This window comes from Corynebacterium sp. LK2590, assembly GCF_040946105.1.
Taxonomy (GTDB): domain Bacteria; phylum Actinomycetota; class Actinomycetes; order Mycobacteriales; family Mycobacteriaceae; genus Corynebacterium.
Genome location: NZ_JAYWMH010000003.1, coordinates 227,961 through 285,631 on the forward strand (window position 1 = coordinate 227,961; position 57,671 = coordinate 285,631).

The 57,671-nt window shown below is 67.5% G+C and carries 46 protein-coding genes and 1 pseudogene (1 of these 47 only partly in view); 20 read left to right on the top strand and 27 right to left on the bottom strand.

Going from position 1 to position 57,671, the window contains the following annotated elements; translation table 11 throughout:
• Positions 1-116 precede the first annotated feature (116 nt).
• Genes trmB through VVR85_RS05770 form a run of 5 tightly spaced genes read left to right on the top strand, consistent with a single transcriptional unit; the run spans position 117 to position 5,316 of the window.
• Entirely contained in the window at positions 117-884 is a 768-nt protein-coding gene (gene trmB, locus VVR85_RS05750; RefSeq protein WP_368519985.1) for a tRNA (guanosine(46)-N7)-methyltransferase TrmB, read from the top strand.
• Positions 884-1,483: an NYN domain-containing protein gene (locus tag VVR85_RS05755; protein ID WP_368519986.1), complete on the top strand. Its 600-nt coding sequence runs from the start codon at positions 884-886 to the stop codon at positions 1,481-1,483. The genes trmB and VVR85_RS05755 overlap by 1 nt, the downstream gene beginning before the upstream one ends.
• 7 nt (positions 1,484-1,490) lie before the next feature.
• A complete protein-coding gene (locus VVR85_RS05760) occupies positions 1,491-3,878 on the top strand; it encodes an MMPL family transporter (RefSeq protein WP_368519987.1) in 2,388 nt (795 codons plus the stop codon).
• 3 nt (positions 3,879-3,881) lie between these two features.
• Entirely contained in the window at positions 3,882-4,919 is a 1,038-nt protein-coding gene (locus VVR85_RS05765; protein ID WP_368519988.1) for a YbhN family protein, read from the top strand.
• Positions 4,897-5,316 carry a DUF3054 domain-containing protein gene (locus tag VVR85_RS05770; RefSeq protein WP_368519989.1) on the top strand — a complete coding sequence of 140 codons (420 nt, stop codon included), beginning with the start codon at positions 4,897-4,899 and terminating at the stop codon, positions 5,314-5,316. Before VVR85_RS05765 ends, VVR85_RS05770 begins: the two co-directional genes overlap by 23 nt.
• Before the next feature lie 254 nt (positions 5,317-5,570).
• On the opposite strand, the gene VVR85_RS05775 is transcribed toward VVR85_RS05770, so the two are convergent.
• The 14 genes from VVR85_RS05775 to VVR85_RS05840 all read right to left on the bottom strand — a co-directional run bounded on the left by VVR85_RS05775 (position 5,571) and on the right by VVR85_RS05840 (position 28,538).
• Positions 5,571-7,118: an acyl-CoA carboxylase subunit beta gene (locus VVR85_RS05775; RefSeq protein WP_368519990.1), complete on the bottom strand. Its 1,548-nt coding sequence runs from the start codon at positions 7,116-7,118 to the stop codon at positions 5,571-5,573.
• A complete protein-coding gene (gene pks13 / locus VVR85_RS05780) occupies positions 7,102-11,898 on the bottom strand; it encodes a polyketide synthase Pks13 (protein WP_368519991.1) in 4,797 nt (1,598 codons plus the stop codon). Before pks13 ends, VVR85_RS05775 begins: the two co-directional genes overlap by 17 nt.
• Before the next feature lie 162 nt (positions 11,899-12,060).
• Positions 12,061-13,917 (bottom strand): FadD32-like long-chain-fatty-acid--AMP ligase, encoded by a 1,857-nt coding sequence (locus VVR85_RS05785; protein ID WP_368519992.1) that lies wholly within the window; start codon positions 13,915-13,917, stop codon positions 12,061-12,063.
• A gap of 118 nt (positions 13,918-14,035) precedes the next feature.
• Entirely contained in the window at positions 14,036-14,965 is a 930-nt protein-coding gene (locus tag VVR85_RS05790) for a cutinase family protein (RefSeq protein ID WP_368519993.1), read from the bottom strand.
• An 18-nt stretch (positions 14,966-14,983) separates the two neighbouring features.
• Positions 14,984-15,481, bottom strand: a complete 498-nt coding sequence (locus VVR85_RS05795; protein WP_368519994.1) for a hypothetical protein — start codon at positions 15,479-15,481, stop codon at positions 14,984-14,986.
• A gap of 30 nt (positions 15,482-15,511) precedes the next feature.
• Complete coding sequence (locus tag VVR85_RS05800) at positions 15,512-17,482, bottom strand: alpha/beta hydrolase-fold protein (RefSeq protein ID WP_368519995.1); 1,971 nt, start codon at positions 17,480-17,482, stop codon at positions 15,512-15,514.
• A 297-nt stretch (positions 17,483-17,779) separates the two neighbouring features.
• Positions 17,780-18,808: an alpha/beta hydrolase gene (locus VVR85_RS05805; protein WP_368519996.1), complete on the bottom strand. Its 1,029-nt coding sequence runs from the start codon at positions 18,806-18,808 to the stop codon at positions 17,780-17,782.
• Positions 18,809-18,973: 165 nt separating this feature from the next.
• A complete protein-coding gene (gene zomB, locus VVR85_RS05810; protein ID WP_368519997.1) occupies positions 18,974-20,710 on the bottom strand; it encodes a flagellar motor control protein ZomB in 1,737 nt (578 codons plus the stop codon).
• Positions 20,711-20,740: 30 nt separating this feature from the next.
• On the bottom strand, positions 20,741-21,736 hold the full coding sequence (locus VVR85_RS05815) for a decaprenyl-phosphate phosphoribosyltransferase (RefSeq protein ID WP_296203425.1): 996 nt from the start codon (positions 21,734-21,736) through the stop codon (positions 20,741-20,743).
• Positions 21,733-22,257 (bottom strand): phosphatase PAP2 family protein, encoded by a 525-nt coding sequence (locus tag VVR85_RS05820; protein ID WP_368519998.1) that lies wholly within the window; start codon positions 22,255-22,257, stop codon positions 21,733-21,735. Before VVR85_RS05820 ends, VVR85_RS05815 begins: the two co-directional genes overlap by 4 nt.
• Positions 22,250-24,190, bottom strand: a complete 1,941-nt coding sequence (locus VVR85_RS05825; protein WP_368519999.1) for a glycosyltransferase — start codon at positions 24,188-24,190, stop codon at positions 22,250-22,252. Before VVR85_RS05825 ends, VVR85_RS05820 begins: the two co-directional genes overlap by 8 nt.
• A gap of 201 nt (positions 24,191-24,391) precedes the next feature.
• Positions 24,392-24,997, bottom strand: coding sequence for a three-helix bundle dimerization domain-containing protein (locus VVR85_RS05830; protein ID WP_409338214.1), 606 nt, complete (start codon positions 24,995-24,997; stop codon positions 24,392-24,394).
• 220 nt (positions 24,998-25,217) lie between these two features.
• Positions 25,218-27,584 carry a phosphoenolpyruvate synthase gene (ppsA, locus tag VVR85_RS05835; protein WP_368520000.1) on the bottom strand — a complete coding sequence of 789 codons (2,367 nt, stop codon included), beginning with the start codon at positions 27,582-27,584 and terminating at the stop codon, positions 25,218-25,220.
• 99 nt (positions 27,585-27,683) lie between these two features.
• The gene (locus VVR85_RS05840; protein WP_368520001.1) at positions 27,684-28,538 is read right to left on the bottom strand and encodes a pyruvate, water dikinase regulatory protein; all 855 of its coding nucleotides are present in this window, start codon (positions 28,536-28,538) and stop codon (positions 27,684-27,686) included.
• A 55-nt stretch (positions 28,539-28,593) separates the two neighbouring features.
• Between VVR85_RS05840 and VVR85_RS05845 the strand changes: the two genes are divergently transcribed.
• Positions 28,594-30,000, top strand: a complete 1,407-nt coding sequence (locus VVR85_RS05845) for an NAD-dependent succinate-semialdehyde dehydrogenase (RefSeq protein WP_368520002.1) — start codon at positions 28,594-28,596, stop codon at positions 29,998-30,000.
• 14 nt (positions 30,001-30,014) lie between these two features.
• Here VVR85_RS05845 and glf read toward each other — a convergent pair whose 3' ends face one another.
• The gene (gene glf, locus VVR85_RS05850) at positions 30,015-31,211 is read right to left on the bottom strand and encodes a UDP-galactopyranose mutase (protein WP_368520003.1); all 1,197 of its coding nucleotides are present in this window, start codon (positions 31,209-31,211) and stop codon (positions 30,015-30,017) included.
• Positions 31,212-31,490: 279 nt separating this feature from the next.
• Here glf and VVR85_RS05855 point away from each other — a divergent pair, with 279 nt between their 5' ends.
• Positions 31,491-33,446, top strand: a complete 1,956-nt coding sequence (locus tag VVR85_RS05855; protein WP_368520004.1) for an N-acetylmuramoyl-L-alanine amidase — start codon at positions 31,491-31,493, stop codon at positions 33,444-33,446.
• Between the two features lie 122 nt (positions 33,447-33,568).
• On the opposite strand, the gene VVR85_RS05860 is transcribed toward VVR85_RS05855, so the two are convergent.
• The 5 genes from VVR85_RS05860 to serS all read right to left on the bottom strand — a co-directional run bounded on the left by VVR85_RS05860 (position 33,569) and on the right by serS (position 39,177).
• Positions 33,569-34,573, bottom strand: coding sequence for an HNH endonuclease signature motif containing protein (locus VVR85_RS05860; protein ID WP_368520005.1), 1,005 nt, complete (start codon positions 34,571-34,573; stop codon positions 33,569-33,571).
• Positions 34,574-34,656: 83 nt separating this feature from the next.
• Positions 34,657-36,123, bottom strand: a complete 1,467-nt coding sequence (glpK, locus tag VVR85_RS05865; RefSeq protein ID WP_368520006.1) for a glycerol kinase GlpK — start codon at positions 36,121-36,123, stop codon at positions 34,657-34,659.
• Positions 36,124-36,126: 3 nt separating this feature from the next.
• Positions 36,127-36,945 carry an HAD family hydrolase gene (locus tag VVR85_RS05870; protein WP_368520007.1) on the bottom strand — a complete coding sequence of 273 codons (819 nt, stop codon included), beginning with the start codon at positions 36,943-36,945 and terminating at the stop codon, positions 36,127-36,129.
• 2 nt (positions 36,946-36,947) lie between these two features.
• On the bottom strand, positions 36,948-37,895 hold the full coding sequence (locus VVR85_RS05875; RefSeq protein ID WP_368520008.1) for a lysophospholipid acyltransferase family protein: 948 nt from the start codon (positions 37,893-37,895) through the stop codon (positions 36,948-36,950).
• A gap of 22 nt (positions 37,896-37,917) precedes the next feature.
• Positions 37,918-39,177, bottom strand: coding sequence for a serine--tRNA ligase (gene serS / locus VVR85_RS05880; RefSeq protein WP_368520009.1), 1,260 nt, complete (start codon positions 39,175-39,177; stop codon positions 37,918-37,920).
• A 102-nt stretch (positions 39,178-39,279) separates the two neighbouring features.
• Between serS and VVR85_RS05885 the strand changes: the two genes are divergently transcribed.
• From VVR85_RS05885 to VVR85_RS05895, 3 genes are read left to right on the top strand one after another with little or no spacing between them, the layout of a single operon-like run.
• The gene (locus VVR85_RS05885; protein ID WP_368520010.1) at positions 39,280-40,032 is read left to right on the top strand and encodes a GntR family transcriptional regulator; all 753 of its coding nucleotides are present in this window, start codon (positions 39,280-39,282) and stop codon (positions 40,030-40,032) included.
• A gap of 24 nt (positions 40,033-40,056) precedes the next feature.
• A complete protein-coding gene (locus VVR85_RS05890; protein ID WP_368520011.1) occupies positions 40,057-41,112 on the top strand; it encodes a septum formation family protein in 1,056 nt (351 codons plus the stop codon).
• A gap of 11 nt (positions 41,113-41,123) precedes the next feature.
• Positions 41,124-41,471: a metallopeptidase family protein gene (locus VVR85_RS05895; RefSeq protein ID WP_368520012.1), complete on the top strand. Its 348-nt coding sequence runs from the start codon at positions 41,124-41,126 to the stop codon at positions 41,469-41,471.
• Here VVR85_RS05895 and VVR85_RS05900 read toward each other — a convergent pair.
• Positions 41,468-42,145, bottom strand: a complete 678-nt coding sequence (locus tag VVR85_RS05900) for a histidine phosphatase family protein (protein ID WP_368520013.1) — start codon at positions 42,143-42,145, stop codon at positions 41,468-41,470. The genes VVR85_RS05895 and VVR85_RS05900 overlap by 4 nt on opposite strands.
• Positions 42,146-42,164: 19 nt before the next feature.
• Complete coding sequence (pheA, locus tag VVR85_RS05905) at positions 42,165-43,070, bottom strand: prephenate dehydratase (protein ID WP_368520014.1); 906 nt, start codon at positions 43,068-43,070, stop codon at positions 42,165-42,167.
• Positions 43,071-43,103: 33 nt separating this feature from the next.
• Between pheA and VVR85_RS05910 the strand changes: the two genes are divergently transcribed.
• Genes VVR85_RS05910 through VVR85_RS05920 form a run of 3 tightly spaced genes read left to right on the top strand, consistent with a single transcriptional unit; the run spans position 43,104 to position 46,369 of the window.
• A complete protein-coding gene (locus VVR85_RS05910; protein ID WP_368520015.1) occupies positions 43,104-44,255 on the top strand; it encodes an amidase in 1,152 nt (383 codons plus the stop codon).
• Positions 44,252-45,022: a CPBP family intramembrane glutamic endopeptidase gene (locus VVR85_RS05915; protein WP_368520016.1), complete on the top strand. Its 771-nt coding sequence runs from the start codon at positions 44,252-44,254 to the stop codon at positions 45,020-45,022. The genes VVR85_RS05910 and VVR85_RS05915 overlap by 4 nt, the downstream gene beginning before the upstream one ends.
• Before the next feature lie 33 nt (positions 45,023-45,055).
• Entirely contained in the window at positions 45,056-46,369 is a 1,314-nt protein-coding gene (locus tag VVR85_RS05920; protein WP_368520017.1) for an LCP family protein, read from the top strand.
• Here VVR85_RS05920 and VVR85_RS05925 read toward each other — a convergent pair.
• Together VVR85_RS05925 and VVR85_RS05930 are read right to left on the bottom strand one after the other, a co-directional pair.
• Positions 46,366-47,283 (bottom strand): DUF5926 family protein, encoded by a 918-nt coding sequence (locus tag VVR85_RS05925; RefSeq protein ID WP_368520018.1) that lies wholly within the window; start codon positions 47,281-47,283, stop codon positions 46,366-46,368. The two genes, VVR85_RS05920 and VVR85_RS05925, sit on opposite strands and share 4 nt — an antisense overlap.
• Before the next feature lie 21 nt (positions 47,284-47,304).
• Positions 47,305-48,009: a glycerophosphodiester phosphodiesterase family protein gene (locus tag VVR85_RS05930; RefSeq protein WP_368520019.1), complete on the bottom strand. Its 705-nt coding sequence runs from the start codon at positions 48,007-48,009 to the stop codon at positions 47,305-47,307.
• Positions 48,010-48,119: 110 nt separating this feature from the next.
• Between VVR85_RS05930 and VVR85_RS05935 the strand changes: the two genes are divergently transcribed.
• Entirely contained in the window at positions 48,120-49,919 is a 1,800-nt protein-coding gene (locus VVR85_RS05935) for an alpha/beta-hydrolase family protein (RefSeq protein WP_368520020.1), read from the top strand.
• Positions 49,920-49,933: 14 nt separating this feature from the next.
• Here the strand turns inward: VVR85_RS05935 and msrA are convergent, their stop codons facing one another.
• Entirely contained in the window at positions 49,934-50,587 is a 654-nt protein-coding gene (msrA, locus tag VVR85_RS05940; protein ID WP_368520021.1) for a peptide-methionine (S)-S-oxide reductase MsrA, read from the bottom strand.
• Positions 50,588-50,738: 151 nt separating this feature from the next.
• Between msrA and VVR85_RS05945 the strand changes: the two genes are divergently transcribed.
• The 3 genes from VVR85_RS05945 (at position 50,739) to VVR85_RS05955 (ending at position 52,307) form a co-directional block, all read left to right on the top strand.
• Positions 50,739-51,341 (top strand): superoxide dismutase, encoded by a 603-nt coding sequence (locus tag VVR85_RS05945; RefSeq protein ID WP_368520022.1) that lies wholly within the window; start codon positions 50,739-50,741, stop codon positions 51,339-51,341.
• Positions 51,342-51,651: 310 nt separating this feature from the next.
• The gene (locus VVR85_RS05950) at positions 51,652-52,110 is read left to right on the top strand and encodes a hypothetical protein (RefSeq protein WP_368520023.1); all 459 of its coding nucleotides are present in this window, start codon (positions 51,652-51,654) and stop codon (positions 52,108-52,110) included.
• A gap of 5 nt (positions 52,111-52,115) precedes the next feature.
• The gene (locus tag VVR85_RS05955) at positions 52,116-52,307 is read left to right on the top strand and encodes a helix-turn-helix transcriptional regulator (protein WP_368520024.1); all 192 of its coding nucleotides are present in this window, start codon (positions 52,116-52,118) and stop codon (positions 52,305-52,307) included.
• 7 nt (positions 52,308-52,314) lie between these two features.
• Here the strand turns inward: VVR85_RS05955 and VVR85_RS05960 are convergent.
• Positions 52,315-53,222, bottom strand: a pseudogene (locus VVR85_RS05960) (LysR family transcriptional regulator).
• Positions 53,223-53,304: 82 nt separating this feature from the next.
• Between VVR85_RS05960 and VVR85_RS05965 the strand changes: the two are divergent.
• Positions 53,305-54,462 carry an MFS transporter gene (locus VVR85_RS05965; protein ID WP_368520025.1) on the top strand — a complete coding sequence of 386 codons (1,158 nt, stop codon included), beginning with the start codon at positions 53,305-53,307 and terminating at the stop codon, positions 54,460-54,462.
• A gap of 12 nt (positions 54,463-54,474) precedes the next feature.
• A complete protein-coding gene (locus VVR85_RS05970) occupies positions 54,475-55,806 on the top strand; it encodes a copper oxidase (protein WP_368520026.1) in 1,332 nt (443 codons plus the stop codon).
• Here VVR85_RS05970 and VVR85_RS05975 read toward each other — a convergent pair.
• A complete protein-coding gene (locus VVR85_RS05975) occupies positions 55,751-57,235 on the bottom strand; it encodes a TM0106 family RecB-like putative nuclease (protein WP_368520027.1) in 1,485 nt (494 codons plus the stop codon). The genes VVR85_RS05970 and VVR85_RS05975 overlap by 56 nt on opposite strands.
• Positions 57,236-57,340: 105 nt before the next feature.
• On the opposite strand from VVR85_RS05975, the gene VVR85_RS05980 reads away from it, so the two are divergent.
• On the top strand, positions 57,341-57,671 hold the 5' portion of the coding sequence (locus tag VVR85_RS05980) for a DUF6474 family protein (protein ID WP_368520028.1). 305 nt of this gene lie beyond the right edge of the window; only the first 331 of its 636 coding nucleotides appear in the window; the start codon lies at positions 57,341-57,343; the stop codon falls past the right edge of the window.

Consider the following 57,671-nt stretch of genomic DNA (forward strand, 5'->3'; position numbering starts at 1 on the left):
AACTTGCGGCCTATTCCTTATGTTCTTTCCCCACTGCCGGCTCTGCGGCCGGCATTGCTGCCGTCGGCGGCGCGGCAAATTGCCAACTGCGCTGGCTAAGTGAACAATAGACCACGATGGATAACTCTAGTAACACCCCTACCGCCGTGGGCGAGATGCCGCCGGGCCGCCCGCTGCAGACCGAGTTTAACGACGGCCTGGACTACCCGCGCCTGGGTAACGTGACCTTCCGTCGTGGCAGCCTGACCGACAACCAGCAGGCACTTTTCGCCGAGCACTGGCCCCGCCTGGGCCGGGTGCTGGCGGACGAACGGATTGATATAGAGGAATGGTTCGGGCGCAGCGGCGCCAAGACCGTGGTGGAGATCGGCTCGGGCACCGGCACCTCGACCGCGGCGATGGCCCCGCTGGAGCAGGACACCAACATCGTCGCCGTGGAGCTCTACAAGCCGGGCCTGGCCAAGTTGCTGGGCCAGGTGGTGCGCCAGGACATCGACAACATCCGCATGGTGCGCGGCGACGGCATCGAGGTGCTCGCCCGCATGTTCGCGCCGGAGTCCCTGGACGGCATCCGCGTCTTCTTCCCGGATCCGTGGCCCAAGGCCCGCCACCACAAGCGCCGGATCATCCAGTCCGGGCCGCTCAACCTGTTCGCCTCCCGCCTCAAGCCGGGCGGCGTGCTGCACGTGGCCACGGACCACGCCGGCTACGCCGAGTGGATCGACGAGCTCGTCGAGGTCGAGCCCATCCTGCGCTACCGCGGCTGGCCGTGGCCCGAATGTCCGCAGCTGACCGACCGCCAGGTCATCACCAAGTTCGAGGGCAAGGGCCTGGATAAGGACCACGTTATTAAGGAATACCTCTGGGAAAAGAGGCCGCAGTAATGACTACCCGCAAGCTGCTGCTCGTCTGGGACGCGCCCAACATGGACATGGGCCTGGGCGCCATCCTGGGCGGGCGCCCGACCGCCGCCTTCCGCCCGCGCTTCGACGCCATCGGCCGCTGGACCGTGCGCGAGGCCTGGGACCTAGACGCCCAGCCGCACGCCGCGGTCTTTACCAACGTCACCCCGGGCGGGGCGGACGTCATCCGCCCCTGGGTCGAGGCCATCCGCAACGTCGGTTTCGCCGTCTTCGCCAAGCCCAAGGTCCACGACGACACGGACGTGGACCCGGACATGCTCGACTACATCGCCGCAAACCGCGACGAGCTCGCCGGGCTGGTGGTCGCCTCCGCCGACGGCCAGAATTTCCAGGAGACCCTGGAGGAGCTGGCAAACGAGGGCGTGCCGGTCACGGTGGTCGGCTTCCAGGAGCACGCCTCCTGGGCCGTGACCCACCCGGTCATCGACTTCGTGGACTTGGAGGACATCGACGGCGTCTTCCGCGAGCCGCTGCCCCGAGTCAACCTGGACAACCTGCCCGACGGCGGCGCCTGGCTGCAGCCTTTCCGCCCGCTTTCTGCCTTGCTCGACGAACGCTAGGAGCCGCATGTTTTATAGCTGGGGCCGTTTTTCTTATGCCCACCGCAAGCTCATCCCCGTTATCCTGATCGCGCTGATCCTGGCTCTGTTCGCTATCTTCGGCACCCGCCTGGAAGACCGCATGAGCCAGGAAGGCTGGGAGGATCCGGGCGCGGCCTCCACCGTGGCCGCCGAGCTCGAGCAAACCACCTTCGGGCGCGACAACAACGGCGACGTCATCGTCATGGTGGAAAACCCGGACGAGAACTTCGACGCCGCCCAGCAGTACTTCGCCGACATCAAGGCGCAGTACCCGGACCAGATTTCCCACCTCAACGGCTACTTCGACAAGAAGAACCCGAATTTCATCAACGAGGACGGGACCTACGCCTTCACAGCCATCGGGCTCAAAGGCGACGCGGAGCAAACGCTCAAGGACTTCCGCACCATCGAGCCGGCGCTGCACGAAACCGACCTGCCCGTGCAGGTCGCCGGCGCGACCGCGGTGGCCGATGCCCTGGACGACGGCATGTCCAACGACATCTCCCGCGCGGAGAAGGCCGCCCTGCCGCTGGTCGGCCTGTTGCTGCTGGTGGTCTTCGGCTCCGTCGTGGCAGCGTTCATGCCGCTTATCGTCGGCGGCCTGTCCATCCTCGGCTCGCTGGGCATTTTGTCGATCCTGGCCGGTTTCCTGCAGGTCAACGTCTTCGCCCAGGCCGTCGTCACGCTGCTGGGCCTGGGCCTGGCCATCGACTACGGCCTGTTTATGGTCTCCCGCTTCCGCGAGGAGCTCGACCGCGGCCGCAGCACCCAAGACGCCGTGGCGATTACCACCGCCACCGCCGGCCAGACGGTGGTCTTCTCCGCGGCCATGGTGGCCGTGGCCCTGTCCGGCCTCTTCATCTTCCCGCAGGCCTTCCTGAAATCCGTGGCCTACGGCTCGATTTCCGCCGTGGGCCTGGCCGCGCTGCTGTCCGTGACCGTGCTGCCGTCGCTGTTCGGCCTGCTGGGCAAGAACATCGACAAGTGGTCCATCCGGCGCACCAAGCGCACCGCCCGCCGCCTGGAAGACACCTGGTGGTACAAGCTGCCGGCGTGGGCCATGGGCCGGGCCAAGCTGATGACCGTGGGTATCTGCGCCCTGCTCATCGCGCTGACCATCCCGCTGATCAACATCGCCTTCGGCGGCATCAACGAGACCTACCTGCCGCCCAGCCAGGACACCCGCGTCGCCCAGGACACCTTCAACGAGGAATTCCCCACCTTCCGCACCGAGCCGGTCAAGCTGGTGGTGGAGGGCGCCGATAACCAGCAGCTGGCCGACGTCTACCTCCAGGTGCGCGACATGGACGGCCTGACCGAGCCGATGAGCCCGTCCACGGCCACCAAGGACGGCATCACGGTGCTCTCCGCCGGCATCCAGGACCGCGACGACTATGCGGACATCGTCCACCAGCTCGAGGCCGTCGACGCCCCGGAGGGCGTGAACCTGTACGTCGGCGGCACACCGGCGATGGAGGTCGAGTCCCTCGACGCCCTCTTCGACAAGCTGCCGTGGATGGCCATCTACATCGTCGTGGCCACCTTCATCCTCATGGCGCTGGTCTTCGGCTCGGTGGTCCTGCCCGCCAAGGCCATCATCATGACGCTGCTGACCCTGGGCGCGACCCTGGGCATCCTGACGGCCATGTTCGTCAGCGGCGTCGGCGCGGACCTGCTCAACTTCACGCCGGGCCCGCTGATGAGCCCGATCCTGGTGCTCATCATCGCCATCATCTACGGCCTGTCCACCGACTACGAGGTCTTCCTGGTCTCCCGCATGGTCGAGGCCCGCAAGAAGGGCGCAACCACGGACGAGGCCATCTCCTACGGCACCGCGCACACCGGCGGCATCATCACCGCCGCCGCGCTGATCATGATCGTGGTGGCCGGCGCGTTCGGCTTCTCCGACATCGTGATGATGAAGTACATCGCCTTCGGCATGATCTTCGCCCTGTTCATCGACGCGACCATCGTGCGCATGCTCCTGGTGCCGGCCGTCATGCACCTGCTGCGCGAGGACAACTGGTGGGCCCCGCAGTTCATCCACCGCGCCTACGAGAAGCTCGGCCACGGCAAGGAGCCGGCCGCTGCACCCGCAGCTGCCCCGCAGCGCGCCACGCGGGAGGAAGGCCACTGGGAGGAGATGCCGGCCCAGTCCGAGGCCGTCCTGGCTACCGATGCCGATGACTCCACCGACTACGAGCGCGAATCCGCGCGCGAGTCCGCACCGCAGGAGGAGCCCACGGCCCAGCCGGCCGTGGAAGATGACCGCGATTACCCGGCGCGGGGCAACCGCAACACGTCCACCGATGATTCCCTGGTACCGTTTAGCGAGCTAATGAAAAGACTAAACAAGGACCAGGGAAGGGACTAGGCGTTGAAAAAATGGCTGCAGTGGGTCGCCGCGCTTGTGATTCTCGCGGTGCTCATCTGGGTCTTTCGCGATGAGCTGGACTTCCTCCAGGACGGGTTCCGGCGGCTGCGCACCGCCGATCCTCTTGCCGCGGGGCTGGTGGTAGTCGCCTCCCTCGGCGCCATCGTCGCCATGGCGGAAGTCATGCGCCTGCTCATCCGGGCCGGCGGCGTGCCCGTCCCGCTGAAGGAGACCACCGCCATCACGCTGGCCTCCAACGCCTGGTCCACTACCCTGCCGGCCGGGCCGGCGTTTTCCGCCATCCTCACCTTCCACGTCCAGCGCGGCTGGGGCACCTCGGTGGCCCTGGCCGGCTGGTTCTTCGTGCTCTCCTCGGCCGTGTCCACCATGTGGCTGGTGCTCATCGGCCTGGGCGGGGTGGTCTTCCTCAACGCCCAGATGCAGGTGCTCTCCCTGCTGCTGACCCTTACCGCGGTGGTGGCGCTGTGCGGTCTGGTCTTCTGGGTATCCAACCACCCGCGCGCGATTGAGCGCTGGCTGTCCCGGCAGAAACTCCTGCGCGGCGGCAAGCGCGACGCGCTCATCAAGCAGGTGCGCAACCTCTCCGAGGTCCACCTGAACCGCTGGCAGTTCGCGCAGGTCGCCGGGTATTCCCTGGCCAACCGGCTGCTGGACATGGCCTCCCTGTGGGCGTGCGTGTGGGCTATCACCGGGGACGTCCCGGCCCTGCACGCCGGGGAGGACCAGACCACCCTGGCCGGCATCGCCCTGGCCTACCTGACCGCCAAGCTGGCCGGCTCCGCACAGGTCACCCCGGCCGGACTTGGCACGGTCGAGGCCGCCATCATCGCCTCGCTGGTGGCCACCGGCATGACGGCTATCGATGCCACCGGCGCCGCCGTCGTCTACCGCCTGATTTCTTTTGCCCTCATCACCGTCATCGGCTGGATCGTCTACTTCTGGCACTATGCTCGAAATGGACTGACCTATGCCGCCCTCAACCGAAAGGATCACGCCGATGCGTCCCGCACCGCTGCTTGATATCGTCGCCATCATGCTCTTCGCGCTCTTCGCGCGAATCGCCCACCCGCCTTTCACCTTCACCGGGCTGCTGGCCGCCTTCTGGCCCTGGGCCGTGGGCGCGCTGCTGGGCTGGGTCTTCATCACCAGCATCAAGGCCTCGCCCGGCCGCTGGATCGAGGGTGCCATCGTGTGGTGCTCCACCATCGTCGGCGGCATGATCCTGTGGTCCATCGTCAACAGCCAGCTGCCGCACTACAGCTTCCTGCTGGTCGCCTCCATCATGTCCGCCCTGCTGATGTTCGGCTGGCGCGCCATCGCCGCCTTCCGCGCCCGCCGCGCCGAGGTCGCCGAGATCAACGCCCAGCGAGCACAGCGCGCCCGCACCCGGACCGCCACCCGCCCGCCGCGTCGCTAACCGGGCGTTAATACGAAAAAATAGGCCGGCGCTGCGAACCCTGGGAAGGGCGCAGCGCCGGCCTTTGGCCTTTCGGCGGGAAATTAGCCGAAGATGTGCGCCAGCTGGTTGCCGATGGCAATGACCAGACCGACGATCTCGCTGACGATGTCCAAAGCGCTGCTCAGAAGCATGTTTCCTCCACTATTACTCGGCGAGCCGGCCACGGGTGCCGGAGATTACTTTAGACATATCGTCCCCGGCGCCCGGTTTCGTTACATCGGGGCGATGGTGTGCTTCTTCGGCAGGTCCCGCACGTCCTTGGTGGCCAGCTGGCGCAGGGCCTGGCGCAGGGCCAGCCGCGACTGGTTCGGCTGGATCATCGCGTCCAGGTAGCCGCGTTCGGCGGCCACGTAAGGCGCGGTCATGGTCTCGTCGTAGAAGTCCATGAACATCTTCTTGGTCATCGCGCGCTGCTCCGGGGTCTCGGCGGCCTCCAGCTGCTTGCCGGCGATCATGACCACGGCCGCGGCCGAACCCATCACGGCGATCTGCGCGGTCGGCCACGCCAGGTTGATATCGCCGGTCAGGTTCTTCGAGCCCATGACGGCGTAGGCGCCGCCGTAGGCCTTGCGGACAATCAGCGAGACCTTCGGGACGGTTGCCTCCACCACGGCGAAGGCGAACTTCGCGCCGCGGTGAATCAGCCCGGCCTTTTCCTGGTCCACGCCCGGCAGGTAGCCGGGGGTGTCGACCACGAAGACCAGCGGGATGTTGTAGGCGTCGCAGATGCGGATGAAACGCGCGCCCTTGTCCGCGGCATCGGCGTCGATGCAGCCGGCCAAGTGCATGGGGTTGTTCGCCACGAACCCGACGGCCTGGCCGTCGATCCGCCCGAAGGCGGTGATCATGTTCGGAGCGAAGTTCTCCTGCAGCTCGATGAGCTCGTCATCGTCGCCCAGCTGGCGCAGGAGCTCCTCCATGTCGTAGCCGGCGTTCGTGTCATCGGGCATAAACGCGTTGAGCTCGTCGTCCTCGGCGACCTCCTCGTCGCTGGGGGCGGCGAAGACGGGCGCCGGGTCGTAGCAGGTCAGCGGCAGGTGGTCCAGCAGGTCGCGGACCAGGTCGAAGGCCTCGTCCTCCGACTCGACCACGGCGGAGACGTTGCCGTTTTGCTCCTGCTGGCGGGCGCTGCCCAGCTCCGCGGAGGTCACGTCCTCACCGGTGACCTCCCGGATGACGTTGGGGCCGGTGACATACATTTCCGCCTCGCCGTCGACGGCGATGACGAAGTCGGTGGTCACCGGGGCGTAGACCGCGCCGCCGGCGGACTTGCCCAGCATGATGGAGATTTGCGGGCTGCGGCCGGACAGCGGCAGCTGGCGGCGGGCGATCTCCGAGTACATGGCCAGGGAGGTCACCGCGTCCTGGATGCGGGCGCCGCCCGAGTCCTGGATGCCGATGACCGGGCAGCCGATCTTGATGGCCATGTCCATGACCTCGGTGACCTTCTTACCGAAGGTCACGCCCACCGAGCCGCCGTAGACGGTCTTGTCGTGCGCGTAGATGCACACCTGCCGGCCGTTGATGCGGCCGTAGCCGGTGACCACGCCGTCAGAGTAGATGGCCTTCGGATCCCCCGGGGTCTTGCCCAGGGCGCCGGTCTCCACGAAGGAGCCGTCGTCGAGCAGTTCCTCGATGCGCTGGCGCGGGGTGGTGCGGCCGGCCTCATCGCGGCGGGCGCGGGAGCGTTCGCTGCCCGGGTCCTGGGCCTTGTCCAGCCGGGCGCGCAGATCCGCGAGTTTCTCAGCGGTGGTTGCCACGAATCTTTACCTCGATCCAATCCTCGATGTGCTTGCCCACAATGCCGATTGCGGGCTCGTCCGGCACGGCCAGGTGGTCGCCGGGCAGCTGGACGATCTCTAGATCCTCCACGATAGCGCCCCAACCGCCGTCCGGGTCAATCTCCGCGTAGCGCGGCTCGAGCTCGATCGCGCCGTCGTGCATGCGCTCCGAGCGGAACAGCAGCACCGGCACGTCGACGTCCGCCCAGCGGCGCATGTCCAGCTTGCCCAGGATCTGGTTGTCCACGAAGGAGGCGCGCTGGTGCTCCAGCACGCCGGCCGCCAGGCCGTGCTCCGAGGCGTCCGTGGTGGCCAGGAACTGCGCGAGCATATCCATCACTGCGTCCTCGCCGGCGGTCTCCAGCAGCTCGTAGGGCACCGGGAACTCCAGCCCGTAGGTCTTTTCCGCAAAAGCGGCGTAGCGCTCCCAGCGGGCCTTGGTCTCTTCCAGGGTGTCCGGCGCCGGATCGGAGGGCTGGGTGGTATCCAGCAGCGCGATGAACGCGACCTCGAGGTCCTTGTCACGCAGCTGGTGCGCGACCTCGTAGGCCAGCGCACCGCCGAACGACCAGCCGCCGAGGACGACCTTGCGGCCGCGGGCGTGCTTGACGATGTCGTCGATGTAGGCCTGCGCGCGGTCTTCCAGGCTGCCCTCGAGGCGCTCGACGCCGTAGACGGCGACGTCCTCGGGCAGGCGGCGCACCAGCGGCTGGTAGACCACCGTGGTCCCGCCGGCCGGGTGGAACATGAACACGGCCGGGCCGTCGGCCTCCCGCAGCACGCGGATGTTGCCCTCGACCTCGGTCTCCAGGCCCTCGCGGACCAGGTCCGCCAGCGGCTCCAGCGTTTCTGCCTCGCGCACGGCCGCGGTGGTGACCTCGACGCCGGCGCGCTCGGAAAGCCGCTCGGCAATCTGGGTGGCCTGTTCCTCGGTCAGCTCCGGCAGCGGGCTGGTCACGCCAGCCGCCGCCTTCCCGGTGATCGAGGCCCAGGTGCCGAAGACCATGCGCTCGGAGGCGTCGCGCGGGGCCACGCCCACGCCGGTGCCAGTGGTGGCCTCGGCGTCTGCGGCCTCGTCGGCCTCAGCGTTCTTTTCCGTCTTTTCGGCGTTGCCGGTTGCGGCTGCGGCGGTCTCCACGCCGTCGGTCTCGCGGCCTTCCACGGCGGCGGTGACCATGTCGATGACGTCGGCCAGGGAGGCATCGCGCAGCGCCTGGACCTGCAGCGGCGGGATCTGGAAGTCGTTTTCCACGCGGTTCTTGATGCGCATGCCCATCAGCGAGTCCAGGCCGAGATCGATTAGCGGCAGCTCGCGCGGCAGGTCGGTCACGTCGTAGCCCATAGATTCCGAGACGATAGCCGCCAGGCGGTCCTCCACGGTCTCCGTGGCCGGGTCCCAGCGCACGGCCTCAATGTCCGCGTCGGCGGACTGGTCCGGGGTCGCCTTCAGCGAGGCGGAGTCCGGCAGGTCGGCCACGCCGGGCACGGCCTTGGTCCCTAGGTCCAGGGAGGTGGCGAAGCCTTCCGCGACCAGGGTCGTCGCGCCGTCGCTGACGGCATAGGCGGCGACGGCCACGCCGCCGAGCGACTTGGTCACCACGGTGGTGACCTCGCCCTGGGCGGGCAGCGTGCCGGGTTCTTCCACGGCGACGAGGTGGGCGCCCGGGGACACGGCATCGATAGCCGCCTCCAGCAGCGCCAGGGCGCTCGGGGCCTGGTCGGCGTTGGTGGAAAAGGCGGTCTTGCCCTCCGGCAGGTTCACGCGCGTGCCCGGCAGGCCGGTGACCCCGGAGGACGGGCGGGCGTGGGTCCAGTAGCGCTGGCGCTTGAAGTGGGTGTGCGGCGCGTCGCGCACGGGCCCGTCGCCGAAGACGGCGCGGTAGTCCACCGGCGCGCCGGCGACGTAGAGCTTGGCCAGCAGGTCCAGCAGGGACACGCTCGGATCGACCTTGCGCTTGAGCGCGTAGAGCAGCTGCGCGTCTGCCTTGCCGACGGCGAAGGCGGTGGACATCATGCCCATCAGCGCCACCGGGTTCGGGGCGATCTCCACCAGCTGGGTGTGGCCGGCGGCAAAGGCCGCGCGGGTGGCGTCCTCCAGGAAGACCGGCTGGCGGGTCATGCGCAGCCAGTAGTCCTCGTCGTGGACGGTGGCGCCCGGGCGGTAGACCTCGCCGCGGTCGACGGAGCTAAACAGCGTGGTGTGCAGCGGGCGGGCGGTAATGCCCGCGATGTCGCCGGCGAGCTCGCCGAGGATCGGATCCACGGCCGAGGTGTGCCCGGCGCCCTTGACGTTGAGCGCGCGGGCGAACTTGCCCTCGCCCTCGAGCTTCTCCACCAGGTCCAGGACCTCCTGGCGCGGCCCACCCACGGTGGTCATGCCGGGGCCGGTGTAGACGGCCGGCTCGATGTTGCCGTCCAGGGCCGCGATGTCGTCCGCGGTCAGCTCGACGACGGCCATCGCGCCCTGGGTTTCCTCGGTCAGCTGGGCCTCGCCCTCGCCCATGAGGCGGGCGCGGTGGCAGGCGATCAGCATGGCGTCGTCTGCGCTGATGCCGCCGGCGGCATACGCCGCGGCGATTTCGCCCATCGACATGCCGATAACGCCGGCCGGGCGGGCGCCGAAGCTGGCCAGCAGATCCGTCAGCGCGATCTGGATCGCGGTGATGGCCACCTGGGCGGTCTCGGTGTTGTAGGTCTGCTCGTCGTCGCGGACGATGTCCAGGATGGACCAGCCGGACTCGAAGTCCACGATCTGGTCCAGCTCCTCCAGGCGGGCCAGGAAGTCCGGGGAGACGGCGATGAGGTCCTTGACCATCTTGCGGTGCTGGGAGCCGAAGCCGGAGTAGACGAAGACCGGGCCCGGCACCGACGGGGAATCCGCGGCGGTGACCCCGACCGAGATCTTGCCGGCGGCGACCTGCCGCAGGCGGGAGATGGCTTCCTCCGGGTCGGTGGCGTTGACCACCGCGCGGGAGCGGGCGTGGTTGCGCCCGGCCAGGGAGCGGGCCAGCGCGAAGAGATCCGCGGTGCCCAGCTGCTGGTCCTCGATGAAATCGGCCAGCGCGCCGGCCGCCTGGGCCCGGCGCGACGGCAGCAGGCCGGAGACCGGCAGGCTGACGGTGGCAGCGGTGGCATCGTCGGCGGTGTCGGTGGTGTCGGTGGCGACCTGGGCGGCGCGCTGCTGCGGGGTGCCCTGGTAGTCGCTGAGCACGACGTGGGCGTTGGTGCCGCCGAAGCCGAAGCCGGACACGCCGGCCAGCTTGTGGCCGGAGTACTCGGGCCACTCGCGGGGGTCCTCGACGACCTCGAGCTTTTCCGCGTCGAAGTCGATGTAGCGGTTCGGCGCGGAGAAGTTGATGCTCGGCGGCAAGGTGTCGTGGCGCATGGCCTGGATGACCTTGATAAGGCCCACCACGCCGGCGGCAGACTCGGAGTGGCCGATATTGGACTTGGCCGAGCCCAGCAGCGTGGGGTTCTCCGCACCACGGTTGGCGCCCAGGACCTCGCCCAGGGCGGTGGCCTCGATGGGGTCGCCCAGGATGGTGCCCGTGCCGTGGGCCTCGACGTAGTCGACCGTGGCCGGATCGACCTCGGCGTCGGCGTAGGCGCGGTGCAGCACGTCGACCTGCGCCTCCGGGTTCGGGGCGGTCAGGCCGTTGGAATGGCCGTCGGAGTTGATGGCCGAGCCCTTGATGACGGCGAGGATGTTGTCGCCGGCGGCCTCGGCGTCGCTGAGCCGCTTGAGCACCAGCACACCGCCGGCGTCCGCGCGCACGAAGCCGTCCGCGTCGTCGGAGAAGGCGTGGATGCAGCCCGTGGGCGAGATGACGCCGAGTTCGCCGAAGGCGGTGGACACGAACGGGGAGGCCATGATGTTGATGCCGCCGGCCACGGCGACGTCGGCATCGCCCTCGCGCAGGCCGCGCACGGCCTGGTGGACGGAAACCAGCGAGGACGAGCAGGCGGTATCCACGTTGACCGAGGGCCCGCGCAGGTCCAGCGCGTAGGAAATCCGGTTGGAGATAATCGCCGAGGAGGTGCCGGTCAGCGCGTACGGGTGCGCCTCCGCCGGGTCGGCGGTGATCAGCATCCCGTAGTCGTTGTTCGACGATCCCATGTAGACCCCGGTGGCGGTCCCGCGCAGCTCGTTGGCCGGCAGGTGGGCGTCCTCGAGCGCCTCCCAGACCAGCTCCAGCAGGATCCGCTGCTGCGGGTCCATGTTGGTGGCCTCCACCGGGGACAGGCCGAAGAATTCCGCGTCGAAGCTGGCGATGTCGTCCAGGTAACCGCCGGCGAGGTTCTGCTCGGCCATCTTCTGGGTCATCACCGGATCGGCGGCGTAGTCGGACCAGCGGCCAATGGGCAGCGGCCCGGTCGCGCCGCGGCCTTCGACCAGCATGTCCCAGAACTCGTCCGCGTTGTTGGCGCCCGGGAAGCGGCCGGCCAGGCCGATGACGGCGATGTCCTCGCGGCCGCCGGCCGGGGTGATCCGGCGCGGGGCGGACGCCGGCGCCGACTGCTGGGCCGGGCCGTTAATCAGGCGGTCGGCCAGCTGGGCGATGGTCGGGTATTCGTAGGCGACCGTGGGGTCAAGATCCACGCCCACCAGGTTTTCCAGCTCGCCGGACAGCACCACGGCGTCGCGGGAGGACAGGCCGAAGTTTTCCAGCGGCTTAGAGTCGGTAATTTCCTCCGCGGGAACGCCCGTGGTCTGGGCTACCCAATTACGGATCCAATCACGCAACTGCTCTACGGTCATACGCCATGCTTTCTTTCGCTTACGTTCATTAAGGGGATCACAAAGAATAATCGTCTTTGGTGAAAATGCTCCACCTTAGGCTATCGAACTCGGACCCCAAAACGTTAGTAGCAAGCGCCGGCCAGGCGGATGCGCAGGGCCTTGTTCGAGCCCCGCCGGGTTTTAGCCGCGCTGGGCCAGGTAGTGCTTCTTGGCCACGCGGCGGGCGATCTTGCCCGAAGAGGTCCGGTTGATCTCGTGGGCCTGCTTGAAGACGATGTCGTCCGGGGTCAGGCCGTGGTGGGCGGAGACCGCCGAGCGGATGGCCTCGGCCGCGGCGGCGTCGCCGGAGGGATCAGCCGTATCGGCGCGCTCGACCAGCAGCACCAGCTGCTCGGTGTCCGCGCCCTCGACGGAGAACGCCGCCACGGAGTCCGGGCGCACGTGCTCGCTGGCCTCCTGGACGGTGGACTCGATGTCCTGCGGGTAGTGGTTGCGGCCGGCCACGACGATAAGGTCCTTCAGGCGGCCGGTGATGTAGAGGTGGCCGTCCAGGATGGTGCCCAGGTCGCCGGAGGCCATCCAGCGATCGTCGTCCGGGGCGCCGGCCACGCGGCTATCCGCCAGGCGCTCGCCCAGGGTGTTGCGGAAGGTCGCGGCGGTGTCCTCGTCGCGCTCCAGGTAGCCGGCGGCCATGTTCTCGCCGTGGGCCCACAGCTCGCCGATGACGCCGTCGGCGACCTCGGCCCGAGTCTCCGGATCGACGATGGTCAGGTACTGCGGCTGCACCACCTGGCCGACGGAAGCGAAGGCCACGGTGTTCTCGGAAGCCTCGGCCACCTCGGCGCGGCCCTCGGCCAGGGCGGCGCGGTCGAAGTGGGTAATCAGCGGGCGCTCGTCGGTCTGCGGGGTGCTCACTAGGAGGGAGGCCTCCGCCAGGCCGTAGGACGGGCGCAGCGCGGTGCGCTTGAAGCCGTAGGGCTCGAAGGTGTTCAGGAAGCTGTCCACGGCGGACTCGGTGACCGGCTCGGAGCCGACGATGAGGCCGTCGATGTGGGACAGGTCCAGCTCCTCGCCGTCGGCCGGGGCGCCGTAGCGCGCGGCCAGCTCGAGCGCGAAGTTCGGGACCACGCCGTAGGTGGCCTGCAGCTTGTCATCGATCGGCTTGCGGTTGAGCTGGCCCACCCAGCGCTTCGGCTGCTGGATGAAATCGCGCGGGGACATCAGCTCGAAAGGCAGGCCCAGGATGGTCACGAAGACCGTGAGGATGATGCCCATGTCGTGGTGCAGCGGCAGCCAGGTGACCAGGCGCAGCGGCATCTTCAGCTGCGCGGCGCGGAAGATCTGCAGCACGTTGGTCAGAATGGAGCGGTTGGTCAGGATCACGCCGGCCGGGGTGCGGGTGGAGCCGGAGGTGTACTGCAGGAAGGCGGGCTGGTCCAGGGGCATGACCGTGGACATCGCCAGCTGCTGCTGGCCCTCCAGGGTCGACGCCGGGTTCTGGTAGGACGCCGCCAGGCTGTCCGGCAGGGAGTCGACGGAGAGCACGCGCGGGCGCTCCCGGGAGGGCAGGTCGGCGAAGTGCTTGCGCACTGCGGCCGCCGATGCCCGGTTGGTCAGCACCAGCTTCGGCTGGGCGTCGGCGAATACCGCCTTCAGGTGGTCGGCGTGGCCCGGCTCGTTCGGATCGTAGAGCGGGATGGGCGTCATGCCGGCGTACAGGCCGCCCAGGAAGCCGAAGAGGTACTCCGGGGAGTTGCCGGCCAGGATGGCCACCCGGTCGCCCAGCTTGCCGACCTGCTGCAGGCGGGCCGCCACGGACTTGATGCGGGTGTTGACCTCCTGGCGCGAATAGGTCACCAGCTGGCCCTCCCGGCTTTCGGAGTAGTCCCAGAAGCGCAGGACCTTCCGGTCACCGCCGCCGGTCTGCAGATCGCCCTGGTAGAGCAATTCCGCGAGCCCGGCGAGGGTCAGCTGCGGCGCGAGGGTGATCTCCCCCTTGTCGTTGAAGAACTGGCCCATGGCGGCGTGCAAATCCATGTCAGTAACGCTCCTTGAAATCCGATTCGGTTTATTTTGCTACTAAAATTATCAGACTAGGCGGCCGCCGTGTTACACCGCGGGCGGCCGGTTGCCCGCGGCATTGCCGCGGGCCGTTCTAGATGCCGTCGATGACTCCGCGGGCCCAGCCGACCACCCAGTCGTTGGCGGTCGTGCCTTCGACCACGTGCGGGTTGGAGGCGTACTGGGCGTGCACGCCGTTGGCGGCGATGAGATCGCGGGCGCGATCCAGGCCGTTGGCGGCATCGCGCGGCGCGTCGCAGATGGAGTCGTCCGGCGCGCAGATCTGGAAGGTGCGGTCCGCCAGCTCGCCAAAGCCGTTGGGGCGCGCGCCGCGCATGGTCGCGCCCGGCACGATGGGCTGGACCAGCTTGCTGATCGGCTCCAGGGCGATCTCCGCGCCGATGCCGTGAACCTCGACGCCCGGGTTGATGCCCACGCCGGGCTCCCGGCGGCCGTCGGCGATAAGCGCCACGCCGGCCACCGACTCGGCCGGGACCGCGCCCGTGCCCGCGCCGATCTGGTCGGCGACGTCGCCCAGGATGACCGCGCCCTGCGAGAAACCGGCCATGACGAACTTCGTCGCCGGGCAGGTCTCGTGCATATAGCGCAGCTCACCCTCCAGGGTGGAGGTGCCCTCCTGGCGGGAGTCGTCGTAGGACATCTCCTCCTGGGAGTTGATGTTCTTAAACTGCGCGGTGTACGGCAGGGTCCACACCTTCACGTCCTGCGGGGCGTAGGCCTGCTGCAGCGGCTGGGAGATCGAGAGCATGAACGAGCGCGGGTTGGCGGTCGGGTTGATAGGATCGTCGTCCGCCTTGGATTCCCAGGTACCGGGCGCGGAGATGACCTCGACCCGCGGGCACCAGTCCGGCTGCTCCGGGGCGGCCGGCTCGTCCTCGCCGGGCTGCGTGGCCGGCGGCTCCGACAGGTTGCTCGAGGAGGTGCTGTTGAAATAGTGCACCGCAGAGGCGCCCAGGATCACCAGCAGGATCACTACTGCCACCGCAGTAAGGGTCTTTTTCATGTTTTGTGCCTGTCTCGTCTAGCAGTAGACGGAGCGCGCTTCGTCCGTCAGGAACCGGGTCAGCTCTTCGTAATCCAGCTCCGTGCGGCCCTGCTCGATGAGCTGGCCGGCAATCGCGTTCAGGGTGATGGGCTCTTCCTCCACGCAGACCCGCTGCGCGGCGGAGACCAGCTGCGTTTCCACGCCGGCCGCGTCGATATCGCGCTCGCCGACCGCGCCGAGGAAGTCGGCATCGCCCGCAGAGGCATCGGCCTCCGGGAAGGGGATTTCGGAGATCTCTTCGGCACCGCGGTCCTCCGGGGCGCGGTCGCCGGCCGGCGCGGCGGCGGAAGGCTTCGAGCTGCTTTCGGCCGACTCCGACTCGGAGGCGGATGCCGACTCGGTCTCCGAGCCGCGCTCCAACGGCGCCACCGAGGTCGGGGCCGCGGCCTCGTTATCGTTGTCGACGGTGGCGGAACCGCAGGCCGCCAGGCCCAACGATGCCGCGACGGCCAGACCCGCAATCAATTTTCGCATGGCGCTGATGGTACTCCTTCCGGCTGGCGTTTAGGACTTCTGCACGCGGCCGAAGATCTCGCTCAGGGTGCCCTTCTGGAACTTCTGGGTCAGGCCGCCGGCCGGGATCTGCTCCGTGTCCGAGGTCGGGTAGCCCATCTCGCCCTGCTCGTAGCCGCGCTTGCCCCAGTCTTCGAAGATCTTGCCGTGCATGATGAAGTGCGCGCCGGTCTTCGGGGACCAGTAGATGTTGCCGTGCTCGAACTCCTGGAAGGCGCCGCCCTTGATCTTGATCTCGTCGCTGGTCGGGAAGCCCAGGCCGGTGGTCGCGCCACCCATCTCCTTGTACTTGGCGCCGATGGCACCGTGGACGATGTGGTGGGAGTTGTCCGGGTTACGGGTCAGGATGCCGTTCTCGAACTTCTGCTGGAAGCCGCCGTTGACTTCCTGCGGCGCGGAGGTCGGGTACTTGAGATCCCCGCCTTCCCAGCCGTTCTTGCCCCAGGCCTCGACCATGTCCTTCGGGATGGCATAGGCGCCGGTCTGGGCGGTCCAGTAGATGGAACCGTTCTCAAAGTGGACGAAGCGGCCGCGCTGGTCCGGGGTCTTTTCCTCGTTGGTCAGCGGGAAGCCCAGCCAGGAGCCCGGGCCACCCATCTCGCTGTAGCGGGCGTTGATGCGACCGACCAGGGCCTTGGCACCAGTCTCCGGGGACCAGTACGCGGTGCCCGCGCTGAAGTCCTGTGCCTTGCCGTTGTCGCCGGCGTCGTATTCGTTGTTCACGCACTCGCCGATGGTGCCGGACTTGGTGGCCGCGCCGATGGCGCCGATGGCCTGGCAGTCCGCCCCGCGGTCTTCCTTGGGGATAGCCAGGGCGTCCGCGATGGACGGCCAGGCCTGCTGCATCTCAAACTGCCAGTATTCCCAGCTGTGGACGCCGGACGGGCGGAAGTGCGCCTCCGGCTCCACGCCGGCGCGCTTGGCGTAGCTCATGAAGGTCTCGCCGGACATGCGCGAGATGGCCTCCAGGCCGATGCCGGCCATGTTGGCCGGGCCCTTGGCGACGGACTCGGGGTTGCCGAAGTCGTCCTTGCCGGAGCCGGCGGAGATGTAGACCTTCATGTCCTTCAGGTTTTCGATGCCCAGCTTCGGGTCGTGGTCGATCCAGTCCTGGGAGCCCGGCGGGCCCCACATGGCGTCCGAGTTGTACCCGCCGGCGTCCATCTGCGCGGCGCGGATTGCGGCCGGCATGCCGCTGCTGGTGGTGTCCAGGTAGCCGGAGAAGGAGCCCACGAAGTCGAACAGGTGCGGGTTGCGCTCGGCCAGGTTGACCGCGGCGGTACCGCCCATGGAGATACCCGTCACGGCGCGCTTGTGGTTGGAGCGGTACTCGTTGTCCAGGATCGGCACCAGTTCCTGGGTCAGGAAGGTCTCCCACTGGTAGTGGGTGCCGTTGTCCGGGCGCTGCCAGTCAGCGTAGAAGGAGGACTCGCCGCCCACCGGCATGATCAGGTTGACGTTGCGGTCGGCGTACTGGTTCAGGATGTTGGTCTCGATGGTCCAGCCGGACTCGTCGTCGCGGGCGCGCAGGCCGTCCAGGGCCCAGACCTCCGGGAAGGTGGCCTCCGGGTTGGAGTACCAGTCACGCGCCAGCTGGATCTGGACCTTCTGCAGCTTGTCCGGCATGGCCGCGGACTTGATGTAGACCATCAGGTGGCGGTTGGTCAGGTATTCCACGCGCTCGATGTCCACGCCCTCCGGCAGGCCTTCGACGTCCGGGTAGGTGGTGTCAATCGGGGTGCGCTCCGGCGGGGCCGACGGCGCGAAGGAATCCGACAGGCTCGACCCGGACGAGGAGGAGCTGAGGTCCCCCAGGCCCTGCTGGGCGGTGGCGTTAGGCAGCAGGGCGATGCCGACGGCCAGCGCCGTGGGCAGGGCCGCGGCGGCTAGCCCGCGGCGGGTACGAGTCTGGTACGTGTTGCGCGCCTGGCGCGGGGAGGGCTTCGGAGCGGATGTGCGCATGGAGGTATCCTTGACGTTCGACTAGTAGACAGACAGCGATGGAGTCCCAGCCAAAAGAGCCAACGAGGCAGCGCCCGCCGAAAACACGGCTAGCGCACCCGGAAACTCACGCAATCCGAAGGTTCCCCTCCTCCGGAGCACGTATCTGGGTTGTTGTGCGCTCAAGTTTAAGTTCAACTTGAGACTTTTCCTAGCCGACACGCCCGAAGTCACATTCTTATCCGGAAATAGAAAAATCCCCGCGCTAGGGCTAGCGCGGGGATTTTGGTTTAGTTCTGGTGCGGGTCTAGGACCGGCTTACCAAGCGTTCATCACGTTGAGGACGCGCGGCTTGGTCTTGTCCAGCTGGCGGCCGAACTGGTTCCAGTTGTGCAGGCCGACGTTCGGGTAGTCCGTGGTCAGGTTGACGCCGTCGGCGCGGGCCTTGAGCTCGTACAGGCGGGTCGAGACCATCGCGAAGGCCTCCAGGGCCGCACCCGATGCCTGGTGCTGCGGCAGGTACTTCTCATCGCCCGGGCCCGGGATACCGGAGGCCGCGGAGACGTAGACGTCCTTGCCGCGCAGGCCGGAGGTCAGGTGGAACGGGTCGTTCGCGAAGCGGCGCGGGCTGATCAGGGTGCCGTACATGGCGTTGATGTTAAACCCGCCGGCGTCCAGCATGGCCAGGCGCATGAAGGTCTGGGCGCCCGGCAGCGTGGTGGTCAGGTAGCCGGAGAAGGACATGGCCTGACGGAACTGGTTCGGGTGCTTGCTGGCCAGGACCATGGCCGAGGTAGCGCCCATGGACAGGCCCGCGATGGAGTTGTTGTTGCGGGCAACGCCGAAGTTGCGCTCCAGGTAGCCCGGCAGCTCCTGGGTCAGGAAGGTCTCCCACTTGTAGTTGACCGGGTTGGTCAGGTCGTAGGTGGCCGGGCCTTCCCAGTCCGCGTAGAAGGAGGACTCGCCGCCGACCGGCATGACCAAGGTGATGTTGTGCGGCTCGTAGGTGGCCGCGGCGTTCACGTCGTTGACCCAGGCGTTGGTGCGGTCGGTCGCGCGCAGGCCGTCCAGCAGGTAGAGGCCGGCGTTGCCGCCGCGCTTGGCCGGCTGGATCTGGACCGGGATGTTGCGGCCCATGGACTGGGACCACACGTCGCAGCGCTGGACCCACCAGCCCACACGGTCCCAGTCGCAGTGGCCGGTGGCGTCGGCACGCAGGTAGTCACGCGGGGCGGCTTCGGCCCGCTGCGGGCCAGCCACGGCGAGCATGGTGACGACCATGAGGATGGCCGCGACCACTGCGGTGACCCGGCGGGACGCGCGGGAGGCGAAAGACGTCAGTGTCATGTCTCTCCTTGCTTGTGTACTTTTTTGTTTCAGTTTTTACCGAAGGGTTCCTTCAGTACGTATCGAACGCAAGCGAAGTTGCGTTAACAATCACGAATTTATAACAGTGCCTGAGATTCTAGACGATTGCTGTCAATTTGTCTCATTCCGGCAGCTGCCTGGGGACTACTTGAGGTAGTCCTGAGCGTTGTCTGTAAACTGTAGCGTCCGCCCGTCGGTCAGCGAGAATTTGATGTTTTCGAAGAACCGCCCCGTGTCCAGCGGGTCGCGGTAGGTCGCGAAAAGCTTCTGGAAATCCGGGTGCTCAAGGGCCCGGCGGTTCTCAGCCACCTCGTCCTTGTCGTACCACGCCGGCAGCTCCTCGATGTCCACGGCGGAGTCCGCGGCCTGCCAGGTAAGCGGCAGGGACTTGTCGTGGCCGATTCGCCCGTCCTCGATCCGCGGCTGCCGCGCCGCCAGCGGCGTGGCCAGCCCGATGTTGTCCAGCACGCGCACGTTCAGCGGCGAATGCATCGAGGACATGCCCATATTGATGAGGTACAGCGTCGGCGGGTCGTTGCGACTGTCATCGCGCCCCGCGGTCGTCCAGGCGTTGTCTTCGATGGAGTCGCCGTCGAGGTAGCGGATGGCCAGCGCGTCGCCGCGCTCCAGCCCGTCGATCGCGTCATCGAAGCCGCGCAGCAGGCGCATCTTCTTAAAGTCCTCCGCGTCCTTCGGCGGGTTTCCGGGTTCCCGCTTGGTGGCGTAGGTCCAGTAGTCGCGCTCGTCGACGATGGAGATCTCGCCCTCGTAGACTTTCCAATCCACCGGGTGCCCACGCCAGGCCGCCACCGCGGCCCAGACCGCAATCCCGGCCACGCCGGCGGCGACCCAGTAATCCCGCACCGGCAGCACGAAGACCGGCAGCAGCAGCGCGAAAAGCGGCAGCAGGAGCATGCGCCCGTGCATGAAGTCGCCGCCCACCCGCAGCACGTAGAGCAGGTGGATCAGCGCGCAGATAACCAGGAGCACAACGACGACGGGCTGGCTGCGCACCGCGGAAAAGTGCGCGTCGCCGCGGAACTGGTAGACCGCCAGCGCCGCCAGCACCAGCAGGGGCAGCCAGAGCCAGTAGGGGCCGACGAAGTCGCCGAGGTAGTTGAAGCCGGCGCCCCAGGCGGAATCGGCAGCCGACTTGGCCACGGCCGTGTGCGGGGTCAGCAGGCCGTAGTAGCCCATGCGGAAAACCTGGTAGGCCAGCGGCAGCGGCAGCGCCGCGCCCAGGATGCCCGCCCAGTGCGCCGGGCGGCGGTGGGCCACCAGCAGGACGATGCCGGTCAGCCCGCCGTAGAGCGCCAGCTCCGGGCGCACCAGCCAGGACAGGCCGGCCCAGAAGGCCACCAGGTAGGGGTTCGCCCCGCGCACCCAGCGGGTCAGCAGCCACCACAAGACCGCCAGGTAGAAGATGGACAGGCCCCACTCCAGGCCGGAGGTGAAAAAGTCCCGGGCCGGCGGCAACGCCAGGTAGACCAGCGCGCCGGCGGGCAGGACCACCGCGCGCGTGGCGTGCCGGCCGCCGGTGTTATGTACCTGGGCGGTGGCCCACGTGCCGACCACCAGGGCGGCCACGGACAGCGCGATGGCCAGCCACATTGCGATGGCTTCCAGCTGGGCGCCGGTGACCAGACGGCCCAGGTAAATCAGGTACTGCCACAGGGTGGAGGTGTTGGCCTCCACCCGCTCCCCCGCGTTGAAGACCGGGCCGTTGCCGGCCAAGAGGTTGCGGACGGTGCGCAGCACGATGAGGCCGTCGTCGGCCATCCACCGGCGCTGCCACGCCGCGAAGAAGGTAATCGCCCCGATAGCTACACTGCTGGCAACCACCGAGAGGTGGGCCGCGCGGGGACTACCGATTTTTTGCATAACAGAGCAGGTTACCAGTTGTCCCCCGAATTAGATCATCGGGAAAACGTAGACCGCCATGGCAATACAAGCCAGCCACAGCAGCGCCAGAATCTGCAGGACGCGGTCCTCCAGCGCGATCTCGTCCGGCGCCCCGCCGTGGCCGCGGTCGACGTCCGCAGCGTAACGCAGGATAGCGATGGTAAACGGCACCATCGAAACCTGGTACCAGATGCCGGCCACGCCCTCGGCCTGGCTGGACAGCTCGAAGCCCCACAGCGTGTAGGACATCACAACGGCGGTGGCCGCCAGGGTCCACACGAAACGCAGGTAGGTAGGTGTATAGCCTTCCAGCGACTTGCGGATCTTCGCCCCGGTGCTCTCCGCCAGCAGGATCTCCGAGTAGCGCTTGCCGGAGGCCATGAACAGGGAGCCGAACGCGGCGACCAGCAGGAACCACTGGGACAGCTCGATGCCCGCGGCCACACCGCCGGCCATGGTACGCAGCATGAAGCCGGAGGAGACCAGCGCGATGTCGATCACCGGCATGTGCTTCCAGCCGAAGCAGTAGCCCAGCTGCAGCGCGATATAGACCGCGATGACCAGCGCCAGCTCCACGCCCGCGGTGGCCAGCAGCGACAGGCCAATGGCGCCGACGATGAGCACCGCCGCCATGACGTAGGCCAGCTGCACCGGCAGCACGCCGGCGGCAATGGGCCGGAAGCGCTTGGTCGGGTGCGCGCGGTCGGCCTCGACGTCGCGGGCGTCGTTGATGAGGTAGATGGACGACGCGCCCATGCAAAAGACCACGAAGGCCAGCAGGACGTCCAGCAGCACGCGGCCGTGGAACAGCGCGTCCGCGCCCGCGGCGGCCGGGGCGGCCAGCACGAGCACGTTCTTGACCCACTGCTTGGGGCGCAGGGCCTTGACCATGCCGTCGGCGAGGTTCTTCGGCGGCTTGCGCTTCCGACCCGTGTCTACGCCGGAGGTGTGAGGCTCCGAGTGAAAGAAGCTCTGGTTGCCGTCATCGTGCGGATGGGCGCTCATGCGGTTTTCCTTTCCAGCCGGCTTACAACCTGCGCCGTGGTGGCGCCCAACAGGGCGCCCACGGCAGTATCAGAGGGATAATGCACCCCCAGCACCATACGCGACGCCATCATCACCGGCACGCCCAGCCAGAAGCTGCGGTTACCGGTCACGCGGGCGGCCGCCACGAGGAAGGCCGTCGTCGACGTCGAGTGCGAGGACGGGAAGGACAGGCGCGAGGGCGTTTTCACCCCGACCCGCACGTAGCTGTAGTCCGGGCGGCGCCGGCGCACCACGCGCTTAATGACTACCGATGCCGCGTGCGCGCCAAAGGCCGCCACGCCCACCCCGGCCCACTGGCGGCGCCGGGGCTTATCGATGCCCGCCGCCAGCGCCGACAGCGCCATCCAGCCGAGCGCGTGCTCACCGAAGTGGCTCAGGCCCCGCGCGGTCGGCAAAACGCAGGGCACGTCGAAGGCGACGTCCTGGATGGCCTTGAGGACGTGCGACTCGGCATCGTTGAGCTGAGAAATGCTACTCAAAGATCTTCCTCCAGGATTCGCGGCTGGTCAGCGTCGGCAGGGCGGCGCGGTAGGTGGCGCGCAGCTCGTCGAAGTTGTTTTCAATCTCCTTGAGCAGCTCGCGGGTCTGCCCCACCAGATCCTGGGCCAGCTCGCGGTCGCGCTTGCGGAAGGCCACGCCGGTGCCGCCGGCGGTCGAGACCGTCGCCGAGTCCAGGCGCGAGAGCGTGAACCAGCGCGCCTCCTCCGGCGTCAGGTTCAGCTGCGGGGCCGCGTGGTGGGCCGGGTCTTCCTTGCTGGCCAGGTGCTTGATGCTCTTAAACAGCCAGGGCAGCTTCTTGATCTTGCCCAGGCGGCCGCCGATGTTGCGGGTCGGCACGCCCGGCGCGCCCGTCGGGGCCGGCAGCTCCGCCGCCGAGGGCAGGATCTGCGCGTCGGAGTACTGCGAGCGGATCTTGTTGATCCGCGGCAGGGAGGACTCCAGGATGTCGAAGAGCTGGTCCGGGCCGGCCAAAAAGTCCCGCATGGCCTCCAGCTGGATGGCCATGGTGGAGTACTCCATGCACATGGTGTGCTTGAGCGTGGACTTGAAGATGGAGCGGGTGATCCCGCGCGGGTCGCCGTCGTGGTAGATGGCGGCCACGATCAGTCGGTTGCGCAGGTGGAAATAGGCCTGCCAGTCGATGGCGTCGTCCTTGTCCGCCCAGGCCATGTGCCAGATTGCCGCGCCCGGCCAGGTCACGGTCGGGAAGCCGGCGCGCCCGGCGCGCAGGGAGTACTCGGTGTCGTCCCACTTGATAAACAGCGGCAGCGGCTGGCCCATCTTTTCGGCCACCACGCGCGGGAACAGGCACATCCACCAGCCGTTGTATTCGACGTCGACGCGGCGGTGCAGGGCACGCGAGTCGTATTTGTTGGGGTCCTTGTGCGACTGGGCATCGCCAATAGCTGACAGCGGGTACTTGGCGAAGTCGTGGTCGTAGACCGCGTGCGGGGCCGGGCCCCACATGAAGTCGGACTTGTTGACCTGCTCGCCGGTGGTGCGCAGCTGGCTGCGCTCCTGCAGGTTGAGCATCTGGCCGCCGACGATGATGGGGCGGGCGGCGTAGCGGGCCGCCTGCACCGCGCGCAGGATGGAGTCCGGCTCGATGGCGATGTCGTCGTCCATGTAGAGGATGAACGGCGAGTCGGTGTTCTCGATGGCCTCGAACATGATGCGGGAATACCCGCCGGAGCCGCCCAGGTTGCCCTGGCGGAACTCGCGGAAGCGCTCGCCGAAGTGGGCGACGGCGGCGTCGTAGCCCGGCTCATCCGCCGGGTGCTGGTTGCCCTGGTCCGGCATGAGCACGTAGTCGATGATGCCGTCGACGACCGGGTCCTCCGCCAGCGCCTGCAGCGCTGCCACCGCGTCGGTCGGGCGGTTGAAGGTCGGGATGCCGACGGCCACGCGCTTGTCCGCGGCCGGCTGGGTGGTGCCGTCGGGCAGCACCTGCTCGCCCGGGGCGTGCGGGGCGCACCAGGCGACCTGGGAGAGCTCGGTTTCGGTCTCGGCGGTGACGTCGAACCACAGCCAGCCGCCGTCCTCGAAGTTCTTCAGCGGCAGCTCGAAGTGGTGCTCGCCGTCCTCGACCAGGTGGTTGGCCACGCCGATGCGCTGCCCGTTTTCCTTGGAGCGGTACACCGAGACGTTCGCCTGGCCGTTCACGTGCAGCGACAGCACGATGGAGTCCAGCTGCGACCAGCGGCGCCAGTAGGACGCCGGGAAGGCGTTGAAGTAGGTCTCGAAGGAGACCTCTTCGCCGGCCGGGATGGTCAGGGTGGTGCGGTCGTGCCAGCTCAGGCGCTGGCGGTTCTGCGGAGACTCAATGAGGTAGAGCATGCGCACGTCGTTCGGCTCGCCGCGCTTGGGCAGCAAGACGCGTTGCACTGCTTCATATTCCTGGGGGTAAGTCACGATGGCTTCTTTTTCTCCAAACGTTTTTTACACTCTTCTAGCGAGTAAGGGTAGTGCCCCCAGGCGCCCAGCACGTTCTCACACACGGTCATGGGTCCGAATTCACAGCCGCCCGCCCGGATGCGGCAGGCACACAAAAACCCCGCCGCCACCCCGGGATAACCGGGATGGAGCAGGGTTTTGATCGGTTTCGGGTGCACCTTAGGCCTCGACGGCAACCTTTTCGTCCACCAGGTCGATGCCCAGCTTGCCCAGCATGTAGAGCACGCGGGCTTCCAGGTCGTCGGCCAGCTCACGGGTCTGCTCGACCGTTTCGGCCGGCAGGATGTCCCAGATCTTGACGTCCTTGCCCGCCTCGTCGCGGTGAACGTCGCGGCCCAGGTAGACGATGAAGTCCGGCATGGTGACCGTCCGGGCATCGTCGAAGTGGCGCGGCTGGCCCTCGGTGAGGCCCCGCTCGGCCAAGACGTGGCTCATGTGGCTGGCGTCCTCGTTTTCCGGGTGGGACACGGCCGCATCCACCAGCAGGGCGTCGCCGGCGTGCTTCTTGGTCAGCTCCACGGCGGCCTCCGCCAGGGCGTGGTCGGTACCGGCGGCAAAGCGCACGTGAATGCGGTGCTCGCCGAAGTATTCCATCACTTCCCGCTCCACCAGGACTGGGACGAACTCTTCCAAGACCGCGCGTGCGGAGTGCTTGGCGATGACCTCGTCCAGCTTGGCATCAATCGCCTCGGCGCTGTGCGCATGCCCGAAAGCCGCGTGCAGATCCTCGCGCAGGGTGTCAAAAACTCGGTTGTTATTCATCATCGCTATTCACCTGATTTCTTGTTATTACGGCGAAGTTTCATTGTCTTCAACCACTCGAGTGAACCTTTTGTTCCCTCAAAGTTAACCTGCCGTTAACCTTAGCAGATCGCTGGGCAATTGCAAATGATGGGCCTGAACCAAGTGTTTAGCGCGGGGTGGGATCGCGAAAGCGCCGCCGCTTCTCTGTGGAAACGACGGCGCTCACGATGCCGCGTGCCGGCTACTTCTTGTCCGCCAGGCGCAGCCAGGTATCGACCACGGTGTCCGGGTTCAGCGACAGCGAGCTAATCCCCTGCTCGACCAGCCAGTCCGCCAGGTCCGGGTGGTCGCTGGGGCCTTGGCCGCAGATGCCGACGTACTTGCCCTGCTTCCGGCAGGCCTCGATGGCCCGGCCCAGCAGCACCTTGACCGCCGGGTTGCGCTCGTCGAAATCGTGGGAGACCACGCCCGAGTCGCGGTCCAGACCCAGCGTGAGCTGGGTCAGGTCGTTCGAGCCGATGGAGAAGCCGTCGAAGTACTCCAGGAACTGCTCCGGGATAAGCGCGTTGGACGGGACCTCACACATCATGATGAGCTCCAGGCCGTTCTCGCCGCGGCGCAGGCCGTTGGCGGCCAGGGCCTCGGTCACCCGGCGCGCCTCATCCGGCGTGCGCACGAACGGGATCATGATCTTGACGTTTTCCAGGCCCATCTCCTCGCGCACGATCTTCATCGCCTCACACTCCATGGCGAAGCACTCCGCGAACTCCTCGGAGACGTACCGGGAGGCGCCGCGGTAACCCAGCATCGGGTTTTCCTCGTGCGGCTCGTAGAGGTTGCCGCCCAGCAGGTTGGCGTACTCGTTGGACTTGAAGTCGGACATGCGCAGGATGACCGGGTTCGGGGCGAACGCCGCCGCGATGGTGGCCACGCCCTCGGCCACGCGCTGGACGAAGAAGTCGCGCGGCGAATCATATGCGCCGGTCAGAAGCTCCACCTCGGACTTCAGTTCCTCGTCCAGGTTGGGGTAGTCCAGCAGCGCGCGCGGGTGGATGCCGATCTGCCGGTTGACGATGAACTCCAAGCGCGCCAGGCCCACGCCGTCGTTGGGCAGGCGGGAGAAGGCGAAGGCCTGCTCCGGCGTGCCGACGTTCATCATGATCTTCGGGCCGATCTCCGGGACCTGGTCGACGTCGGTCTCGGTGACCTCGAAGTCCAGGGAGCCGTCGTAGACGTAGCCGGTATCGCCCTCCGCGCAGGAGACGGTGACCTCGCTGCCCTCGGCCAGGACCTCGGTGGCATCGCCGGTGCCGACGACGGCCGGGATACCCAGCTCGCGGGCGATGATCGCCGCGTGGCAGGTGCGACCGCCGCGGTTGGTGACAATCGCCGAGGCGCGCTTCATGATCGGCTCCCAGTCCGGGTCCGTCATGTCCGCGACCAGGACCTCGCCCGGGTTGAAGCCGTGCATCTGCTCCAGCGAGTCGAAGACGCGCACCTTGCCGGCGCCGATCTTCTGGCCGATGGCGCGGCCCTCCGCCACGACGGTGCCGCGCTTGTCCAGGCTGAAGCTCTGCAGCACGGAGCCGCGGCGGGACTGCACGGTCTCCGGGCGGGCCTGCAGGATGTAGAGCTGGCCGTCCTCACCGTCCAGGCCCCACTCGATGTCCATCGGGCGGCCGTAGTGGTCCTCGATGATAAGCGCCTGACGGGCCAGCTCCTCCACCTGCTCGTCTTGCAGGGAAAAGCGCGCGCGGTCGGCCTCGGGGGCGTCGACGAACTCGGTGGTGCGCCCGACGCTGGCGTCGTCGGTGTAGACCATCTTGGTCGCCTTCGCGCCCAGCGAGCGGGAAATGACGGCACGCTTGCCGTCGCGCAGGGCCGGCTTGTAGGCGTAGAACTCGTCCGGGTTGACCGCGCCCTGAACCACGCCCTCGCCCAGGCCGTAGGCGCTGGTGACGAAGACGACCTGGTCGAAGCCGGACTCGGTGTCCATGGTGAACATGACGCCGGAGCTACCGATGTCCGAGCGCACCATCTTCTGCACGCCCGCGCTGAGTGCTACCGCGTCGTGGTCGAAGCCGTGGTGGACGCGGTAGGCAATCGCGCGGTCGTTGTAGAGGCTGGCGAAAACCTCGCGGATGGCCACCAGGACCGCGTCGATGCCCTGGATGTTCAGGAAGGTCTCCTGCTGGCCCGCGAAGCTGGCCTCCGGCAGGTCCTCCGCCGTGGCCGAGGAGCGCACCGCAAAGCTGGCCTTGTCACCGGACTCGGCGGCCAGCTTGTCGTAGGCAGCGCGGATATCGCTCTCGATGCCCTCCGGCAGCGGGGTGTCCAGAATCTCCGCGCGGATCGCCTTGCCGGCGGCCTCCAGCTGGCGCGTGTCCTCCGTGTCCAGGCCCTCGAGCAGCTTCGAGATCCGCTCGTCCAGGTGCGTTTCCGTCAGGAAAGCGCGGTAGGCGTCCGCCGTGGTGGCAAAGCCGTCGGGGACGTTGACGTTGAGGCGGGCGAGGTTGGAGACCATCTCTCCCAGGGAGGCGTTCTTGCCGCCTACCTGCTCGACGTCGTTCATTCCGAGTTCGGAGAACCAGCGAATATTATCGCTCATATTCAGGCATCCTTAGTATTAAACGGGGTAAGTGATGGCAAGCATTGTAGTCGCCGGGTGGGCCCGCGCGGGCGAAAATCGCGTGGGCAAAAAATCACACTAGCGACCGCTCGTTATGGATAGGTGCTGCAGAATCATCGCGGACATCTCTTCAACAGACTTTGTCGAAGAATCCACGTAAGGAATCCCATTAGCCTTCATCATCGCCTTCGCGCCGCGCAGCTCGAAGCTGACCTGCTGGCGGGAGGCGTAGCGCGAATTCGGCCGGCGCTCGTTGCGCACCTGGCACAGGCGCTCCGTGCTGGTGACGATCCCGAAGAGCCGGTCCTGGTACTTGCGCACCGGCCGCGGCAGGGTGGTCGAATCGAAGTCCTCGTCCACCAGGGGGTAGTTCGCCGCGAACAGGCCGTGCTGCAGCGCCAGGTACATCGACGTCGGCGTCTTGCCGCAGCGCGACGGCGCCAGCAGGATGATGTCGGCCTGCTCCAGCGCGCGCAGGGACTGCCCGTCGTCGTGCTCGATGGCGAACTCGATGGCCTGCATACGGCTGTTGTAGCGCTGGCTGTCGGCCAGGGTGTGCAGCTGCTTGGCCCGCCGTACGCTGGTCGTGCCCAGCGCCCGCTCGACGCTGCCCAGGTAGGCGCTCAGCAGGTCGATGACCGTGGCCTTCGAGCTCAAGATGCAGTCGCGGATCTCGTCGTCGACCGCGGTCGAAAACACCAGCGGCGTGCGCCCGGCGGCGACCTGCCTATCCAGCCGGGCCACCAGCTCGCGCGCGGCCTCCAGGCTGCCCAGAAACGGCACCGTGGTGCGCGTAAACGTCAGGTGCGGGAACTGCACGAGCAGCGCGTTACCCATGGCCTCCGAGGTGATACCCGTCGAGTCCGAAACGAAGAAGACGGGCACCACCGGCTTGTCCTCGCCGTTGACGGGAGGGTGATTAATCGCATCCATGATCCCATCCTAGTCCCCCTTGAAGAAGCCTGCGGCCCGCGCTATACAGGGCCATATGAGCACTTTTGCATTAGAGAACCCGAACACCGGACGTTCCGAAGAAGAATTCCCCCGCCTCGACGATGCCGCCCGCGACGACATCCTCGACCGCTCCACCGCCGCTTTTAACGAGTGGCGCACGACCAGCATCGACGAGCGCGCCGCCATCCTGGCGCGGACTGCGGACCTGTACGAAGAGCGCATCGATAAGCTGGCCGAGCACATCGGCCGCGAGATGGGCAAACTGACCCGCTGGGCCAAGGCCGAAATCCAGATCGTGGCGGATATCTACCGCTGGTACGCCGAGCACGCCCACGAGCTGCTGGCCGACGAGCACCTGCCGGCCCAGGGCGCGCACCACACCTTCGTGCGCAAGGAGCCGCTCGGCCCGCTGCTGGGCATCATGCCGTGGAACTTCCCCTACTACCAGGTCGCGCGCTTCGCCGCGCCGAACCTGCTGCTGGGCAACACCATCGTGCTCAAGCACGCCTCCATCTGCCCGCTGTCCTCCCAGGCCTGCCAGGACCTGCTCGAGGAGGCCGGCCTGCCGCAGGACGTCTACCTGAACGTCTATGCCTCCGGCTCCCAGATGGACGCGTTTGTCGCCGATGACCGCATCAAGGGCGTGTCTCTGACCGGTTCCGAGGCCGCCGGCGCCGCCGTGGCCAAGACCGCCGGCGAGAACTACAAGAAGTCCGTCCTCGAGCTCGGCGGCAACGACCCGTTCCTCGTGCTTGACGATGCCAACCTCGACTGGGTCCTCGACCAGTTCGCCCTCATCCGCATGTACAACACCGGCCAGGCCTGCAACGCGCCGAAGCGGCTAATCGTGCTGGAGGACTTCTACGACCACGCCGTCGAGTACCTGACCGAGAAGATCGGCGCCATGACCGTCGGGCCTTACGACGACGAAAACGCCGACATCGGGCCGCTGAGCTCCATCGGCGCCCGCGACGAGATCGTCGAGCGGCTGGACAAGGCCGCCGCCGACGGCACCGCCACCATCCGCGTGGGCGGTGGCAAGGTCGACCGCGACGGCGCCTACATGGAGCCGACCCTGCTGACCGACGTCGACCGCCACGCCGACATCGGCTGCAACGAGATCTTCGGCCCGGTGGCCGTCATCTACAAGGCCCGCGACATCGAAGAGGCCATCGCGATCGCCAACGACTCCGACTACGGCCTGTCCAGCTCCGTGTGGTCGACCGACCTGGAGCAGGCCAGCGCCGTGGCCGCCCGGCTTAACGACGGCATGACCTTCGTCAACGAGCACGCCGTGACCGCCGCGGGCCTGCCCTTCGGCGGCATCAACCGCTCCGGCTACGGCCGCGAGCTGGCCCGCTGGGGTGTGGGCGAATTCGTCAACGAGCACCTCTACCGCGTCAGCGGGCAGGACGATGCCGGCCAGTCCCCCGCCCTCTAATCGCCGCTAGTCTCCTAGTGGCCGCGCTCCTGCTCCAACGGCTTGCCGTCGTTGAAGTAGGGCGCGATTTTGTTGTCGAACATCGACAGCGCCGAGCCGATGGCCATGTGCATGTCCAGGTACTGGTAGGTGCCTAGGCGCCCGCCGAAGAGCACCTTGTTCTCGCGGGCCTCGGCCGCGGCGAGCTTGCGGTAGGCCTCCAGCTTGCTCCGATCCTCGGGGGTGTTGATCGGGTAATAGGGCTCGTCGCCCTTGTCGGCGAAGCGCGAGTATTCCTTCATGATGACGGTCTTGTCCTTGGGGTAGGCATCGCCGCGCTCGGGGTGGAAGTGGCGGAACTCGTGGATGCGGGTGTAGTCCACGTCGGCATCGTTGTAGTTCATCACCGGGGTGCCCTGGAAGTCGCCGGTGTTCAGGACCTCCATGTCGAAGTCCAGGGTGCGCCAGCCCAGATCGCCCTCAACGTAGTCGAAGTAGCGGTCGAGCGGGCCGGTGTAGACCACCGGCGCGTCCGGGTTGGCCGCGCGCAGCTCGTCGCGCACGTCAAACCAGTCGGTGTCCAGGCGGACCTCGATGAGCTCGTGGGAGGCCATGTTCTCCAGCCAGGCGGTGTAGCCGTCGACCGGCAGGCCCTCGTAGGTGTCGTTGAAGTAGCGGTTGTTGAAGGTGTAGCGCACCGGCAGGCGGGTGATATTCGCCGCCGGCAGATTCTTCGGGTCGGTCTGCCACTGCTTGGCCGTGTAGTTCTTGATGAAGGCCTCGTAGAGCGGGCGGCCGATGAGCGAGATCGCCTTCTCCTCGAGGTTCTTCGCTTCCTTCGGGTCGAACTCGCCGGCCTGGTCCTGGATGAGCTGGCGGGCCTCGTCCGGGCTGTAGTAGCGGCCGAAGAACTGGTTGATAAGGCCCAGGCCCATCGGGAACTGGTAGGCGGTGCCGTCGTGCATGGCGAACACGCGGTGCTGGTAGTCCGTGAAGTCGGTGAACTGGTTGACGTAGTCCCACACGCGCTTGTTGGAGGTGTGGAACAGGTGGGCGCCGTACTTATGCACCTCGATGCCGGTCTCCGGCTCCCGCTCCGAGTAGGCGTTGCCGCCCAGGTGGTTGCGGCGTTCGACGATGAGCACCTTCTTGCCCAGCTGCGAGGCCGCTCGTTCCGCGATTGTCAGGCCAAAGAAGCCGGATCCAACGATAATGAGGTCATAGTCAGTCATGCCTCCTAGCCTAAAGGAGCCCCGCCGGCCCGGCAGGTCTGCCACACGGGAAAACGGCGCGCCGCACTGTTCCCACTCGTCACATTTGTCACTCGGGTATCATTTTTCTCAATTGTTTACTATGCTTTACTGCGGACTCAGATCTGACTGATGCTTGCCGCCACCCCCTAGGCCCGGCAGGCACCACAATTTTAGGGAGAATTACCAGTGCAACTACGACGTCGACTTGTCCCCACGCAGTCGAAGTGGGCCACCCCGGTGGTGGCTATCATCGCTTCGGTGTCTGTGGTTGCCGCCGCAGTTTTCGCCGGCAACGACATCCTGAATACCCAATCTGCGGGTAACGGGCTCATCGAGACCACCACCAGCCAGGCGAACTTCGGCGACGGCGAGACCGTCGTCGTCGACGACCCGGCCATTGCCGCCCAAGGCGGCGAAGGTGGCCCCCGCGCCGTGAAGGAATTCCACCAGGACGAGCCCTTCTCCCAGTTCGCGCTGACCTGGGAAGGCGGCGACAAGGATCTTGCGGCCTTTGTGCGCCCGCAGCTTGCCGACGGCACCTGGGGCGAGTGGTACGACGCCGAGCCGCTGGGCATCGAGACCGGCGGCACCAACGGCACGGAGCTCATCTTCATCGGTGAGACCCAGGCCGTCCAGGTCTCCGTGGGCAACGTCAACCTCGGCGCCCCGTCCGAGGCAGAAGTCGCCGAGGCCGGCGGCCAGGCCAACCCCGACCGCGACTCCGACGCCGCCCCGGCCGAGGAGAAGCCTGCGGACAACTCCCGCGACAATTCTGCCGAGGCCCCGACAAAGGAAACCACGAGCCCGCTGCCGACCAACTATGGCGATATCGCTCCCGTCGCCGAATCCGTCGACCAGTCCGCGGGCATCGATGCCGCAGATCTGAACGCCGTCTTCATCGACGGCAACGCGCAGGAAGGCGGCATCGAGCCGACCGCCTTCGCCTCCAACGGGGCGCCGCAGGTGGTTTCCCGCGCCGGCTGGGGCGCCAACGAGGGCATCCGCTGCCAGGGCCCGACCTACGACGATCGCGTCAAGGCGCTGACCCTGCACCACACCGCGGGTAGCAACAACTACACCCGTGCACAGGCAGCCGCCCAGGTCCGCGGCATCTTCAGCTACCACGCCCAGACGCTGGGCTGGTGCGATATCGGATACAACGCACTCGTCGACAAGTACGGCACCATCTACGAGGGCCGCTACGGCGGACTAGACAAGGCCGTCCAGGGCGCCCACGTCGGCGGCTTCAACTCGAATACCTGGGGCATTTCGATGATCGGCAACTACTCCACCGCCGAGCCCACCCAGGCGATGCTTAACTCCGTCTCCGAGATCGGCGGCTGGAAGGCTGCTATCTCCGGCTTCGATCCGGCCGGCAAGTCCGTTGGCCTGTACTCCGGCGGCTTCCGCGGCTCCAAGTTCCCCGCGGGCTCTACCGCCTACGTGCCGGCCTTCCACGGCCACAACGATCTGCACAACACCGCGTGCCCGGGCAACAACACCATGAAGTACTGGTCCCAGATCCGCTCCAACGCGCACAAGAAGTACGAGGCCGTCAAGAGCGGCGGCAGCTACCAGCCGTCGACGCCGGCCCCGTCCACCGACAACTCCGGCGATTCGGGTAATTCCGGCAACGGCGATAACGCCGGCACGGCCGGAAACACGGGCGGCGCCGGCACCCCGGTCGAGTCCTCCGTGGGCGGGTCCTCCATGTCGACAGCCGACATCCAGGCCGCCGCCACCATCGCCGCCGCCGTCGCCGGCCTGGCGATTACCGCCGGCGCCCTGACGGTGCCGAACAAGGACCAGGAAGTCGTCGAGGGCCTGACCCTGGGCCAGGTGCCCGAGATTATCTCGAAGGTCGTCAGCTTCCTGGGCGACCCGGCACTGCAGCAGTCGTGGGGTTCCATCCTCAACGCCTTCGGGCCTCTCCTGGGCCTGCCGCAGGGCGGACTCGAGGTGCTGGATCAGGACACGTTCTACCAGCTCTTCGAGAACGGCGTCGTGCTCTCCTCCGGCGATAACTCGCAGGCCTACGCTCTGGTCGGCGAAATCGCCAAGGTCTGGGCCGAGGGCGACAACGCCCAGCAGCTGGGTATGCCGACGACGAACCAGTACTCGGTCGGTGGCAAGGCCGTCCGCGTGGACTTCGAAGGCGGCTACATCACCTACGACCCGGATACCCAGCAGGTGCAGCTCCACACCAACGATTAGCCTCCGGCGGGCACGCTGAATGGGCGTTCACGGTCTGTTCCGTGGACGCCTCTTCGCGTGTTCTTGTCGCGGTGTTCTTGCTGCTTTGCTGCGCGTCTGCCGCTGGGTGGGCCGCCGGCGCGCTAGGCCGGCACGCGTTCGGGTGGTATCCACACCACCCGGCCACCGACCCTCGCCATCCGGCCCCGAGTCTGCGCCGGGCCGGGCCCGTCCTCGTTGGCACCGTTATGGTGCGGACACAACGTCGCCAGGTTCGCCGCATTCGTCGGACCACCCGAGTCCCACGACTGCAGGTGATGGACCTGGCACTCATCGGCACCGGCCAAACACTCCGGCCAGGCACACACCGGGTGCTCCATCAACGCCAAACGCCGCTGCTTCCACGACGCCAAACGCTCATCTCGGTAACAATTAACGGGCCCTGCTACCGGGTCAAAGACCCCGACGTAGCCGACCTGCTCAAACGCCCGGGTCACCAACTCCGCACCACTAATCACCGCCCCGTTGGTTAGCTGCACCGTAATATCCGCGGCGTCCTGACCGCCGACCAAGTGCCCGAAAGCCTGAAGGTTTAACACCACGTTGGTCGTCACCGACGCGCGCACCCCAGCACCCTTGGCACCGTCGCCGTCACCATCGCCGCCGGTGAAGACCGCGCGGGCATCCTCGACGGTGCGTACTTGGGCTTTGATATCGGCGACGAGGCCGGCGTCGGCGATAAGGCGCATCGACCATAAGCCCTCGGCCGAGCGGCGGTAGATCACCCCCGGCTGCGGCGTCGGGGCGGGGCGGGCCTCCTGGATCTTGCGGCGGGCTGTGGCGGCCATTTGCTTGGCGTCAACCGGCTGGGCGGAAAGCTCTTCCATGATGCGCCAGGCATCGTTTTTGTTTTTGACCCGCCGCAGCACCCCGCGCAGTACGTCGAGCACGGGTAGGCAGTGCCCGTGGCGGGCGGCGTTCGCGCGCACTCGGCGCTGGCGGCCGGCGTGCTTGACCGGGCCGAAAAACACGCCGGCCAGGTCGAAAAGGCGCTCCAGCTCGTCGCGGCCGGAGCCGGCGGCCGCGCGCTCGGCATCCCAGTCGGCGTGCCAGGCGCCCTCCACGATGTCGATTCCGGGCTGGGTCACGGCAGCCACGAACCTAGAAAACAATCCCCCGATGTCATGCCCCACACCCTAAGGCAGGACCCACCACCCCGCAACCGGAACGGCTAGTCCTCCCAGCCCAGGGTGCGCTCGACGGCCTCGTTCCAGCGGGAAAAGAGCTGGTCGCGGGTGCCGGCATCCATCTGCGGCTCCCAGCAGGTATCCACGCGCACCAGCGATTCGAGCTCGTCCAAGCTGGACCACGTCCCGCAGCCCAGGCCGGCGGCGAAGGCGGCACCCAGCGCGGTGGTCTCGATTTCCTGTGGCCGCACCACGGTCGCGCCGAGGATGTCGGACTGCAGCTGCATGAGCAGCTCGTTTTCCACCATCCCGCCGTCGACGCGCAGCTCCTCGATGGCCACCCCGGAGTCCTGGACCATCGCCTCGACGACCTCGCGGGTCTGGAAACACGTCGCCTCCAAGGCGGCGCGAGTGATGTGGGTCCGGTCGGCGAAACGGGTGAGCCCCACGATGACGCCGCGGGCATCGGGGCGCCAGCGCGGCGCGAACAGCCCCGAAAACGCCGGCACGATATAGACCCCGCCGTTGTCCTCGGCCGCGATCTCCTCCGAGCTGGCCGCGTCCGGGATAATCCCCAGCTGGTCCCGCAGCCACTGGATGAGCGAACCGCCCACCGCGACCGAGCCTTCCAACGCATAGACCGGATCCCTGCCGGCGCACTGGTAGGCCACGGTGGTCAGCATCCCGTGCTGGGAGTATTTGCGCTCCGCGCCGGTGTTGAGCAGCAGAAAAAGCCCGGTCCCGTAGGTATTTTTCGCGTGCCCGGCGGAAAACCCGGCCTGCCCGAACAGGGCGGATTGCTGGTCGCCGAGTACGCCCGTAATCGGCACGTCCATGAGCGTGCCGCGGTGGCGAACGGTGCCGAAATCCCCGATGGAGGGCCGAATCTCCGGCAGGATGCAGCGCGGGACACCGACCGCATCGCACAGCTCGTCATCCCAGTCCAGGGTGTCCAAATCCATCAGCAGGGTACGCGAGGCGTTGGTCACGTCGGTCGCGTGCACGCGCCCGGCGGTCAGGTTCCACAGCAACCAGCTATCGATGGTCCCGGCCAGCAGCTCCCCCGCCTCGGCCCGCTCGCGCGCCCCGTCGACGTGGTCCAGAATCCACGCGATCTTCGGCCCGGCCGGGTAGGAATTGGCCAGCACGCCGGTCTTGCGCAGCCACTTGTCGGGCTCGTCGAAGCGGTTCGCGTTGCGGGTGTCCTGCCAGACGATGGCCCGGCAGATGGGCTGCCCGGTCTCTTTCTCCCAGACCACGGCGGTCTCGCGCTGGTTGGTGATCCCCAGGGCATCGATGTCGCTGGCGGCGATGTCGACGTCGACCAGCGCCGCCGAGACCGCCCGGCGCGTGTTGCGCCAGATCTCCCGGGCGTCGTGCTCGACCCAGCCCTGCTGGGGCATCAGCTGCCGATGCTCGTACTGCGCCGACCCACAAATCCGGCCCGTGGCATCGACGATGACGCACCGGGTGGAGGTGGTCCCCTGGTCGATGGCGGCGATATACGTCATGGGCTAGAACCACCTTTCCAGAACGCGGGCAACACCAGCCTGACCGTTGGTTTCGGTAATGATGTCGGCGGCTTCCTTGACGTCGTCGTGCGCGTTGCCCATGGCCACCCCGCAGCCGGCCCAGCGCAGCATCTCGATGTCGTTGGGCATGTCCCCGAAGGCGATGACCTCGCTGGCCGCCACCCCGTAGTGCTCGGCCAGGTAGGACACGCCGTGTTCCTTGGTCACGCCGGGGGCGGCGATCTCGAGGAGCCCATCGGGCATGGAATAGGTGACGTGGGCGTCGGTGGCATCGACAAGCGGGGCTAGGCGCGCGTACATCTGCGCCGAGGTCATGTCCAGGTTGCGGACGATGAGCTTGACCGCGGGCTCGGCGACGACATCGGCCCGGTCGGCCACGCCGTAGCCGGGGTAGTCGGTGCGGGCGGCAAAAGGGGCGTCGACGACGTACATGTCCTCGGTCGGGTCGGCCGCGGAGGTCCCGGCGCGCTCGGCCGCCACGGCGATAGATCCCAGTACTTCCTCGGCGCGCTCGACGATGCCCGCCATCACCGCCGGCGACAACTCCTCGGCGCGCACCACGCGGTCGTCCAGGGAGTCGTAGACCACGGCGCCGTTGGAGGTCACGCACAGGGGCCGGACGGGCAGCTGCTCGAGGACCGGCGCTATCCAGCGGTAGGGCCGGCCGGTGGCCAGGGCGAAGTGGGCGCCGGACTCGATAGCGCGGACGACGACGTCGCGGGTGCGGGCGGTCACCCGGTGCGCGGGATCGATGAAGGTGCCGTCAATGTCGCTGGCGATAAAACGCGGGGCGGGAACCACTACTAGGCCTGTTCCTTGCGGCCCATCCGGGACAGGCGCCGCAGCTGTCGGTTGGCTTTCTTGGCCAGCTTGTCGTCGGCCTTGCGCAGTTCCTTGGCGGTTTTGCGCTCGGCCTTCTGCTTGCGCTTGCGGGCCTTTTCGGCCTTGTCGGCGGCGTCCATGCGGTTGGCCTCGTCCAGGGTGGGTGCCACCCCGCCGCCGGCGGCCGGCCGCCACGCCAGGCCGTCCTCGAAGGGGCCGTGGTCGCGGTCGTAGTCGGCGCGCACCTGGTCCAGCAGGGCCTGCATGGCGGATTTGAGCCGGTCCATGTCGGCGACGACGTCACCGGTGACCTCGATGGGCGCGCCGACCTTGACGTGCACCGGCAGGTGGTTGCGGCCCAGGTTCTTCTTCCCGCCCTTGGTCCAGATGCGCTGGGAGCCCCAGCAGATCATCGGGATCAGCGGGACCTCGGCGGCCGCGGCGATGCGGGCCGCGCCGTTTTTGAACTCCTTGAGCTCGAACGAGCGCGAGATGGTCGCCTCCGGGAAAATGCCGACCAAGTGGCCGGCGTTGAGGTGCTCGACGGCGGCATCGACGGCGCCGGCGCCGCGGGCGCGGTCGACGGGCACGTGTTTCATCGTGCGCATGAACCGCCCGACGACGGGCACGTCGAAGATTTCCTTCTTCGCCATGAAGCGCACCAGGCGGCGTCCGCGCAGGTGGGCCGGCATGGAGCCGAAGATGAAATCGTAGTAGCCGGTGTGGTTCATCGCCAGCAGGGCGCCGCCGTAGGCCGGGATGTGTTCCATGCCTTCCACGGTGGTGACCACACCCTGCCAGTGCAGGACGCGGCGGGCCAGGCTGACGATGCCCTGATACATCGCCTCCGCGGCTTCGGCGTGCAGCCGGGTGTGCTCGGTGCCTTCCGGGATCCGGAACAGCCCGGAGCGCAGCTCGTACTTGGTCATCGGGTGGCGTCTTTCCGGGACTTTACTTCTTGGGCTCGAGAACGTCCTTGCCCACGAACGGGCGCAGGGCCTCGGGCACGACGACGGAGCCGTCGGCCTGCTGGTGGTTTTCCAGGATGGCCACGAGCCAGCGGGTGGTAGCCAGCGTGCCGTTGAGCGTCGCGGCGATGCGGGCCTTGCCGCTGTCGTCACGGTAGCGGGTCTGCAGGCGACGGCCCTGGAAGGTGGTGCAGTTCGAGGTCGAGGTCAGCTCACGGAAGGTGTCCTGGGTGGGGATCCAGGCCTCGGTGTCGAACTTGCGGGCGGCCGAGGAGCCCAGGTCGCCGCCGGCGACGTCGATGATGCGGTAGGGCACCTCGACGGCCGCGAGCATCTCGCGCTCCATGTTCAGCAGCTTCTGGTGCTGCTCTTCGGCCTCTTCCGGCTTGCAGTAGACGAACATCTCCAGCTTGTCGAACTGGTGCACGCGCAGGATGCCGCGGGTGTCCTTGCCGTAGGAGCCGGCCTCGCGGCGGAAGCAGGACGACCAGCCGGCATAGCGGATGGGGCCGTCGGAAAGGTCGATGATCTCGTCCTTGTGGTAGCCGGCCAGGGCCACCTCGGAGGTGCCGACCAGGTAGAGGTCGTCGCGCTCGAGGTAGTAGATCTCGTCCGAGTGCGCACCCAAGAAGCCGGTGCCGGCCATGATTTCGGGGCGGACCAGAACCGGCGGGATCATCAGCTGGAAGCCGTGCTCGCGGGCCTTCTGGGCCGCCAGCATCATCATGCCCAGCTGCAGGAAGGCGCCATCACCGGTGAGATAGTAGAAGCGGGCGCCGCCGACCTTGGTGCCGCGGGTGGTGTCGATGAGGCCGAGGGACTCGCCCAGATCCAGGTGATCCTTGGGCTCGAAGTCGAAGGTCGGGACCTCGCCGACGTGCTCGAGCACCACGAAGTCGTCCTCGCCGCCGGCGGGAGCGCCCTCGACGACGTTGGACAGCTGGTACTGCAGCTCGTTGACCTTCTCCTCGGCCGCCTTCTGCTCGTCTTCTGCGGCCTTGACCTTGGCCTTGAGCTCGTTGGAGCCTTCCAGCAGCGCGGGGCGCTCCTCCGGGGAAGCCTGGCCGATCTTCTTGCCGAAGGCCTTCTGCTCGGAGCGCAGGTCATCGGCCTGGGAGATGGCGGAGCGGCGGCGCTCGTCGGCGGCCAGGAGGGCATCGACAAGCGCGGGATCCTCACCTCGGGTGACCTGAGAGGCACGGACGACGTCTGGGTTTTCGCGGAGGAATTTTAGATCAATCACGCATTTGATCCTACCCCACGACCCTATGGTTTGTATCCCCAACTCGACACCAAAATCCCATTTGCTTGCGGTGGTAATAACCAGGGCCTTACGATGGGAAATATGACCAGCCATCCGCACCTGCCACCGCGGGACATCGTGGACGGGCCCATCCCCAAGCACGCGCAGCTGCGCGACATCCTGGACGAGGTCTGCCGGACCACGCTAAAACCGGGGGATTTACTCCCCGGCGAGCGCCTGCTCGAAGAGACCTACGGGGTCTCCCGCATCACCGTGCGGCGGGCCATCGGCGACCTAGTAGCCGCCGGCCGGCTGCGCCGCGTCCGCGGCAAGGGCACCTTCGTCGCCCCCAACCCGCTGGTCTCCCGGCTGCACCTGGCGTCTTTTTCCGACGAGATGGGCGCCCAGGACGTAACGGCCTCGTCGAAGATCCTTTTGTCCGGGCGCACCGCCGCCCCCGAGGAGGTGGCCAAATTCTTCGGCACCGAACCAAACGTGCCGCACACCCACCTGCGCCGCCTGCGGCTGGGCGACGGCGAGCCCTATTCCATCGACGACGGCTGGTACAACTCGGCCTACGTGCCCAACCTGCTAGAAAACGACGTCTACAACTCCGTCTACAACATCCTCGACACCGACTTCGACGTCCCTATCACCGAGGCCGACCAGACCGTCACCGCCATTGCCGCCGATGCCGAGGTCGCCGACCTCCTCGAAGTCGATCCCGGCACCCCGCTGCTGCACATCATCCGGCAGTCGCGCTCGCGGGAAAAGCCCGTCGAGTGGTGTTCCTCGGTCTACCGCACCGACCGCTATCGGCTGACCACCCGCGTGGTTCGTGCGCTCGAACCTTAATGGGAAGGTAAACTGGCAATCCTTATGAGCACTGTGAAGACTTGGCGTTCCGCCGCCGCCATCCAGATTGCGCTGTGTGCTGCGCTCATCGCGGCGGTTTTCGTGGGCTCCTACGAGGTCGTAAGCAATTCCCAGGACTCTGCGACCCAGGCCGGTGGCGGCGGGACCGGCGGCGAGGCCGGCTCCGAAACCGAGGGCCCCGCCCCGACCTTTACCACCGCCGACAAGGGCTCCTGCGTGACGTGGGACTTCAGCGGCTCCGGCGAGGTCACCAACTTCGAGCAGACCGATTGCGGCGAGGAGCACCGCTTCGAGGTCGCCTCCCGCGAGGACCTGAGCATCTACCCGACCAGCGAGTTCGGCGAGTCGGCCCCGCGGCCTGACATCGAGCGCCAGGCCAAGCTGCGCGAGGAGCTCTGCCACGGCGCCGTGCTCCAGTACCTGGACGGCCAGTACGATCCGTCCGGGCGCTTTTCCATCGCCCCCATCCTGCCGCCGAAGGCCGCGTGGGACGAGGGCGACCGCACCATGCTCTGCGGCCTGCAGACCACCGACGAGCGGGGCACCCCGCTGGAGACCAAGGGCAAGGTCGCCGAGGTGGATCAGGCCAACATCGCCAAGCCGGGCGAGTGCCGCTACATCGACGACAACCAGGTGCTGCACACCGTCGACTGCGCGGATCCGCACCAGCTGGAGACCACCCAGATCGTGGACCTGTCGGCCCAGTTCCCGGACTCCTACCCCGCCGACGAGGACCAGAACAGCTACCTCGAAAAGACCTGCACCGACGCCGCCATCGAGTACCTGGGCAGCGAGGAGGCCCTCTACCAGTCCACGCTGCAGCCGTACTGGGGTTCCATCTCGGAGGCCTCCTGGAACGGCGGGACCTCCTCGGTCAACTGCGCGCTGATGCACCCCAATGACCAGGCCGGCTTCTCGGAGATCACCGGTTCCGCCCGCGACGGCCGCGACGCCATGCTCATCGATGGCCAGCCGCCCAAGGAACAGCCCAAGCGCAACCCGCGCCGCGAGGACGCCGGCGCCTCTACCCCGGCTCCCGCACCGGCGCCGGCTCAGTAAGATCAGCAAAGATGTACGCCGTCAGCGAGGAGCGCTTCGACGAACTAGTCGACGACGCGCTGGATAAAATCCCCGAGGAATTCGCGCGTCGCATGCGCAACCTGGCCATCCTCGTGCGCGATTACCACGAGGACGACCCCTACACGCTGGGCCTCTACGAGGGCGTGGCCCTGACCGAGCGCACCCATGACCACACCGGCTTCCTGCCGGACGCCATCTTCATCTACCGCGGCGCGCTCCAGGACTACTGCAACAGCGAGGAAGAGCTAGCCCACGAGGTGGAGGTCACCGTTTTCCACGAGCTGGGCCACTATTTCGGCATCGAGGAAGAAGACCTCCACCGCCTCGGCTGGGGCTAGCCCAGGTCGGTGTCCGCCCACTGGGTGGCGGTCCAGTGGCCGAAGTCCTCGCCGCGCGGCTCGAGGACGGTGTAGCGGCAGTTCGGCAGGTAGCCGGTGAAGGCGAAGTCGGCATCGATGCCGGCGGCGTGCCGGGTCATCACGCGGATGGCCGCGCCGTGGGAGACGACGATGGCGTCTTTTTCGGCGCCGGCGGATTCGGCATCGGCCAGCTGGGCGGCCAGGTGTTCGAGGACCGGGCGGTAGCGGCCGTCGACGTCGGGGTAGGTCTCGCCGCTGGGCAGGCAGGCCGCGGGATCGCCGTCGATCCAGCCGCGCAGGGCGACCTGGAAGCTGCGGTGGGCGTCCTCGCTGTTGTCCATCTCGAAGTCGCCGACGAAAATCTCGTGCAGCCCGGGCACCACGTCCACGGCGACGGAGAACTCGGGCAGGCCGGCCTCCACCTCGAAGGCGCGCATGGCCAGCTGCGCGGTCTGCTGGGCGCGCAGAGCCACGGAGCAATACACCGGGCCCAGGCGCTCCGCGCCGACGATGCCCGCCAGCGCCCGGCCGGCGTCCTGGGCCTGGTAGCGGCCCCGTTCGGACAGCTCCGCGCCCGGCGGGCGGGTGTCGAGGCGCCGGTTGATATTAGATAAGGTCTGGCCGTGCCGAAGCAGGATGATTCTACCGCTCATACCTGCCTACTTTAGGGTCTTATGCGCCGGATTGCAGGGCGCGGACCCAGGCATCGGCGGCGGCGAGATCCGGCATCGTGGGCGCGGGGGCATCGGCCTGCCCGGCGGGCCAGGATCCGAGGAAGATGATCTCCTCGCAGCGCAGCCACAGCGCGCGCAGGGCCTCGGCGACGGGGCGGTCGTCGATGTGGCCGTACAGGTCCACGTAGAAGCGGTAGGTGCCCATCTTCCGGCGGGTCGGCCGCGACTCGATGCGCGTCATGTCCACCCCGCGGTGCGCGAACTCCTGCAGGGCGCCGACCAGGGTGCCGGGCTGGTTGGGCAGGGTGAAAATGACGCTGGTCCGGTCGTGCCCGGTGCGCGGCGTGGGCCGCCCCGGCGGGCCGACCAGTACGAAGCGGGTGGCGGCCCCGGCCACGTCCGCGACCCCGGCGGCGTGGGTGTGCAGGCCGAAGAGCTCGGCGGCCCGGGCGGGCACGGCCGCGCAGTCGACGTCGCCGGCGGCCACGGCCTGCGCCGCCGCGGCGTTCGAGCTCGCGGGGTGGAAGTCCACCTCCGGCAGGTTCTCGCGCAGCCAGCCGCGCACCTGCTGATAGGCCACCGGGTGGGTGCTAAACGTGCGGCACGCGGCCAGCTCCACCCCGGGCCGCGTCACGACGGAAAAGACCACCGGGATATCGACCTCGCGGTAGATCTGCAGCGGGGAGCCCTCGACGACGGCGTCGAAGGTCGCGGTCACCGCGCCGTCCACGGAATTCTCGATGGCCACGCAGGCGCGCTCGGCCCCGCCGGCGCGCACTAAGGCGCAGGCGGCGTGGGGGGAATCGACGGCGACGGGCTCAACGTCGCTGCCGGCCGTGAGCTCGCCCAGCGCGGCCTCGGTAAAGGTACCCGCCGGTCCTAGGAATGCAACCTTCATCGTCATGCGCTCTAGCCTAGCCGGTTAGGCTGTAGACCTATGGAATTCTCCCACGCGCAATTGGCCGCGGATTTGGCCGGGCTCGACCCCCGCGAGCACGGCTTTACCTATATCGACCACGAGCGGCTGGCCCACCCGGGCCCGCCGCGGCCCGGTCGGTTGAGCGGCTGGGTGTTAAGCGCGAAGGACCTCAACGACGTGGCCGGGATGCCCACCACGCTGGGCTCGGCTAAGCGCGCCTACTTGGCCACCGAGACCGATCCCTTCATCGCGGAGCTGGAGGCGGCCGGCGCCGACATCGTGGGCAAGTCCGCCGCCCCCGAGCTGGGCCTGCGCGTGGACACGGAGCCGGTGGATCTGCCGCACCCGGACAACCCCCGCTACCCCGGCTGCACCCCGGGCGGGTCTTCCGGCGGGGCGGCCATCCAGGTCGCCCGCGGGCTGGTGCGCGCGGCCCAGGCCAGCGATGGCGGCGGGTCTATCCGCGTGCCGGCCGCCGCGTGCGGGGTCGTCGGCTTCAAGCAATCCGGCAGGGAGCTGGGCGTGCCCGGGTTTATCACCCGCTCGGTCGCCGATACCGCCCTACTGCACGACCTGCCGTTGAAAACGCCCGGCCGGTGGCGTATCGGCGTGCTGACCCAGCCGCTGTTCGCCGGCGTGCGGGTGGCCGACCACATCCTGCGCGCCGTCGCCGAGGCCGCCGCGGCGCTCAAGGCCGCCGGCTTTGAGGTCATCGAGGTCTCGCCCTACCCGCATTCGGAGGAGACCTTCGCCGCCTTCACCCGCATCTTCTCCTCCCGGATGGCGGGGCTGGGCCCGCAGGAGGGCTACGCCGAGTGGGTCCGACAGCTGGGGCGCGGCTTCAGCGACGCGGAGGTCGACCGCGCCCACCAGCACGCCGCCCAGCTGCCGCAGCTGTTGTCCGGCTACTGGGCCGTCGATGCCCTGCTCACGCCCATGCTGGCCTTCGATCCGCCGCGCATCGGCGCGTTTAACCGCCTGCCGCACGCGGAGAATTTCGCGGAGCAGACCCGCTGGTCGCCGTGGGGTTCGCTGTTTAACGTCGCGCACCTGCCGGCGATTAGCCTGCCCTGGCAGGTCCCCAACCACCCGCCCGTCGGCGTGCAGCTGGGCGGCATCACGCTTGCCGATGCCGAACTCCTCGCCCTAGCCCACCTCCTCCACCCATGACGCCGGAATCCCCGACCCCGGCGGTCACGGCCCGGCGCACGCTGGTGGCCGAGGTCATCATCGTCCTGTCGCTGTCTTTTGGCGTATCCGGCGTGCGCTCGCTGCTGCGCCTGGTGGATTCGCTACTGGATCCGGCGCCCCTTTCCGAGCAGTCGGTGACGCTGAATTCCTCCCAGTCCGCCATCGCGTGGCTGGACGTCGGCCTGCAGCTGTGCTCGGCCGGCGTGCTCTTTGCCTATGGCGCCCTGGCGCTCTACCTGCTGCGGGTGGGGCCGGCGCCGGTGCGGCGGGCATCGCTGAGCGTAGGCGGGGACAGCCTGCGCGGGGCGGGGCTGGCCGCGCTGATTGGCCTGCCGGGCCTGGCCCTCTACGTCGGCGCCGTGCACCTCGGGCTGTCCAAGGTGGTTGTGCCCGCGGAGTTTTCCCACCCGCTGGTCGAGGCGCCGGTGCTGCTGCTGTGGTCGGCGGCGAACGCCTTCGGCGAGGAAACCGTCGTGGTGGCCTGGCTGATGACCCGGCTGAAACAGCTGGGCTGGAAGCTGCCCGCCGTGCTGGCCGCGACTTCTATTCTGCGCGGTTCCTACCACCTCTACCAGGGGATTTCCGCCGGTTTCGGGAACCTGCTCATGGGCGTGGTCTTTGGCTATTATTACCACCGCACCGGCAAGGTCGCGCCCCTTATCATCGCGCATTTTCTCATCGATGCCGTGGCGTTTATCGGTTATTCCCTACTCAGGGATCCGTCGCTTTTCGGTTTGTTGGGCTAGGTCTGGGCGCGGGCGCCTTGTAGGCTATAGCGCATGAATTATTCAGGACGCGACCATGACCGGGAATCCCGCCGCGCCGGCGATGACTTCGTGCGCGGGGCGGACGGTCGCATCCTGAAAGACCGCTACGGCCGGCCCATCCGCAAGCGGCCCACAGGCTCGCAGGCCGCGTCACATGCCGCCCCGCCGCGGCAAACGCCTCCCCGGCAAACGCCACCGCGGCAGACGCCGCCGCGGCAGGTTCCCCCGGCGCAGCCCCAGCAGCAGGCACAGCAGCAGCCGCCGCGCCAGAAACCGCTGCCGGCCTACGCGCAGCCGCACTACCAGCAGCAGTACCGCCAAGAACACCGCCAGGACTACCCGCCGCAGCCGGAGGCCCCGCGCCGCTACCGGGTGCCGGCGCCGCCGGAGGGGCATCGTCCGCACCGGCGCCGCAAGCGCACCAGCCCGGTCAAGGGCTGCCTGGGCTGCGCCGGCTGGGTGCTGGCCATCGTGGTGGTCGCCAGCCTGGTGCTGATGCTCTGGGCCGATACGCGGCTGACCCGCGTGGAAGCCATGCCCGAACAGCAGGTGGCCAAGACCGCCGGCACCAACTGGCTGCTGGTCGGCTCGGATTCGCGCCAAGGCCTCACCGAGGAACAGCAGGCGGAGCTGGGCACCGGCGGCGACGTCGGGGTGGGGCGCACGGACACCATCATGCTGCTGCACATCCCGTCCAGCGGGAAGGCGCAGCTGATCTCCATCCCGCGCGACTCTTATGTCTCCGTGCCGGGCTTCGGCCAGGACAAGGTCAACGCCGCCTTCACTTACGGCGGCCCGCAGCTGCTGACCGAAACCGTCGAGGGCGCCACGGGCCTGCACATCGACCACTACGCCGAGATCGGCATGGGCGGGCTGGCCAACGTGGTCGACTCCGTCGGCGGCGTCGACATCTGCGTGGCCGAGCCCATCAACGACCCGCTGGCCAACCTGGACGTCCAGCCCGGCTGCCAGAAGCTTGACGGCCCGACCGCCCTGGGTTACGTGCGCACCCGCGCCACCGCCATGGGCGACTTGGACCGCGTGGCCCGCCAGCGCGAATTCTTCGCCGCGCTGCTGGACAAGATCACCTCGCCGGCCACGCTGATTAACCCGTTTAGGACGGTCTCGCTGGTCAACCACGCGGCCTCGTCCTTCATCGTGGGCGAGCACGAGCACGTCTGGCACCTGGCCCGCGTGGCGCTGGCCATGGGTACCGGCGTGGAGACCCAGACCATCCCCATCGGCGGTTTCATGGACACCGAGGTCGGCAACGTGGTCCTGTGGGACGACGCGCAGGCTCAGCAGCTCTTCGATTCGCTGCGTTAGCGTAGGGTGACCTGGCGGGACTTCAGGTTCTGCAGCTGCTTGCGCTCGTCGGCGCTCAGCTGCGCATCGTTAGCGATTTCGGATTCCAGGGCGGCGTCGACGCGCTGGAGTTCGGACTCGAAGGAGGCCGGGTCGGCATCGGCCGGCAGGTCGAAGACTGGGGCGATGACGCCGTGGGTGCGGAAGACACCGGCGAACTTGGTGCCCTCGCCGAGGTTCATCTCCTCGCGGGCGGCCACGCGGGCAATCGCGTTGAGGAAAGGGGACTCGTCGTCGGTGGGGCGGACCCAGCGGATATAAGACTTGTCGCCGCCGGCGGCCCAGAAGGCGGTGCCGCTGATATCGGCGCCGACCGGGTGGGTCTCCACCACGGACTGGTTGGCGGCCTGCAGGGACTGCTGGACGGCCGGGTTGCTGGGAGCGCCCTCGGGCACCCACCAGGAAAAGTCCTGGAAGACCTCGACGTCGAGGTCTACGGAGGCATCGATAAGCTCGCTGAGCTGCGGCTCCGAACCGTCCGCGGCCGTGGACTCGAGGGTCTCGCCCGCGCCGTGGTTTTTCACCCAGTTCAGGGCGAAGGCCAGGTCGCGACCCGGGTTGTGGGTGTGCGACTGGACCTGCAGGGCCACGAAGGCGGCCCCGCCGTACTCGTCGTCCCGGATGAGCGCCGCCGATGCACCCGGCAGCACCGTGGCCAGGTACACGTCGCGGTCGATGCCCTTGACCGGCAGCTTCGCGTACGCCGAGGGGACGAACTCCTGCATGGCCACCAAGGTGGATTCCGCTTGCAGTCCGCCGAAGGGGCGCGGGTCCTTTTCTAGGGCAGCGCGCTCGGCCGCGCGGGCGGCGAGCTTGGCCTGCCGGCGGGACATGCCCTCCGGCAGATCTTCCTTTTTCTTCTTCTTTTTAGCCATGCCCCCTAAGATACCTGGCGTTTAATACTTAATGGCGTGGAGGGCGACTTCCGGCTGGTTCGTGGCCAGCACGTCGACGCCGTTGGCCCACGCCCACTTGATGTCGGCCTGCCGGTCCACGGTCCACAGGTAGGTCGGCAGCCCGTGCGCGCCGATGGCCGAGGGCTGTATCTTGGCGCGCATGAGCGACATGCCCAGGCCCGTCGCGTCCGGCAGCAGCATGTCCCGCCGGTTGACGTGGCGCTCCCAGTCGCGGCGCAGGTAGATGCGGTCCACCTGCGGCGCCAGCTGCCGCATGCGGCGGATGGCCCGGCGCGAGAAAGAAATGACGTGGATGCGCGGATCATTCAGCATGCCCGCATACCGTAGGCGCAGCACGACCTGCTCTTCCAGCACGTCGCCCGGGGTGCCGGGGTGCTTGGTCTCGATGTAGAGGTGCCGGTCGGTGGCGCGGACGAGTTCGAGCAGCTCGTCGAGGAGCAGCGGCCGCTGCCCGCCGCCGATGTCCGCGCGGGCGACCTCCGCCCACTTCATGCGGGAAATCACGCCGGTGCGGTCCGCGGTCCGGTCCAGCTTGGCGTCGTGGATGACCACCACGTAGCCGTCCTGGGTCAGGCGGACGTCGCATTCGATGCCCCAGATGTCCAACCGCAGCGCCGCCGCGAAAGATGCCTCGGAGTTTTCCGGGTATTTGCCGGAATATCCGCGGTGAGCCACGATATCCACGCGCGCAAGCCACCTCTTTTCTTCTGCCGCCCGGTTAGGTCTCTGGAGCCGACCTTTCACACTCTAACCCCGTTCCGGCTGTCCTGCAGAGGGGCCGAGGTTCTGCAATGATGGCAGGCATGAAACGCTTCCTCCGGCGCACGGGCTACCGCTTCGCTAGCGGTGCGCTGCGCGCGGGCATCTTCTCGCTCGAGGTCTTAAGCGATCTCACGCCGGGGGTGCGCATGACCGGGCGGCGCCGGCTGCCACAGAACATGGCCGGCGGGATCCTGGGCGCGGAGCTGGCCACGTGGGCGGCCATCTCGCCCTCGCTGCTGCCGCGGCCGTGGTGGGTGACCGCCGCGAACGTGGCCATCGGGCAGGCGGCCGGCCACTGGGCGGGCGCGACCGCGGCCTATGTGGCGAAGGAATTCCTGCGTTCTATCGGCAAGCGCCCGCAGGACCGGCTGACCTACCAGTACCGGCACCGGATCGCGCTGGGGCTGGCGGCAGTGACGGCGGGCATGACCGCGCTGTCGGTGCGCAACCAGCGCAAGCAGGCGCAGCTGGTGGACAAGGACAACGACCGCGGCCCGGCCCAGGCCCTGGCCGGTACCGTCGTGGGCACCCTGGGATATGGCAGCCTGCTGCTGCTGGGCGAGGCGGTGCAGGCCTCCGTCGACCAGCTGTCGAAGGGGCTGCGGCGCTGGCTGCCGGCGCTGGTGGCCTGGCCACTGGGCGCGGCCGGCCTGGCGGCGGTGGTCTTCGTCTTGTCCAACCGCGTGCTGTTTAGGACCTGGATCCGCAACGTGACCGCCCGCGCCCAAGAGCTCAACCGGACGGTTTTCCCGGGGTCCACCATGCCCTGGGAGCCGGAGCGCTCCGGCTCGCCGTGGTCCTACGAGCCGTGGACAGCCGTCGGGTTGCAGGGGCGCTCCTTCCTATCCAGCGGGCCGCGCGCGGACGACATCAAGGCAGCGATGGACTGCGAGCGCGCCCACGAGCCGATCCGCATCTATGCCGGGCTGGTGCCGGGCCGCTCCATCCGCAACGCCGCCCGCCAAGTCATCGCGGAGATGGAGCGCACCGGCGCGTTCTGGCGCAACACGATTGTCATCCAGATGCCCGCCGGCTCCGGCTGGCTCAACAACTGGTCCACCTGCTCCTACGAGTTCCTCACCCGCGGCAACTGCGCCACGGTCACGCTCCAGTACGACGTTCTGGCCAGCGTGTTTTCCTACGTGGTGGATCCGGACGGGCCCGTGCGGGCCGCTTGGGAGCTCATCACGGCGGTCAAGCACCGCCTGGAAGACTTGCCGGAGGGCGACCGCCCGCGGCTCTACTTCGCCGGCGAGTCCCTGGGGGCCTACGCCATCCTGGACAACTACGAGTCCGTGGACGACCTGCTCGCTGCCTGCGAAGGCGCCGTGTTTTCCGGCCCGCCCCGCATGAGCCGTTTTACTTCCGAGCTCCAGCGCGATCCCGGCTCCCTGGAGCGCGTGCCGGTCATCGATGGTGGCAAGCACATCCGCTTCGCCGCAGCCACCCCGCACACCCGGCACGACGCTTTCGGCCACAGCTACCCGCAGACCTGGCAGCGCCCGCGCGTGCTGATTGCCCAGCACGCCTCCGATGCCATCGTGTGGTGGGACAAGGCGCTGGCCTTCCGGCGGCCGGGCTGGATTCACGAGCCACAGCCCGACACGGCGTACGCCGACACCTTCAAGGAGATGTTCTGGGCTCCGTTTATCACCTTCTGGCAGATCGGGCTCGACCAAGTCAACTCCCTCAACGTGCCCGGCGGGCACGGGCACAACTACTTCTCCGAGATGTTCTGGTACTGGGACAGCGTTCTCGGCTCGCAGTCCCGCGTGGCGCTGACCCCTAGCCGGGCGCGCCGGATGGAGGAGTTCATCCGCCGCGACGCCTAGGCGCTCCTACCGCCCTATCCGCACTTGACGCCGGTGCTGTGGTGCGGGCAGTAGCCGTGCGGGTTCTTGGCCAGGTACTGCTGGTGCTCGTCCTCGGCTAGGTAGTACTCGCCGGACGGGGTATCGCCGAGCAGCTTTACCTCGGTGGTGGTCTCGCCGAAGCCGTGGTCGGCCAGCTTGTCCGCGTAACGCTCGACCAGCTTCTCGATGACCTCTTTGTCCTCCTGCGTGCGCGGGTAGAACGCCGAGCGGTACTGGGTGCCGACGTCGTTGCCCTGGCGGTAGCCCTGGGTCGGGTCGTGGGCCTCCAAGGCCTTGACCACCAGCTCTTCCAGGCTGATCTGCTGCGGGTCGTAGGTGACCTCGACGACCTCGGCGTGGTTGGTCAGGCCGCGGCAGACCTCGTAGTAGGTCGGGTTCGGGGTATTACCGCCGGCGTAACCGACCGAGGTGGACTCCACCCCGCCAGTTTCCCAGTACATCTTTTCTACGCCCCAGAAGCAGCCGATGCCCAGCAGGAGGGAGCGCTGCCCCTCCTTCCACGGGCCGGTAATCGGCGTACCGAGGACGGCATGCGTTTGTGGCTCGGGAAGCACCGGCTCTGCGCGACCCGGCAGGGTTTCTTGTGCGTCGACAATCTTCGGCGCCGGTCCAAACAACCACGACATGGTTTAGTTCCTTTCCGGATTAATTTCGGGACAATCTCAACGAACAATTTTGAAGTTGTACTGCGGGTTTATAGATTTTTGCAAGAATTTCGTTGCGAAATCTACAAACCAGCCTATTATGGGGCCCGTACCCAACGAAAGGATAATAATCATGGCTGTTTACGAACTTCCCGACCTGCCGTACGACTACGACGCCCTAGAGCCGCACATCTCCGCGGAGATTATGCAGCTGCACCACGACAAGCACCACAACACCTACGTGCAGGGTGCTAACGCTGCACTCGAGGCTCTCGAGGCCGAGCGCAACGGCGAGGCTAACGCTGACCGCATCCGCGCCCTGTCCAAGAACCTGGCGTTCAACCTGGGTGGCCACACCAACCACTCCATCTTCTGGAAGAACCTGTCCCCGAACGGTGGCGGCCAGCCGACCGGCGAGCTGGCTGAGGCCATCGACCGCGACTTCGGCTCCTTCGAGAAGTTCCAGGCTCACTTCGCTGGCGCTGCTACCAGCCTGCAGGGCTCCGGCTGGGCCGTGCTGGGTTACGACCACATCGCCGGCAAGCTCATCATCGAGCAGCTGACCGACCAGCAGGGCAACGTTTCCGTTAACTTCACCCCGCTGCTGATGCTGGATATGTGGGAGCACGCATACTACCTGCAGTACAAGAACGTGAAGGCTGACTACGTCAAGGCCTTCTGGAACGTCGTCAACTGGGACGACGTTGCCGAGCGCCTGGCTGCCGCTGAGAAGTAAGAAAAGCAACTCAGCGCCTTCCAGCGTTTCCAGCTAAAGGGCCGGCCCCCGCGCGGGGGTCGGCCCTTTTTCGATCCTGTAGGATGCGCGGAAAATCGGCTTCTACCACCAGGTCTGCGCGTATCCCCAGGACACCGTTCGCCTTCAGGCGCAAAGGCCGATGGATTGACATAGCAAAGCCCCCTTGACGGTAAAGCACGCTTAACATATACTCGTATACGTAAAGCACACTTGACTAAAACGCGGCCAGAGTAAGGCCAAAAGCCGAAGCAAGCCGGCGATGTCACTCAGGCCAGGAAAGGGGTAAACCATGGAAACGAAAACACGCCTCGGCCGGATGCGTTCCGGCGGCAGCCAGCGCAAGCTGATGTTGACCTCCGCTGCGGCAGGTGCGATGACCGCGGTCATAGTTGGCGCGGTTCTGACCACACTGACGGGCCACACGGGAGTATCCGCCGGGTTGACCGTCATGATATACGCCGCGTGCCTGTTCCCGGTGGGGTTCGTCGCATGGTGGGCTGTGTTGGTAGACCGCTCAACCATCGCGGGGGCGCCGGCCCAGCCGGAGAAATCAATCGAGTCTCGCTGGTACGACCAGGCAGCCCAAAGCACTTTCCACGTCTGCCTGTGGGCAGTAGGCGCGCTCGGAGTGGTCTCGGTATTCTGGGACTTCCAGGTCTCCGCCCACTGGTTAACCATCGGTCTAGGCACGTTCCTAGCGGTCGTTTTCTGGGGTTCGTACCTGCTCCACAAGCGGCGCGAGTCCTAAGCGCTATGAACAACCGGCTACGCGAGTACCGCGCTACACACAACCTGTCCCAACAAAAACTGGCCGACACCTTAGGCGTATCCCGCCAGACGGTCATCAGCCTGGAAAAAGGTCGCTACGATCCGTCGCTGCCGTTAGCGTTCCAGCTGGCAGCCTTCTTCGACTGCACGATCGAGGACCTTTTCATCCCGGATTAGCCCCCTGTTAGCCTCCGCTAACACCCGGCCTGGCAGCCGGGCGCCCCTCAGCCTGGCAGGCGAAGTCGCGGAACTGGGCGACGGCCGGGGCGTCGTCGCCGGGGCGCCAGACCAGGCCGAGCTCGCGGTAGGCTGGCGGGTCTAGCGGGATGACGTTGCGGGCCTGCAGGTACGGGTCTTCCAGCGGCAAAAGGGCGCTGCCCAGGCCGGCTTCGACGAGCCCCGCGACGGTGGTCAGCTCCATCGACTCGAAGACGAAGCGCGGGGTGATGTCGGCCGCGGCGACGAGGTCGTCCAGGAACATACGGGTCCCGTAGCCCGGCAGCATGCCGATGAAGGGCTCGCCGTCGAACTGCGCCATCGTGACGGTATCGGCGTTGCCCACCCAGTGCTCGGCGGGCACGGCAATGCCAAGGCGCTGGCGTTCCAGCAGCGCCCAGCTCAGCGCGTGCGGGGCGGCATCGAGCGGGCGCGGGCCCACGAGCGCGAGGTCGGCCTCGCCGGCCAGGACGCGGTCGACCAGCTCTTGGGCTGCGCCTTGGTGGAGTTGGAACTCGACGTGCGGGTAGCGGGCGCGGTAAGTGCGCAAGAGGTCGGGGACCATCCAGGTGCCCAGCGAGTGCATGAAATCCAGGCGCACCGTGCCCCGGTCGGGGTCCATCAGGCGGGCGACCTCCGCGGTCCCGCGGGAAAGCTCCGCCACGGCTGTGCGCGCGTGGGCAGAAAACCCGCGCCGCGACTGTTGAGCACCACGCGGTGGCCAACACGGTCGAAGAGGCTCGCGCCGGCGGCCTTTTCCACGCGTTGGATGCGCCGGCTGAGGGTGGGTTGGCTGATGCCGAGGCTGTCGGCGGCCGCCCCGACGGCGCCGGTCTCCGCGGTGGCAATGAAACCGCGCAGGTCATCCACATTCATGCAGGAAGTGTATCAACTCTTGCTATTTTCCACATTTTACACATAGACCCCGCGCGGGCATGCTGAGAATATGCCGAGAGCCATGCCCCGAAATACCCGCGCCACCGTCGCCATGCTCTGCGTCGGGTTGGCGGTCTTTTCCTGCCTGTATTCCACCCAGGCCATCCTGCCGGAGCTGGTCAGCGAGGTGGGCTTGAGCTCCACGGCGGCCGCGCTGACGGTCTCCGCGGCGACGGGCGCGCTGGCGGTCTGCGTGGTACCCGCCTCCATCCTCTCCGAGCGCTTCGGCCGCGGGCGGATCCTTTTGGTCTCCTGCCTGGCGGCCACGCTGGTTGGCTTCGCGGTGCCGTGGGCGTCCAGCCCCGCGCTACTCATCGGGCTGCGCGCCGTCCAGGGCGCCCTCATGGCGGGCGCGCCCGCGGTGGCGATGGTCTGGCTCTCGGAAGAGCTTAACGCCCGCGCGCTGCCGCGGGCGATGGGCCTGTATATCGCCGGCACCTCCATCGGCGGCCTGATGGGGCGCCTTATCCCCTCTGGCCTGCTGGAGCTGACCTCGTGGCGCTGGGCGCTGGCCGGTTCCGCGCTGGTCTCCTTCCTCTTCGCCGTCGCGGCGGCGTTCCTGCTGCCGAAGCAGCGCAACTTCACGGCCAAAGCTCTTAACCCCCGGCGCGAGTTCGCCGCCATGCTCGAGCACTGGCGGACCAAGGAACTCGGCCTGCTGTTCTTGGTCGCCCTGCTGGCGATGGGCTCTTTCGTCTCCATCTACAACTTCATCTCTTTCCGACTCATCGAGACCTTCGGGCTGCCGCAGGCGCTGGTCAGCTTCGTCTTCCTGCTTTATCTCTTCGGCACCTGGTCGTCTGCCCAAGCCGGCAAGCTGGCCGCCGAGCACGGCCGGGGGACCACCCTGCTGGGCGCGTGCGTGCTCTTCGGCGTGGGCATCGCGCTCACCCTGGGCCCCCTGGTGGCAACGATTGCCGGCATGCTGCTGCTGACCGTGGGCTTTTTCGCCGCCCACTCCACGGCCAGCGGCTGGGTCGGCGCCGTGGCTAAACACGACCGGGCGGAGGCCTCCAGCATGTACGTCTTTTGCTATTACTTCGGCTCCTCGGTGCTGGGCGCTTTCGCGGGAACGCTGTTCGGGGCGTTCAACTGGTCCATCTTCGTGGCCTTCTACGTGCTGGTTTCCGTGATCCTTATCGCCATCGCCGCAACGCTGAAGCGGCGCGCGGTGGGATAAACTAGAGAAATTATGGAGAAAATACCCAACAAGAAGTGGTCGGGGAAGAGCTGGCACCGCCGCGCCAGCAAGCCAATCACGCTGTGGATGATGGTCTTCATCCTGGCCGGGGCGGTGCACACCCTCATCCCTAATTACCGTTGGGTGCTCATCCACCTGTTCACCCTGGGCATGGTGACCAACAACATCGTCGTCTGGTCGCAGTACCTGACCGAGAAATTCGTCCAAGCCCGCCTGCCCGACTCGGCCCGCCCGAACCAGCTGCGGCGGATCTACATCCTCAACGTGGGCGTGGTTCTGGCCATCATCGGCCAGGCCCTCGACGACATCTGGGATCTGCACTTCATCCTCACGCAGCTGGGCGCACTCATCGTCGGCGCCATGCTGCTCTGGCACGGCGCTAGCCTGACCCAGCAGTGGCGCGGGATCGACAGCGCCAAGCGCTTCCGCCCCATCATCCTGGGCTACGTCGGCTCGGCGCTGTGCCTGCCCGTCGGCGCGTTCTTCGGCGCCATCTTGTCCATGGGCCTGTCCGAGCCCTGGTACGGGCGGTTGCTGACCGCCCACGTGGTGGCCAATATCGGCGGTTTCGTCGGCTTGGCCGCCGCGGCCAGCCTGACGGTGCTCTTCCCCACCATGTGGCGGACCAAGGGCATCACCACGCGGATGAACCCGACGCTCATCCTCCTCGCGGTGGGCACCGCCGTGACCATCGCGGGCGCGCTCAGCAGCCTCGCGTGGCTAACCGGCGCGGGCCTGGTGGTCTACGCCGCCGGCTGGCTGGCCAGCCTCCAGCAGTGGCTGCGCAACGTCGGCGCCGTGCTGGCCGAGCCGCGCGACCGGGTCAGCTACCCGGCGGTCTCCGTGCTGGCGGCGGTGACCTGGCTGGCGCTGACCATCGTCTACCTGGCCGTCCAGGTCTTCATCAGCGGCGACCCGGATCCGCTGCCGACGCTGCCACTGCTCATCGGCTTCGCCGGCCAGCTGCTCATCGGTGTGCTCAGCTACATCATGCCCACGACGATGGGCGGCGGCCCCGCAGCCGTGCGCGCGGGCCTGAAGGAGATGAACCGCGGCGGTCTGTTCCGCTCCACGCTGATTAACGGCGGGCTCATTATCTGGTTGATTACGCAAAAGTCCTGGCTCGCGGTCTTCTCCTCGGTGCTGTGCATCATCCCGCTGGCCGCCTTCCCCATCTTCATGATCCGCGCGGTCAAGGCGCAGAAGGCCGTGCTGATGAAGCAGGCCGAGGGCCCGGAGCCGGGGACCGAGTCCCAGTGGGGGCAGATCACTGCTGGTCTGGTGACCCTGGCGCTGCTGTTGGCGGTTTTTGGAGGTATCTAACGCCCGGCGCGCCCGCGCTCATCCAGTCGCGGACCGCGCGGGTGGCGCGCGTGTCGTCCGCGTTGTACGTCAGCAGTGCCTCGCGCACGGCGGTATCCCCGCGCAGCGCCGCCCGGCGCGCGGTCACGGATTCCTCGCCGGCGAAATCGCCCTGCCGCCAGTGAAAGCCCGCGTGCGGGGCCACGGCCTTGAGCCCTAGCCCGGACGGCCCAAGGAAATGGGCCTTGACGTGGGCGAACAAGTCGACCCACTCGGGCGAGGATAGGAAGCTTTCCACCTCGGCCAACGCGGGCTGACCGAAGCGCTTGGCGGACATGCGCATCCAGTGGTTCTCGCCGTGCGCGGAGTAGCAGTAGGCCGCGAAGGTCTGGCCCGCCGCGTGGGCGCGAGCCCGGATGCCCATCAGCCAGTCCCAGAACGCAGAGAAGTTGTGGGCCTCGGCCCTCCCGCCTAGCGGCTCCCAGGTCACGAAGGGGTGGTATTCGCCGGCATACCACGCACCCCAGAGGTAGGCGCCTTGGTCCAGGTAGGCCTCCATGTCCACGTCGACCTCCACGTCGGCGCGCGGGACGGTCGGCACGTCGCGGGCCAGCAGCGTTATCCCCTCCCGCCACGCGGCGGCGAGCTGGGAGGCCGGGTAGAGATCGGCATCGATAAGCGCCTGGACGCTGTCAATGCCCTGCTCGCGGTACGGGTCGGCCTTATCGCCGGGCAAGAACAGGCTGATGTCGTCGACGGCTGCCAACTCCGGCTCGCAGACGGGCCAGAACCGGCAGCTGGCGCATTCTTTGACCCGGCGCGGCGCCTGAGGCAGCGGGCGGGCCAGGGCGGTATCCAGCGCGGCCTGGTAGCGCTGCGTTTCGGTGAAGAAGGTCAGCTGGCGGTCCTGCCCAATGATCCCGGCCCGGCCCGCGTACTGCTCGCCAAGGGTCCGCTCCGCAAGCGCCAGCCGGTAGCCGTCGGCCACGTGGTGGCGCGCCTGGTAGGGCAGCGGCAGGGGATCGCTCAGCCCCAGCCGATGGGTGGGCACGCCCGGCAGCGTCTTGCCGGGCTTCTTCCGCGCCACGCGGTGGTTGGAGACCAGCACCGGGACGATCCCGTCCGCGGTGCGCAACAGAAGGTCGACGTTGACGGCTACCCCCTCGGCGATGAGTACCCCGCCGGTGATGTGGGTGTGCGCGCCACCTAGGGCGCGCTGGGTGGCGGCGGCGCGCTGGGAGGCATCGTCAGCCGGCAGGGGCCCTAGGTCCTTGCGGCGGACCTTTTTGCCCTGCTGGGGCAGCTGTTCAGCGACGGCTTGGCGGGCGGCGCGCAGCCTGTCGGCCCGCGCGGCGGCGGAGGCAGGGGCGGGAATTTCGGGGAAGCGCCGGGCCTGAACCCGCCGGTACTGGCACCCCACCAGATCCGACGCCGTCAACCAATCGCTCACCCGCCCGAGCTTAATAGACTGGGACAGGTAATGTTGAATGCAGCACTACACTGCAAACAAATAGTTCCCAAGACAACGACCTTCAACCACAGTGAGGACACAGTCATGAGCCTGCTCAAGAAAGTTCGTAAGCTCCGCGCCCAAGCCAAGGCAGAAGCCAAGGCCGCTAAGGCCCGCGCCCGGGCCGAGGTCAAGGAGGCCTCCAAGGCGGAGCGCCGTCAGCATAAGCTGCTGGCCAAGCAGGAAAAGAACTTGCTGAAGTCGGAAGAAAAGGGCCTGAAGAAGCGCCGCAAGCACGAGGAAAAGATGGCCAAGCAGGAGCTGGAGAAGCTCAAGGCCGGCCGTTTTAACTCCGACAACGTCAAGCGCTACGCCGGCGCCGCCCGCGTGGCCGTCCCGCTGCTGCTGCCGCTGGCCTACCGCGGCCTGGTGGCCC

Bases quoted from the DNA above. Each gene is read 5' to 3' on its own strand.
- trmB (WP_368519985.1), top strand. From the start codon at position 117: ATGGATAACTCTAGTAACACCCCTACCGCCGTGGGCGAGATGCCGCCG.
- VVR85_RS05755 (WP_368519986.1), top strand. From the start codon at position 884: ATGACTACCCGCAAGCTGCTGCTCGTCTGGGACGCGCCCAACATGGAC.
- VVR85_RS05760 (WP_368519987.1), top strand. From the start codon at position 1,491: ATGTTTTATAGCTGGGGCCGTTTTTCTTATGCCCACCGCAAGCTCATC.
- VVR85_RS05770 (WP_368519989.1), top strand. From the start codon at position 4,897: ATGCGTCCCGCACCGCTGCTTGATATCGTCGCCATCATGCTCTTCGCG.
- pks13 (WP_368519991.1), bottom strand. From the start codon at position 11,898: ATGACCGTAGAGCAGTTGCGTGATTGGATCCGTAATTGGGTAGCCCAG.
- VVR85_RS05785 (WP_368519992.1), bottom strand. From the start codon at position 13,917: ATGGATTTGCACGCCGCCATGGGCCAGTTCTTCAACGACAAGGGGGAG.
- VVR85_RS05790 (WP_368519993.1), bottom strand. From the start codon at position 14,965: ATGAAAAAGACCCTTACTGCGGTGGCAGTAGTGATCCTGCTGGTGATC.
- VVR85_RS05795 (WP_368519994.1), bottom strand. From the start codon at position 15,481: ATGCGAAAATTGATTGCGGGTCTGGCCGTCGCGGCATCGTTGGGCCTG.
- VVR85_RS05800 (WP_368519995.1), bottom strand. From the start codon at position 17,482: ATGCGCACATCCGCTCCGAAGCCCTCCCCGCGCCAGGCGCGCAACACG.
- VVR85_RS05805 (WP_368519996.1), bottom strand. From the start codon at position 18,808: ATGACACTGACGTCTTTCGCCTCCCGCGCGTCCCGCCGGGTCACCGCA.
- zomB (WP_368519997.1), bottom strand. From the start codon at position 20,710: ATGCAAAAAATCGGTAGTCCCCGCGCGGCCCACCTCTCGGTGGTTGCC.
- VVR85_RS05815 (WP_296203425.1), bottom strand. From the start codon at position 21,736: ATGAGCGCCCATCCGCACGATGACGGCAACCAGAGCTTCTTTCACTCG.
- VVR85_RS05830 (WP_409338214.1), bottom strand. From the start codon at position 24,997: ATGATGAATAACAACCGAGTTTTTGACACCCTGCGCGAGGATCTGCAC.
- ppsA (WP_368520000.1), bottom strand. From the start codon at position 27,584: ATGAGCGATAATATTCGCTGGTTCTCCGAACTCGGAATGAACGACGTC.
- VVR85_RS05840 (WP_368520001.1), bottom strand. From the start codon at position 28,538: ATGGATGCGATTAATCACCCTCCCGTCAACGGCGAGGACAAGCCGGTG.
- VVR85_RS05845 (WP_368520002.1), top strand. From the start codon at position 28,594: ATGAGCACTTTTGCATTAGAGAACCCGAACACCGGACGTTCCGAAGAA.
- glf (WP_368520003.1), bottom strand. From the start codon at position 31,211: ATGACTGACTATGACCTCATTATCGTTGGATCCGGCTTCTTTGGCCTG.
- glpK (WP_368520006.1), bottom strand. From the start codon at position 36,123: ATGACGTATATCGCCGCCATCGACCAGGGGACCACCTCCACCCGGTGC.
- VVR85_RS05875 (WP_368520008.1), bottom strand. From the start codon at position 37,895: ATGACCAAGTACGAGCTGCGCTCCGGGCTGTTCCGGATCCCGGAAGGC.
- VVR85_RS05885 (WP_368520010.1), top strand. From the start codon at position 39,280: ATGACCAGCCATCCGCACCTGCCACCGCGGGACATCGTGGACGGGCCC.
- VVR85_RS05890 (WP_368520011.1), top strand. From the start codon at position 40,057: ATGAGCACTGTGAAGACTTGGCGTTCCGCCGCCGCCATCCAGATTGCG.
- VVR85_RS05895 (WP_368520012.1), top strand. From the start codon at position 41,124: ATGTACGCCGTCAGCGAGGAGCGCTTCGACGAACTAGTCGACGACGCG.
- VVR85_RS05900 (WP_368520013.1), bottom strand. From the start codon at position 42,145: ATGAGCGGTAGAATCATCCTGCTTCGGCACGGCCAGACCTTATCTAAT.
- pheA (WP_368520014.1), bottom strand. From the start codon at position 43,070: ATGACGATGAAGGTTGCATTCCTAGGACCGGCGGGTACCTTTACCGAG.
- VVR85_RS05910 (WP_368520015.1), top strand. From the start codon at position 43,104: ATGGAATTCTCCCACGCGCAATTGGCCGCGGATTTGGCCGGGCTCGAC.
- VVR85_RS05915 (WP_368520016.1), top strand. From the start codon at position 44,252: ATGACGCCGGAATCCCCGACCCCGGCGGTCACGGCCCGGCGCACGCTG.
- VVR85_RS05920 (WP_368520017.1), top strand. From the start codon at position 45,056: ATGAATTATTCAGGACGCGACCATGACCGGGAATCCCGCCGCGCCGGC.
- VVR85_RS05925 (WP_368520018.1), bottom strand. From the start codon at position 47,283: ATGGCTAAAAAGAAGAAGAAAAAGGAAGATCTGCCGGAGGGCATGTCC.
- VVR85_RS05935 (WP_368520020.1), top strand. From the start codon at position 48,120: ATGGCAGGCATGAAACGCTTCCTCCGGCGCACGGGCTACCGCTTCGCT.
- msrA (WP_368520021.1), bottom strand. From the start codon at position 50,587: ATGTCGTGGTTGTTTGGACCGGCGCCGAAGATTGTCGACGCACAAGAA.
- VVR85_RS05945 (WP_368520022.1), top strand. From the start codon at position 50,739: ATGGCTGTTTACGAACTTCCCGACCTGCCGTACGACTACGACGCCCTA.
- VVR85_RS05950 (WP_368520023.1), top strand. From the start codon at position 51,652: ATGGAAACGAAAACACGCCTCGGCCGGATGCGTTCCGGCGGCAGCCAG.
- VVR85_RS05955 (WP_368520024.1), top strand. From the start codon at position 52,116: ATGAACAACCGGCTACGCGAGTACCGCGCTACACACAACCTGTCCCAA.
- VVR85_RS05965 (WP_368520025.1), top strand. From the start codon at position 53,305: ATGCCCCGAAATACCCGCGCCACCGTCGCCATGCTCTGCGTCGGGTTG.
- VVR85_RS05970 (WP_368520026.1), top strand. From the start codon at position 54,475: ATGGAGAAAATACCCAACAAGAAGTGGTCGGGGAAGAGCTGGCACCGC.